At 62.8% G+C, this 56,416-nt stretch carries 51 protein-coding genes and 3 pseudogenes (2 of these 54 cut by a window edge); 26 read left to right on the top strand and 28 right to left on the bottom strand.

Features of this window, described 5'->3' with window-relative positions:
• Positions 1-168 carry the 3' portion of a DUF2970 domain-containing protein gene (locus ACVWZP_RS03195; RefSeq protein ID WP_017846603.1) on the top strand. The gene continues 51 nt to the left of window position 1, outside the view, so only the last 168 of its 219 coding nucleotides appear in the window; its start codon lies beyond the left edge, outside the window; its stop codon occupies positions 166-168.
• Here the strand turns inward: ACVWZP_RS03195 and ACVWZP_RS03190 are convergent.
• Positions 165-1,232, bottom strand: coding sequence for an ABC transporter substrate-binding protein (locus tag ACVWZP_RS03190; RefSeq protein WP_457369356.1), 1,068 nt, complete (start codon positions 1,230-1,232; stop codon positions 165-167). The two genes, ACVWZP_RS03195 and ACVWZP_RS03190, sit on opposite strands and share 4 nt — an antisense overlap.
• 422 nt (positions 1,233-1,654) lie before the next feature.
• Between ACVWZP_RS03190 and ACVWZP_RS03185 the strand changes: the two genes are divergently transcribed.
• A complete protein-coding gene (locus ACVWZP_RS03185; RefSeq protein ID WP_046383137.1) occupies positions 1,655-3,313 on the top strand; it encodes a nitrite/sulfite reductase in 1,659 nt (552 codons plus the stop codon).
• Positions 3,297-3,791 carry a DUF934 domain-containing protein gene (locus tag ACVWZP_RS03180; protein ID WP_017846607.1) on the top strand — a complete coding sequence of 165 codons (495 nt, stop codon included), beginning with the start codon at positions 3,297-3,299 and terminating at the stop codon, positions 3,789-3,791. The genes ACVWZP_RS03185 and ACVWZP_RS03180 overlap by 17 nt, the downstream gene beginning before the upstream one ends.
• A gap of 40 nt (positions 3,792-3,831) precedes the next feature.
• Here ACVWZP_RS03180 and ACVWZP_RS03175 read toward each other — a convergent pair whose 3' ends face one another.
• The gene (locus ACVWZP_RS03175) at positions 3,832-4,236 is read right to left on the bottom strand and encodes a MerR family transcriptional regulator (RefSeq protein WP_057005451.1); all 405 of its coding nucleotides are present in this window, start codon (positions 4,234-4,236) and stop codon (positions 3,832-3,834) included.
• Between the two features lie 70 nt (positions 4,237-4,306).
• Between ACVWZP_RS03175 and ACVWZP_RS03170 the strand changes: the two are divergent.
• Both ACVWZP_RS03170 and poxB read left to right on the top strand, forming a co-directional pair.
• Positions 4,307-5,546, top strand: a pseudogene (locus tag ACVWZP_RS03170) (NADH:flavin oxidoreductase/NADH oxidase family protein).
• 77 nt (positions 5,547-5,623) lie between these two features.
• Positions 5,624-7,348 (top strand): ubiquinone-dependent pyruvate dehydrogenase, encoded by a 1,725-nt coding sequence (gene poxB, locus ACVWZP_RS03165; RefSeq protein ID WP_046383134.1) that lies wholly within the window; start codon positions 5,624-5,626, stop codon positions 7,346-7,348.
• Positions 7,349-7,452: 104 nt separating this feature from the next.
• On the opposite strand, the gene ACVWZP_RS03160 is transcribed toward poxB, so the two are convergent.
• Positions 7,453-8,010, bottom strand: coding sequence for an NADPH-dependent FMN reductase (locus ACVWZP_RS03160; protein ID WP_017846611.1), 558 nt, complete (start codon positions 8,008-8,010; stop codon positions 7,453-7,455).
• Between the two features lie 227 nt (positions 8,011-8,237).
• On the opposite strand from ACVWZP_RS03160, the gene ACVWZP_RS03155 reads away from it, so the two are divergent.
• Positions 8,238-8,474, top strand: a complete 237-nt coding sequence (locus tag ACVWZP_RS03155; RefSeq protein WP_046383133.1) for a hypothetical protein — start codon at positions 8,238-8,240, stop codon at positions 8,472-8,474.
• Positions 8,475-8,537: 63 nt separating this feature from the next.
• On the opposite strand, the gene ACVWZP_RS03150 is transcribed toward ACVWZP_RS03155, so the two are convergent.
• Entirely contained in the window at positions 8,538-8,882 is a 345-nt protein-coding gene (locus ACVWZP_RS03150) for a hypothetical protein (RefSeq protein WP_017846613.1), read from the bottom strand.
• Positions 8,883-8,985: 103 nt separating this feature from the next.
• Complete coding sequence (gspG, locus tag ACVWZP_RS03145) at positions 8,986-9,432, bottom strand: type II secretion system major pseudopilin GspG (RefSeq protein WP_017846614.1); 447 nt, start codon at positions 9,430-9,432, stop codon at positions 8,986-8,988.
• A 151-nt stretch (positions 9,433-9,583) separates the two neighbouring features.
• Here gspG and ACVWZP_RS03140 point away from each other — a divergent pair, with 151 nt between their 5' ends.
• Positions 9,584-10,477, top strand: a complete 894-nt coding sequence (locus ACVWZP_RS03140; protein ID WP_017846615.1) for a LysR substrate-binding domain-containing protein — start codon at positions 9,584-9,586, stop codon at positions 10,475-10,477.
• 5 nt (positions 10,478-10,482) lie between these two features.
• Here ACVWZP_RS03140 and ACVWZP_RS03135 read toward each other — a convergent pair whose 3' ends face one another.
• From ACVWZP_RS03135 to ACVWZP_RS03115, 5 genes are all read right to left on the bottom strand, one after another.
• On the bottom strand, positions 10,483-11,052 hold the full coding sequence (locus tag ACVWZP_RS03135) for a GNAT family N-acetyltransferase (protein WP_057005424.1): 570 nt from the start codon (positions 11,050-11,052) through the stop codon (positions 10,483-10,485).
• Positions 11,053-11,072: 20 nt separating this feature from the next.
• On the bottom strand, positions 11,073-13,328 hold the full coding sequence (locus tag ACVWZP_RS03130) for an Orn/Lys/Arg family decarboxylase (protein ID WP_046383130.1): 2,256 nt from the start codon (positions 13,326-13,328) through the stop codon (positions 11,073-11,075).
• A gap of 202 nt (positions 13,329-13,530) precedes the next feature.
• Complete coding sequence (gene dnaQ / locus ACVWZP_RS03125) at positions 13,531-14,271, bottom strand: DNA polymerase III subunit epsilon (RefSeq protein WP_164887049.1); 741 nt, start codon at positions 14,269-14,271, stop codon at positions 13,531-13,533.
• A gap of 70 nt (positions 14,272-14,341) precedes the next feature.
• The gene (rnhA, locus tag ACVWZP_RS03120; protein ID WP_017846619.1) at positions 14,342-14,794 is read right to left on the bottom strand and encodes a ribonuclease HI; all 453 of its coding nucleotides are present in this window, start codon (positions 14,792-14,794) and stop codon (positions 14,342-14,344) included.
• Between the two features lie 87 nt (positions 14,795-14,881).
• Positions 14,882-15,640 carry a class I SAM-dependent methyltransferase gene (locus ACVWZP_RS03115; protein WP_017846620.1) on the bottom strand — a complete coding sequence of 253 codons (759 nt, stop codon included), beginning with the start codon at positions 15,638-15,640 and terminating at the stop codon, positions 14,882-14,884.
• Positions 15,641-15,705: 65 nt separating this feature from the next.
• Between ACVWZP_RS03115 and gloB the strand changes: the two genes are divergently transcribed.
• The 7 genes from gloB (at position 15,706) to ACVWZP_RS03080 (ending at position 25,578) form a co-directional block, all read left to right on the top strand.
• Positions 15,706-16,473, top strand: a complete 768-nt coding sequence (gene gloB, locus ACVWZP_RS03110; protein ID WP_046383129.1) for a hydroxyacylglutathione hydrolase — start codon at positions 15,706-15,708, stop codon at positions 16,471-16,473.
• A 98-nt stretch (positions 16,474-16,571) separates the two neighbouring features.
• Positions 16,572-17,984 (top strand): lytic transglycosylase domain-containing protein, encoded by a 1,413-nt coding sequence (locus ACVWZP_RS03105; RefSeq protein ID WP_046383128.1) that lies wholly within the window; start codon positions 16,572-16,574, stop codon positions 17,982-17,984.
• A gap of 234 nt (positions 17,985-18,218) precedes the next feature.
• Entirely contained in the window at positions 18,219-20,048 is a 1,830-nt protein-coding gene (locus ACVWZP_RS03100; protein WP_046383127.1) for an extracellular solute-binding protein, read from the top strand.
• A complete protein-coding gene (locus tag ACVWZP_RS03095; protein ID WP_457369355.1) occupies positions 20,045-21,877 on the top strand; it encodes an extracellular solute-binding protein in 1,833 nt (610 codons plus the stop codon). Before ACVWZP_RS03100 ends, ACVWZP_RS03095 begins: the two co-directional genes overlap by 4 nt.
• Positions 21,878-22,951, top strand: a complete 1,074-nt coding sequence (locus tag ACVWZP_RS03090) for a microcin C ABC transporter permease YejB (RefSeq protein WP_017846625.1) — start codon at positions 21,878-21,880, stop codon at positions 22,949-22,951. It begins immediately after the preceding gene.
• Position 22,952: 1 nt separating this feature from the next.
• On the top strand, positions 22,953-23,972 hold the full coding sequence (locus ACVWZP_RS03085) for an ABC transporter permease (RefSeq protein ID WP_017846626.1): 1,020 nt from the start codon (positions 22,953-22,955) through the stop codon (positions 23,970-23,972).
• A gap of 1 nt (position 23,973) precedes the next feature.
• The gene (locus ACVWZP_RS03080; RefSeq protein WP_128192527.1) at positions 23,974-25,578 is read left to right on the top strand and encodes an ABC transporter ATP-binding protein; all 1,605 of its coding nucleotides are present in this window, start codon (positions 23,974-23,976) and stop codon (positions 25,576-25,578) included.
• A gap of 49 nt (positions 25,579-25,627) precedes the next feature.
• On the opposite strand, the gene ubiT is transcribed toward ACVWZP_RS03080, so the two are convergent.
• From ubiT to ACVWZP_RS03040, 8 genes are all read right to left on the bottom strand, one after another.
• Positions 25,628-26,095 carry a ubiquinone anaerobic biosynthesis accessory factor UbiT gene (ubiT, locus tag ACVWZP_RS03075; RefSeq protein ID WP_017846628.1) on the bottom strand — a complete coding sequence of 156 codons (468 nt, stop codon included), beginning with the start codon at positions 26,093-26,095 and terminating at the stop codon, positions 25,628-25,630.
• Positions 26,089-26,979 carry a U32 family peptidase gene (locus ACVWZP_RS03070; protein WP_046383125.1) on the bottom strand — a complete coding sequence of 297 codons (891 nt, stop codon included), beginning with the start codon at positions 26,977-26,979 and terminating at the stop codon, positions 26,089-26,091. Before ACVWZP_RS03070 ends, ubiT begins: the two co-directional genes overlap by 7 nt.
• 10 nt (positions 26,980-26,989) lie before the next feature.
• Complete coding sequence (gene ubiU, locus ACVWZP_RS03065; protein ID WP_017846630.1) at positions 26,990-27,985, bottom strand: ubiquinone anaerobic biosynthesis protein UbiU; 996 nt, start codon at positions 27,983-27,985, stop codon at positions 26,990-26,992.
• Positions 27,986-27,994: 9 nt separating this feature from the next.
• Positions 27,995-29,227 (bottom strand): molybdopterin molybdotransferase MoeA, encoded by a 1,233-nt coding sequence (locus ACVWZP_RS03060; protein WP_046383124.1) that lies wholly within the window; start codon positions 29,225-29,227, stop codon positions 27,995-27,997.
• Complete coding sequence (moaB, locus tag ACVWZP_RS03055; protein ID WP_046383123.1) at positions 29,224-29,778, bottom strand: molybdenum cofactor biosynthesis protein B; 555 nt, start codon at positions 29,776-29,778, stop codon at positions 29,224-29,226. The genes ACVWZP_RS03060 and moaB overlap by 4 nt, the downstream gene beginning before the upstream one ends.
• 84 nt (positions 29,779-29,862) lie before the next feature.
• Positions 29,863-30,510: a pyridoxamine 5'-phosphate oxidase gene (gene pdxH / locus ACVWZP_RS03050; protein ID WP_128192529.1), complete on the bottom strand. Its 648-nt coding sequence runs from the start codon at positions 30,508-30,510 to the stop codon at positions 29,863-29,865.
• 100 nt (positions 30,511-30,610) lie between these two features.
• Complete coding sequence (locus tag ACVWZP_RS03045; RefSeq protein WP_057005429.1) at positions 30,611-31,030, bottom strand: hypothetical protein; 420 nt, start codon at positions 31,028-31,030, stop codon at positions 30,611-30,613.
• Positions 31,031-31,039: 9 nt separating this feature from the next.
• Complete coding sequence (locus tag ACVWZP_RS03040) at positions 31,040-32,230, bottom strand: NnrS family protein (RefSeq protein ID WP_457369354.1); 1,191 nt, start codon at positions 32,228-32,230, stop codon at positions 31,040-31,042.
• A 161-nt stretch (positions 32,231-32,391) separates the two neighbouring features.
• On the opposite strand from ACVWZP_RS03040, the gene ACVWZP_RS03035 reads away from it, so the two are divergent.
• The 11 genes from ACVWZP_RS03035 (at position 32,392) to ACVWZP_RS02985 (ending at position 46,701) form a co-directional block, all read left to right on the top strand.
• Positions 32,392-32,673 (top strand): peptidylprolyl isomerase, encoded by a 282-nt coding sequence (locus tag ACVWZP_RS03035; protein ID WP_003208024.1) that lies wholly within the window; start codon positions 32,392-32,394, stop codon positions 32,671-32,673.
• Between the two features lie 130 nt (positions 32,674-32,803).
• Positions 32,804-34,663: an extracellular solute-binding protein gene (locus ACVWZP_RS03030; protein WP_017846636.1), complete on the top strand. Its 1,860-nt coding sequence runs from the start codon at positions 32,804-32,806 to the stop codon at positions 34,661-34,663.
• Complete coding sequence (locus ACVWZP_RS03025) at positions 34,663-35,724, top strand: microcin C ABC transporter permease YejB (protein WP_057005432.1); 1,062 nt, start codon at positions 34,663-34,665, stop codon at positions 35,722-35,724. The genes ACVWZP_RS03030 and ACVWZP_RS03025 overlap by 1 nt, the downstream gene beginning before the upstream one ends.
• A complete protein-coding gene (locus ACVWZP_RS03020) occupies positions 35,724-36,746 on the top strand; it encodes an ABC transporter permease (protein WP_017846638.1) in 1,023 nt (340 codons plus the stop codon). The genes ACVWZP_RS03025 and ACVWZP_RS03020 overlap by 1 nt, the downstream gene beginning before the upstream one ends.
• Before the next feature lie 10 nt (positions 36,747-36,756).
• Positions 36,757-38,334 (top strand): ABC transporter ATP-binding protein, encoded by a 1,578-nt coding sequence (locus tag ACVWZP_RS03015; RefSeq protein WP_448120347.1) that lies wholly within the window; start codon positions 36,757-36,759, stop codon positions 38,332-38,334.
• Positions 38,335-38,442: 108 nt separating this feature from the next.
• Positions 38,443-39,843: a sigma-54 interaction domain-containing protein gene (locus ACVWZP_RS03010; protein WP_457369353.1), complete on the top strand. Its 1,401-nt coding sequence runs from the start codon at positions 38,443-38,445 to the stop codon at positions 39,841-39,843.
• 285 nt (positions 39,844-40,128) lie between these two features.
• The gene (locus ACVWZP_RS03005; RefSeq protein WP_046383116.1) at positions 40,129-41,520 is read left to right on the top strand and encodes a GntP family permease; all 1,392 of its coding nucleotides are present in this window, start codon (positions 40,129-40,131) and stop codon (positions 41,518-41,520) included.
• A 7-nt stretch (positions 41,521-41,527) separates the two neighbouring features.
• A complete protein-coding gene (locus ACVWZP_RS03000) occupies positions 41,528-42,301 on the top strand; it encodes a 3-hydroxybutyrate dehydrogenase (protein ID WP_017846642.1) in 774 nt (257 codons plus the stop codon).
• Between the two features lie 188 nt (positions 42,302-42,489).
• Positions 42,490-44,445, top strand: a complete 1,956-nt coding sequence (locus ACVWZP_RS02995) for an acetoacetate--CoA ligase (protein ID WP_457369352.1) — start codon at positions 42,490-42,492, stop codon at positions 44,443-44,445.
• A gap of 139 nt (positions 44,446-44,584) precedes the next feature.
• Positions 44,585-46,393 (top strand): ATP-binding protein, encoded by a 1,809-nt coding sequence (locus ACVWZP_RS02990; protein WP_057005437.1) that lies wholly within the window; start codon positions 44,585-44,587, stop codon positions 46,391-46,393.
• Between the two features lie 32 nt (positions 46,394-46,425).
• Positions 46,426-46,701: a peptidylprolyl isomerase gene (locus ACVWZP_RS02985; protein ID WP_046383114.1), complete on the top strand. Its 276-nt coding sequence runs from the start codon at positions 46,426-46,428 to the stop codon at positions 46,699-46,701.
• A 112-nt stretch (positions 46,702-46,813) separates the two neighbouring features.
• On the opposite strand, the pseudogene ACVWZP_RS02980 reads toward ACVWZP_RS02985, so the two are convergent.
• The 8 genes and pseudogenes from ACVWZP_RS02980 to ACVWZP_RS02945 all read right to left on the bottom strand — a co-directional run bounded on the left by ACVWZP_RS02980 (position 46,814) and on the right by ACVWZP_RS02945 (position 53,413).
• Positions 46,814-47,717 (bottom strand): annotated as a pseudogene (locus ACVWZP_RS02980) (sugar kinase).
• A 117-nt stretch (positions 47,718-47,834) separates the two neighbouring features.
• A complete protein-coding gene (locus ACVWZP_RS02975; protein WP_017846647.1) occupies positions 47,835-49,043 on the bottom strand; it encodes an amino acid deaminase in 1,209 nt (402 codons plus the stop codon).
• A gap of 9 nt (positions 49,044-49,052) precedes the next feature.
• Positions 49,053-49,817: an IclR family transcriptional regulator gene (locus ACVWZP_RS02970; protein WP_057005439.1), complete on the bottom strand. Its 765-nt coding sequence runs from the start codon at positions 49,815-49,817 to the stop codon at positions 49,053-49,055.
• Between the two features lie 166 nt (positions 49,818-49,983).
• Complete coding sequence (locus ACVWZP_RS02965) at positions 49,984-50,373, bottom strand: RidA family protein (RefSeq protein ID WP_457369351.1); 390 nt, start codon at positions 50,371-50,373, stop codon at positions 49,984-49,986.
• A 23-nt stretch (positions 50,374-50,396) separates the two neighbouring features.
• The gene (locus ACVWZP_RS02960; protein WP_017846650.1) at positions 50,397-51,179 is read right to left on the bottom strand and encodes an amino acid ABC transporter ATP-binding protein; all 783 of its coding nucleotides are present in this window, start codon (positions 51,177-51,179) and stop codon (positions 50,397-50,399) included.
• Positions 51,176-51,838: an amino acid ABC transporter permease gene (locus tag ACVWZP_RS02955; protein ID WP_046383112.1), complete on the bottom strand. Its 663-nt coding sequence runs from the start codon at positions 51,836-51,838 to the stop codon at positions 51,176-51,178. Before ACVWZP_RS02955 ends, ACVWZP_RS02960 begins: the two co-directional genes overlap by 4 nt.
• Positions 51,839-51,849: 11 nt before the next feature.
• A complete protein-coding gene (locus ACVWZP_RS02950) occupies positions 51,850-52,512 on the bottom strand; it encodes an amino acid ABC transporter permease (RefSeq protein ID WP_046383111.1) in 663 nt (220 codons plus the stop codon).
• Positions 52,513-52,564: 52 nt separating this feature from the next.
• Positions 52,565-53,413 (bottom strand): transporter substrate-binding domain-containing protein, encoded by an 849-nt coding sequence (locus tag ACVWZP_RS02945; RefSeq protein WP_017846653.1) that lies wholly within the window; start codon positions 53,411-53,413, stop codon positions 52,565-52,567.
• 354 nt (positions 53,414-53,767) lie between these two features.
• Here ACVWZP_RS02945 and ACVWZP_RS02940 point away from each other — a divergent pair, with 354 nt between their 5' ends.
• Positions 53,768-54,100: a thioredoxin family protein gene (locus ACVWZP_RS02940; RefSeq protein WP_046383110.1), complete on the top strand. Its 333-nt coding sequence runs from the start codon at positions 53,768-53,770 to the stop codon at positions 54,098-54,100.
• Between the two features lie 33 nt (positions 54,101-54,133).
• Here the strand turns inward: ACVWZP_RS02940 and ACVWZP_RS02935 are convergent.
• Together ACVWZP_RS02935 and ACVWZP_RS02930 are read right to left on the bottom strand one after the other, a co-directional pair.
• Positions 54,134-55,453: pseudogene (locus ACVWZP_RS02935) on the bottom strand (TerC family protein); the annotation flags it as partial.
• Positions 55,454-55,829: 376 nt separating this feature from the next.
• On the bottom strand, positions 55,830-56,416 hold the 3' portion of the coding sequence (locus ACVWZP_RS02930) for a sugar-binding transcriptional regulator (RefSeq protein WP_017846656.1). Its footprint extends 394 nt past the window's final position; 587 of the gene's 981 nt are visible here — the last part of the coding sequence; the start codon falls outside the window, past its right edge; it ends in the stop codon at positions 55,830-55,832.

The following is a 56,416-nucleotide window of genomic DNA, read 5'->3' as shown; positions in this document are numbered from 1 at the left end:
AGCGTCGTCGCCGCCGCCTTTGGCGTGCAGAGCGGCAAGAACCGCGCCCGCGACTTTACCCATGGCAAGCCCAGCCACTTTGTGGTCCTGGGCATTCTGTTCACAGTGGTGTTTGCCTTGACGCTGTTCGGCATCGTCAAGCTGGTGTTGCTGCTGGCCGGGGTCTAGTGCAGCAGCAGACGCATGCTGAAGGGGTAACCATAGGACGCAGGCTTGCCCAGGGCGGACAGTGCGCGGAAATTTACCGTCGGCATGGGCCCCAGCAAGCGCCGCGCCTGGGCGGAATCGATCAGTTGGAATAGCGCCTCCTGGCGGTCGCGCCCGCCGTAAGCGCCGATGTCCACGCCCTTGGCATCATCATTGATCAGCACCATCGCCCACCCGCCCACGGTGAAATGCCCGGCGACCAGGGACGACAACTGCCCGTTCAGACGCGCCTGCAAGATCTCCGGTGAACTATTGACCGCACTGAACAGCGCGTCCTTGCCAGGCACGCGCCCGCTGTCCCGAAACGCCTGCATGGCACCCAGCGCCATCTGATCGTTGGCCGACCACACCAGCGCCGTGTGCGGGTAACGCTTGAACAGCTGCGTCGCTTGCTCGAAGGCGCGCTCGCGGCTCCACTCGCCATAAACCAACTGACGCAGGCGCACCTCGGGGTGTTCGGCCAGCGCCCGGCGCATGCCCTGCTCTCGCAACAGGGCAACGGGAGTGGTCTTGATGCCGGAAAACGCCAGCAGGTCGAGGGATTCGCCGGGCGCAACACGGCCGTGCTGGCGCAACATGTCCTTGAGCATCAGGTAGCCGGCCTCTTCGTCGTCGGCGACCAGGCTGCCGATCAGATCGATGCCCGTGCGGGCGCCCAACAACTGCACCTGGTCGGCGGTCAGCGCGCTGTTCACCACCAGCAATTTGACCCCACTGCCCTGGGCCATGCGCAGAATCTGCGGGGCGACATACTGCTCATTGACCAGCACCAGATAATCCGGCCGCTCGCGGCCTTGCAGTTCCTCCCGGGCCTGGACCAATGTGGTGTGAAGATCGCGCTCGCCATAGCGCACGCGCAAATCCAGGCCGAGGTCCTTGGCCGCGGCCTGCATGAATTGCGCGTAACTGACCCAAAAGGTTTCCGTCGACATGCCCGGGTTGAGAAACACCACCGACGCTGCCTGGGCCACGCCACAAAATGCTGGCCCCAGCAACCACACACACGTAAACAGAACCTTCACCATGGTTATTCAAGCCTTGAACATTGACCGCCATGATACTGGCAATCGGACAGTCATTCGAGGCTCAGTCAACGCTGTTTACTGGTGGCCGACCCAGAACACCGCCGTCCCTACCACGAGAATGATCAGAAATAGAATGGCCCAGGCATCCACGGTACTGTCGGGTTTACGGGCTTTTGTCGGATGGCTCATCGCATCGCCTCTTGTCGGTTTTATAGGTGATTGCATTCAGACTCGCCCACAGTAAAGTCGATGATTGCCCGCATGACAAATGCGTGTATACCGACAATCGCTCCCATTAGTCGATTTGGTTCTTTGCATATATTCAAACATCACTTTTGCGCATAAACGCAAACTGGTATCGTGCCCCGGCTCCGTTGGGAGTGCGCGGCCGTGCGCGCAGATTTGCCGAGAACAGGACCTATATGTACGTATACGACGAATACGATCAGCGCATCATCGAGGACCGCGTCAAGCAGTTCCGTGATCAGACCCGACGCTACCTAGCAGGTGAACTGAGCGAAGAAGAGTTCCGCCCTCTGCGCCTGCAAAATGGCCTTTATGTTCAGCGCTTTGCGCCGATGCTGCGGGTGGCCGTGCCCTATGGCCAACTGACTTCGCGCCAGACGCGCATGATGGCCAAGATTGCCCGCGACTTCGACAAGGGCTACGCCCACATCAGTACCCGCCAGAACGTGCAGTTCAACTGGCCGGCGCTGGAAGACGTGCCGGACATCCTGGCTGAGCTGGCCACCGTGCAGATGCACGCCATTCAGACCAGCGGTAACTGCCTGCGCAACGTGACCACCGACCAATTCGCCGGGGTTGCCGCCGACGAACTGATCGACCCGCGCCCCTGGTGTGAAATCGTCCGCCAATGGACCACGTTCCACCCAGAATTCGCTTACCTGCCGCGCAAATTCAAGATCGCCATCAATGGCTCGACATCGGACCGTGCGGCGATCGAAGTACACGACATCGGCCTGGAGCCGGTCTACAACGCCGCCGGCGAGTTGGGCTTCCGTGTACTGGTAGGCGGCGGCCTGGGGCGTACCCCGGTGGTTGGCGCGTTTATCAACGAGTTCCTGCCGTGGCAGGACCTGCTGAGCTACCTCGACGCGATCCTGCGGGTCTACAACCGCTATGGCCGTCGCGACAACAAATACAAGGCGCGGATCAAGATCCTGGTCAAGGCGCTGACCCCTGAGGTGTTCGCGCAGAAAGTCGACGCCGAGATGGAACACCTGCGCGGCGGCCAGACCACCCTGACCGACGCCGAAGTCCACCGCGTGGCCAAACACTTCGTCGACCCCGAGTACAAAGCCCTGGGCAATCAGGACGCCGAACTCGCCGCGCTCGACCAGCAGCACCCAGGTTTCGCCCGCTGGCGTGTGCGCAACACCCTGGCGCACAAAAAGCCGGGCTATGTCGCCGTGACCCTGTCGCTCAAGCCTACCGGCGTCGCCCCCGGCGATATCACCGACAAGCAGCTGGACGCCGTGGCCGACCTGGCCGAGCGCTACAGCTTCGGTCAACTGCGCACCTCCCACGAGCAGAACATCATTCTCGCGGACGTTGAGCAGAGCCAACTGTTCACCCTGTGGGGCGAACTGCGCGAAGGGGGTTTCGCCACGCCGAACATCGGCCTGCTGACCGACATCATCTGCTGCCCGGGCGGCGACTTCTGCTCCCTGGCCAACGCCAAGTCGATCCCGATTGCCGAATCGATCCAGCGCCGTTTCGACGACCTGGACTACCTGTTCGACATCGGCGAGCTGGACCTGAACATTTCCGGTTGCATGAACGCCTGTGGTCACCACCACGTCGGCCACATCGGCATCCTGGGCGTGGACAAGAAAGGCGAAGAATTCTACCAAGTGTCCCTGGGTGGCAGCGCCAGCCGCGATGCGAGCCTGGGCAAGATCCTCGGCCCATCCTTCGCCCAGGAAGCCATGCCCGAGGTGATCGGCAAACTGATCGATGTGTACATCGAGCAGCGCACCGAAGATGAGCGTTTCATCGACACCTACCAGCGCATCGGCATTGACCTGTTCAAGGAGCGCGTCTATGCAGCGAATCATTAAGAACAACGAAGTCGTCGACGAAACCTGGCACCTGCTGCCCAAGGACGCGACCTTCGACGGCATCTCCAACTGCGACGACCTGATCGTGCCGCTGGCGCTGTGGCGCGAGCACGGTCATGCGCTCAAGGCCCGTGACGGCGGCCTGGGCGTGTGGCTGGACGCCGATGAAGAAGCCGAAGAGATCGGTGACGACGTGGCTCACTTCCAGGTCATCGCCCTGAACTTCCCGGCCTTCACCGACGGGCGCAACTACTCCAATGCGCGCCTGCTGCGTGACCGCTACGGCTACAAAGGCGAATTGCGCGCGATTGGCGACGTGCTGCGCGACCAACTGTTCTACCTGCACCGCTGCGGGTTCGATGCCTTCGCCTTGCGCCCCGACAAAGACCCGTATGAAGCGCTGGAAAGCCTCAAGGACTTTTCCGTGACGTACCAGGCTGCAACGGACGAGCCGCTGCCGCTGTTCCGTCGCCGTTAAGCGTTAGCATCGTGAAAAGCCCTGGCATGCCAGGGCTTTTTTATACATCGATTTTGATCGACGCCAGCACCTGCTTCTGCTCCATGGAACACGGCACACCCTCCGGCTGCGCGCGCACCGCCGCGATCACGCCCAGCAACTGCGCCTTGCTGTGCGCCAGTTGCGCCTGCATCCCTTCGATCTGCTGCACCTTACGCTCCAACGCCTCAATCAGCGCCTCGCGCTTGTGCTCGCCCGGCGCCGGCATCAGCGCCTTGAGTTCCTGCAAGGTAAACCCGGCCTGTTGGGCGCTCTGGATCAGTTGCAGGGTTTGCAGGGCCTCGGGGGCATAACGCCGATAGCCGTTGGCCTGCCTGCCCACCTGGCTGATCAACCCTTCGGCCTCATAAAACCGAATACGCGACGCCGCCAGCCCGCTCTGTTTCGCCAGTTCACCAATATTCATCGCCATGCCCGCTTGACATTAAAGTTAACTTTAAGCTTAGCCTGAGGCCTCCCCCCTTCAGGAGTCAACCATGTCACCTTTCGAACCCTTGCAACTGCCCAACGGCCAAGTCCTTGTCAACCGTATTGCCAAGGCTGCGATGGAGGAGAACATGGCCGACGCCCAACAAGCGCCGTCCCGTGAATTGAAGCAGTTGTACCAGGCCTGGGCGGATGGCGAGCCCGGCTTGCTGCTGACCGGTAACGTGATGATCGACCGCCGCGCCATGACCGGCCCCGGCGGCGTTGCGCTGGAGGACGAGCGGTCACTGGACAGCTTTCGCGAATGGGCCGCCCTCGGACGCAACAACGGCGGGCACTTCTGGGTGCAGCTCAATCATCCGGGGCGCCAGACGCCGGCCAACCTGCGCCAGCAAGCCTTGGCGCCGTCCGCCGTGGCCCTCGACCTGGGTATTTTTTCGAAGATGTTCGCCAAGCCCAGGGCTATGTCCGAAGACGAGATCCAGAACGTGATCACGCGCTTTGCCACCAGCGCGCGCCTGGCCGAGAAAGCCGGGTTTACGGGCGTGCAGATCCACGCAGCGCATGGCTACTTGCTCAGCCAGTTTCTCTCGCCCTTGAGCAACCGGCGCACCGATCACTGGGGCGGCTCGCTGCCGAACCGCGCACGCTTGCTGATGGAAGTGATCAAGGCCGTTCGCGCCAGTGTCAGCCCCTCGTTTTGCGTGGGGGTGAAACTCAACTCGGCAGACTTCCAGCGCGGCGGCTTCGACGCGGACGATGCGCGTGCCGTGATTGAGCTGCTCAATGCCCTGCCTATCGACCTGCTGGAGCTGTCCGGCGGCAGCTACGAAGCACCGGCCATGCAGGGCGAAGCCCGAGACGGGCGAAGCCCGAGACGGGCGGACCCTGGCCCGCGAAGCGTATTTCCTGGAAATGGCCCGCGAGCTGGCGACCCTCGCAAACATGCCGGTGATGGTCACCGGTGGCATTCGCCGCCTGCCGGTAGTGCAGCAAGTCCTCGACAGCGGCATCGCCATGGCCGGTATCGCCACCGCCCTGACCCTGGAACCGCAACTGATCAAACACTGGCGCGAAGGTCGCGACCCCAACCCGCAAATCACATCGATCAGTTGGAAGCGCAAGCCCCTCGCCGCCCTCGCCGTGGTGCGTCACCAGATGCGTTGCCTGAGCCGCGGCCATCGCCCCAATCCCAAGGTTGCGCCGTGCATGGCACTGGTCCGCGATCAATGGTTTATCGCCCGGCGCACTCGCCAATACCGCGCAACCATGACGCAATCTTCACATTAAGCACGGAGCATTCGCCGTGATCGAACTGTCCTCTATTGATCAGCCACTTTTAACCTCACTGACGATTGGAGTTCTTCATGGCGAAAATCAACCTGGCCCAGCAATTGGCAACCACCCTTGAACAGGCGGGCATCAAGCGCATCTGGGGCCTGACCGGCGACAGCCTCAATGGCCTCACCGACGCACTGCGCACCATGGACAGCATCGAGTGGATGCATGTGCGCCACGAAGAGGTCGCCGCGTTCGCCGCCGGTGCCGAAGCCGCCGCCACCGGCGAGTTGGCGGTGTGCGCCGGCAGTTGCGGGCCGGGCAATCTGCATTTGATCAACGGCCTGTTCGACTGCCATCGCAACCATGTACCGGTGTTGGCCATCGCCGCACAAATCCCGTCTTCCGAAATCGGCTTGAACTACTTCCAGGAAACCCACCCCCAGGAACTGTTCAAAGAGTGCAGCCACTTCATCGAACTGGTGACCAACCCCGAGCAGATGCCCCAAGTGCTGCATCGCGCCATGCGCGCGGCAATCCTCAATCGCGGCGTGGCGGTGGTGGTGATCCCCGGGGATGTGTCGCTGCTGGAAGTGGAAGACACGCTCAAACCCTGGCCGGCCCTGCATGCGCCGCGCACCCTGCCGGCGGAACAGGACCTGCAACGCCTCAGCGAAATCCTCGACAGCAGCCAGAAAGTCACCTTGCTGTGCGGCAGCGGTTGCGCCGGCGCCCATGCCCAAGTGGTGGCCCTGGCCGATGCCTTGGGCGCGCCGGTGGTACACGCCTTGCGCGGCAAAGAGCACGTGGAATGGGACAACCCGTTCGACGTGGGCATGACCGGCCTGATCGGTTTCAGCTCCGGTTACCACGCCATGCTCAATTGCGACACGCTGATCATGCTCGGCACCGATTTTCCGTACCGCCAGTTCTACCCCACCGACGCGAAGATCATCCAGATCGATCGCAACCCCCAGGCGCTGGGTCGACGTGCCACCCTGGACCTGGGCATCGCCGCTGACGTGAGCGAGACCATCGATGCACTGCTGCCGCGCCTGACCCGCAAGGCCGACCGCAGCTTCCTCGAAACGTCCTTGAAACACTACGAGAAAGCCCGCCAGGGCCTCGATGACCTGGCGCAAGCGTCGAAGGCCAACCGGCCGATTCACCCGCAATACGTGGCGCGCCTGCTCAGCGAACTGGCCGACGACGATGCGATCTTCACCGCCGACGTCGGCTCGCCCACCGTGTGGGCGGCGCGCTACCTGAAAATGAACGGCAAACGGCGCCTGATCGGCTCGTTCAACCACGGCTCGATGGCCAACGCCATGCCCCAGGCCATCGGTGCCCAGGCGGCTTTCCCCGGGCGACAGGTGATCTCAATGTCCGGCGACGGCGGTTTTACCATGTTGATGGGGGATTTCATTTCGCTGGCGCAGCTGAAACTGCCGGTGAAGGTCATCGTGTTCGATAACGCATCACTCGGTTTTGTCGCCATGGAAATGAAAGCCGCCGGCTACCTTGAGGCCGGCACCGAGCTGAAAAACCCGGACTTCGCCGCCATGTCCAACGCCATGGGCATCCTGGGCATTCGCGTGGAGCAATCCGAAGACCTCGAACCGGCCCTGCGCCGCGCCCTGGCCCATGACGGCCCGGTGCTGGTGGACGTGGTGACGGCGACCCAGGAGCTGGTGATGCCACCCAGTATCAAGCTGGAACAGGCCAAGGGTTTCAGCCTGTACATGCTCAAGGCGGTGATGAGCGGGCGCGGGGATGAAGTGATCGAGCTGGCGCGCACCAACTGGTTACGCTGACGTGAACACAGGCTGACGGGCTTGCTCGCGATTGCGCGGCTTCAGTGCATGCATCTTCAACTGATACATCGCCATCGCGAGCCAGCCCGTTTCCACATCGGCGATCAGCCGTGCTGTTTTTCTACCCACTTGCCGTAGGCATCGATAAACGCCTGCAGGAACGGCTTGGTTTTCTCCGACAGCTTGCCCGCCTCGTCGAACACACTGCCCGCGCCGCCCAGGTAGGCTTCCGGCTGCTGCATGCACGGCACGTCGAGGAACACCAGGGATTGGCGCAGATGGTGGTTGGCGCCAAAGCCGCCGACAGCCCCCGGCGACACACTGATAATCGCCCCCGGCTTGCCGCTCCAGGCGCTTTGCCCGTAAGGGCGCGAGCCCACATCGATGGCATTCTTCAGCGGGGCGGGCACGGAGCGGTTGTATTCGGGGGTCACGAACAGCACTGCGTCGGATGAACGCACTTGTTGACGGAAAGTACTGTAGGCTGCGGGCGGTGATGCCCCGTCGATGTCCTCGTTGTAGAGCGGCAAATCGCCAATTTCGACAATGTTCAATGTGAGGTTGGCGGGGGCCAGTTCGGCCAATGCCAGGGCGACCTTGCGGTTGATCGACTCTTTTCTCAAGCTGCCCACCAGGACGGCAATCGTGTAGACCTTGCTCATTGAGGTTTCCCGACGTCTGACTAAAGGAGCTTGTAGTTATAGAGCCTTCGCGACGCGTTCACCAGAAGGTTTTGATAATTCCCCCGGCGTCTGCCTCGCGACCACCCGCGTAGGAAGCGTCTGAAAACATCAACGAATAGTATTTTTTTTCCATAGGTAAACTACCCCGCTCCATGACGGTCTACAGAACCGCAAATCGAGTGTTTATCTCCAGAGGTTCTAAACAGATGGCAGCAGTACTTGTCGGACAGTTCCATGCCAGAGACGCAGAAGGACGCGTGTATTCGGTGCATGAGTTCCAGGAATCCACCCCGCCGCTAGACGGCCTGGCTGGCTCGGCGCCCACCACAACCTACAAGCTGGCCATTGGCGACCGTGTAGAAAAACTGGAAGGCGATGAATTCAAATTGATTCAGTCCGGGACCATTATCGTCCGCGAATCGGAAACCGTCCGCGCGCAATAAGCTTGAGCCCCCGAGCGTACCTGCTCAGTCCTGGCCATTGACGGCATTGACTGGGCCGGGCGATCACGGGCGGCGAACCTCCGTCACTTCAATCCCCGGGTCTCCCTCAACCTGTTTGAGCGTGACCATCAGTCGCCCCTTCTCGCCCTCGACGTCATACATCAAGCGCTTGTAGCCCGGCGTACCATACGCGGGATACGCCACCACCTGCCTGACCAGCGTGATGCCCAACACCGCACCCACCTGCGCGCCCACCTGTTCCTGGGAACGGATGAACGCATCGAGTGCGAGGTTTTCGGACGTAGTGTCGTCGGGATTGCTCAAGAGATAAGCGGCCACGCCTCCCACGGTCACCAGGACCAGCAGTTGCCTGGCCGTTACCCCGAAGAAGTTCGCGGGCATCGGCATTTGAGACCAGACCTGTTTTTGTTGTAAGTACCGGGTAACCGGCATTGGTCGTTGATGATCAGACGAACCATTCTAAACAGGTCGATGGGTAATGCCAGATGAATCAGTTGTCGCCGTAGGTAATATCCTTGTTATCCCCGACACCGCCCAACGTCCGATCCTTGCCGAAGGAGAACAGGTCGAACGGAACCCGGGGTTGGCTCGGCGGAAAGTGATACTGATAAGCAACGCCCCACGGATCGGTCAGCAGCTCTTCATTGACATAGGGGCCTTTCCAATTCGCGTCGGCGGCAGGCGGCTTGATCAACCCCTCCAGGCCTTCCTCATCGGTCGGATAGCGGCCAGTGTCTTGATGGAAGTGCTCGACGGCCTTGCCCAGCTCGGCGACCTGGGCCTTGGCCATAGCGATTTCCGTCAGGGTCATCTCGCCAAACAGCCGCGGCCACAATGCCAGGGCCAACACGCCGATGACGACGAGTACCACCAGCACCGCCCACCGCGTAAAGCCGCCGTGGGTGCGCCGGTTGCCGACTATGACTGGTGCAGACATTCTGAGCCCCCTTGTCGCTCGGTTGATACGCTCGTTATATGCCCTGCTTGTTGCAGTTGCGCAAGGCTAACGTAAGTCGATGCGAATCAACGCTCCCGCTGTTTTTTTCCAGGCCATTGAATCCCGGCCCTGCTGACCCTAGACTCCGGCCATGCGTTTACGTCATATCGAAGTGATTCAGGCCATCTTGCAGACCGGACACCTCGGCACGGCCGCCGAATGGTTGCAGCTTTCTGTGGGCGATGTGGACGCGACGCTCAAGGACGCCGAGCAGCAATTGGGCTTTATGTTGTTCGCCAGCGTGCGCGGACGCCTGCAGCCAACACGGGAAACCCTGGAGTTACAGGCGCAAATCGCCCATGTGTATGAAGCGCTGGAGCCGGTACAACGCTTGGCCAGCCGCCTGAAGCACCATCACGCGCCAACCCTGCGTGCCCTGTGTACGCCGCCCCTGGCCAATCAACTGCTGCCGCAAAGCATCGCCGTGCTGCGCCGACGCTTCCAGGACACGCCGTGCAACCTGTCGAGCCAGCCGACCCGCGAGATCGTCAGGAGCCTATTGCTGCACGAGGCCGACGTGGGCCTGAGCCTGCATGACCCGGAACATCCGCAAATCCAAAGCAGCGTATTGGCCCAGGGCAAACTGCAACTGCTCGCGCCCCATGGCTGGCTCAAACCCAAGCAGAAGTACATCGCCCTGCAGGACCTGGCCGGGCAGTCGATGATCGGGCTGGAGGGCCAGGACCCGCTCAGTCGCCTGCTCGACGCCAAACTGCAAGCCCTGCGCCCGCTGCCGGTGGTGCAGACGCGGGTGCAGACTTACCAGATGATGCGCAGCATGGTGGAGGCCGGCGAAGGCCTGGCGATCGTCGATCCGTTCACCGCGTTCGGCGCCCGGGAGGCCGGGCTGGACGCGTGCCCGGTATCGCCGCCGATCATGGTCAGCCTGTATGCGCTGACCCTCCGGGAGGGCGTGACCTCACCGGCACTGAATGCACTGCTGGAGATTGTCACACAGAAAGCCGAAGGCCTGCTCGCGAGCTGAACGCGTCAGACCGCTTCGATTTCCGCCTTGAACAAGCGATACCAGAAAATCGCCACCTCACGGGTTTGCGGGTCGATCCCGCGATAGCGCAGGTGGTCGATCCCGCCCACCACATACCCACAACGCTCATACAGGCGGCAGGCGCCGAGGTTGTTGTTCTGGGTCTCCAACATCATGCCCGGCAGGTTTTTCTTGCGACTCCAGAACTGCGCCACGTCCAGCAGCGCCTTGGCCACGCCGTGACGGCGCGCGGGCAACGCCACGGCCAGCTCATCGACGTGCGCGAAGCCATTCCAATTGGTACTGACCACGACATGCCCGACCGGTCTGTCGTCCAGAAAGGCCATGAAGATCGCGCTGTCGGGCGCGTCGCGAAAGCTGGCGAACTCCTCCGGGTCGATGCCGTAGCACTTGCGGTACGGCAGGATGCGCTCCACGAGCCACTGTTCGACCCGCTTGCCCAGCTCCGGCACGCCATAGGCACTGACCTCAAAACTGAAATCATTGCCCCACACGTAGGCGTCGAAGCCCTCGTCGGCGACCCGCACACTGAGCCCTGGATACTTCGGGTTCATTACAGCTTGCATAAACATCCTTATCCCTTGATGCAATCGACGGTGTAACAACGACCACTGCCGTCGTCTTCGTGTTGCAACCCATGAACATCCGCGACAAAGCCGGGGAAACTGCTATCGAACGTGCGGGCAAAGGCCAGGTAGTCGATGATCGAACGCGTTGACTCGGTAAAGCGCTCACCCGGCATGATCAACGGAATGCCCGGCGGATAAGGCACCAGCATCACCGCGGCGATGCGCCCAGCCAAGGCATCGATGGACACCGCCTCGACGTCGCCCCTGACCAATTGGTCATAGGCGTCGGCCGGTTTCATCGCGATGTCGGGCAACACGGTGTACATCCGCTTGAGGTGTTTGGCGGTGGCGTTGCTACGGTAACAGCTATGTAATTGGTCGCACAGATCGCGCAGCCCCAGGCCTTGATAACGCACCGGACCCTGGGCAAATACCGAAGGCAGGCAACTGGCAAGGCTGACATTGGCGTCGTAGTTGCGTTTGAATTCCAGCAATTCGGTGAGCAAGGTACTCCATTTGCCCTTGGTGATGCCCATGGAAAACAGCACGAGGAACGAATACAGGCCGGTCTTTTCCACCACTAGGCCACGCTCCCAGAGGAATTTGCTGACCACCGCAGCGGGAATCCCGCAGTCGCTCAACGCGCCGCCGGCAGTGAGCCCGGGCATCACCAACGTGACTTTGATGGGGTCCAGCAGCACGTAATCTTCGGCCACGTCGCCAAAGCCATGCCAGTCATCCTCGGGCTGCAACAGCCAATCCGCCGTGGCGACCCGGTCGATGCCGGCCACGGACGGCGGCTGCCAGATGGAAAACCACCAGTCTTCGGCGGCGATGTGCTGGCGCAGGTTGGCCAGGGCACGGCGGAAGCTCAAGGCTTCGTCGAACATTTCCTGCAGCAGCGAGCGCCCCGCCGGGCCTTCCATCATCGCCGACGCCACGTCCAGCGAGGCGATGATGCTGTATTGCGGCGAGGTGGAGATATGCATCATGAACGCTTCGTTGAACCGATCGCGGTCCAACTGCCGCGCGCCGCCGTCCTGCACATGGATCATCGAGGCCTGGCTGAATGCCGCCAGCAACTTGTGCGTGGAATGCGTGGTGAACACCAGCGGGCTGTCCGGCGTGCGCGACGTGCCCATGCCATAGCGCCCGGCAAAGAACTCGTGGAACGCCGCGTAGGCGTACCAGGCCTCGTCGAAGTGCAGCACCTCGACACTGTTGCCCAATTGCTGCTTGATCAGCTCGGCGTTGTAGCACAGGCCGTCGTAGGTGGAGTTGGTGACCACCGCCAGCTTCACTTTCGCCGGCCGCCCGCGGGTCAATGGGCTGGCCTCGATCTTGGCGCGGATCGACGCGGGGCTGAATTCACTGAGGGGAATCGGGCCGATAATGCCCAGTTCGTTGCGCTCCGGGCACAAGTACAGCGGGATCGCGCCGGTCATGATGATCGAGTGCAACACCGATTTGTGGCAGTTGCGGTCGACCAGCACCAGATCATCTCGAGCGACCATCGAGTGCCAGACGATCTTGTTGGCGGTCGAGGTGCCATTGATCACAAAGAAGGTGTGATCGGCACCGAAATTCCGCGCAGCACGCGCTTCGGCTTCGGCCAGCGGCCCGGTGTGATCGAGCAGCGAGCCCAGCTCCGGCACAGACACGGACAGGTCGGAGCGCAGCGTGTTTTCCCCGAAGAACTGATGAAACGCCTGCCCCACCGGGCTTTTGCGATAGGCCACGCCGCCACCGTGACCGGGGGTGTGCCAGGAATAATTGGAGTCGGCGGTGTGTTGCACCAGGGCTTTGAAGAAGGGCGGCAGCAGGCCATCAAGGTACGTGCGCGCGGCGCGGGCGACTTGCCTGGCGAGAAACGGTACGGTGTCTTCGAACAGGTAGAGAATGCCGCGCAGTTGGTTGAGTTCGCTCATCGCATCAGCCGGGGCGTTTTCCAGGGTGACTTGTTCACCCAGGGCGAAAATCGGCAGGTTGGGCGCCCTCAGCCGCGCTAGGCGGATCAGTTCGACCATGTTTTGCAGCAGATGGGTGTTTTCCCCAGCACCTTCGGCGGCGATCAGCATGCAGGCCAGGCCATGGTGGGTCGAGGCCACCAGCCGGCCTTCGGCGTAGTCCACCGCAGAAAAGATACTGAAGCCCTCTTGTTCCAACTCTTGAGCGATACCCCGAACCCGGTCGCCGGCAACGGTGTCGGCCTTGATGTCGCGATGCACGATAAGGATGGGGAACTTCAGGTCTTTGTACATGGGGGCTTTGAGTCCTGAGGATGATGCACTCAGGGTAGAAGCTGTGAGCGGATGTAGCGAATGAAGATTTTGAAAGCAGCGACTCACCAATGTGGGAGGGAGCTTGCTCCCGATAGCGGCGTGCCAGTCGACATTGATGCCACAGATCCACCGCTATCGGGAGCAAGCTCCCTCCCACATTGTTTGACTGCGCTCAGCCAGATTATTGCTGGGTCAGTTGGGTCCACAACGCCGGCGCGCCCGCCGACTTGGCAATCGCTTCGAGCCGCGCCGCATGCTCGGCGAGGTCCTGCGCGCTGGCGCGGATGATCGGCGTCGGTTTGCGATCCGCCGGCAGGCGACGGATTTCCGAAGGGCGATTGCCCGAACCTTCCGCCGAACCGGCACCGTCAGAGGCATTGCCGGCCAGGGACAGGCTGGTCTGCCCGCCGGTCATGGTCAGGTAAACGTCGGCCAGGATCTCGGAGTCGAGCAACGCGCCGTGCAGCTCACGGCCGGAGTTGTCGACGCCATAGCGTTTGCACAAGGCATCCAGGCTGTTGCGCTGGCCCGGGTGACGCTCACGGGCCATCATCAAGGTGTCGAGGATCGAGCAGTGCCGGGAAATATCCGCGCGATCCGTCTGCCCCATCAGGGCAAATTCGTTATTGATGAAGCCGACGTCGAACGCCGCGTTATGGATGATCAACTGCGCGCCGTTGATGAACTCGAAGAACTCGTCGGCGACTTCCGCGAAGCGCGGTTTGCCTTTGAGGAATTCGTCGGTGATACCGTGGACGCCGATCGCGCCCTCGTCACTTTCGCGGTCCGGTTGCAGGTAGACGTGGAAGTGACGACCGGTGAGGCGACGGCCCATGAGTTCGACACAGCCGATTTCAATGATCCGGTGACCATCGGTCACCGGCATGCCGGTGGTTTCGGTATCGAGTACAACAGATCGGATGGCCATCAGGGTTCAGCTCTCAACGGTGTGGTGTATTTCAAGGGGCGCAATCTTAACACGTCAGCCGGCATCAGCCCTGCTTGTAGCCCCGCACTTCGTCGACGCCACGGTTGGCCAACTGGTCGGCACGCTCGTTGCCATGGTGGCCGATGTGCCCGCGCACCCATTTCCAGGTGATGTTATGGCGGTTGCATTGCTCATCGAGCAGTTGCCACAGGTCGGCGTTCTTGACCGGCTCTTTGGCCGCCGTCTTCCAGCCGCGCTTCTTCCAGTTGACCATCCACTCGTTGATGCCCTTCATCACATATTGCGAGTCGGTCACCAGCAGCACGTCGCAACGCCGCTTGAGCTCTTCGAGGCCGCGAATGGCGCCCATCAGCTCCATGCGGTTGTTGGTGGTGTTGGCTTCGCCGCCCCACAGTTCCTTCTCCACGCCCTTGCACACCAGCAAGGCGCCCCAGCCGCCGGGGCCAGGGTTGCCTTTACAGGCGCCATCGGTGAAGAGTTCAACGCTATCGGTCATCGGTTACATCCATCAAAACGGGTTGCCGGGCTTAGGCCGGCAGTATCCCGAGGCCGACTGATCCGGCCTGAAATCAAAAAGAGGGTTCTACGGTTGGCTTTGCTTGCGGTTGACCTTGGCCATCGGCATCGGCACCAGCTTGCCCATGGGTTGGCGTAGCACCTGACGCACCGGCCGCAGCCCGACCACGATCTTGCGTGCGACCAGTAAATAGAAGCCGCCACCCGACAGCTGCCAAGCCCCCGCCCGACGCTCCCAGCCGGCCAGACGGGCCTGCCACTTGGTCGACGCCAGCGGCGGACGATAGCACCCGAAGCGGCGTTTCTCCAGCGCGAAGCCCAGCAGGTTCAGCCAGTCCCCCACCCGCGACGGCGAAATGCAACGGGCCTGGCGCAGGCCGTCATGGGCGAACACATGGCGCAGGCCCCAGCTGCTCCAGGGGTTGATACCGACAATCAGCAAATGGCCACCTGGGCGCACGCTGCTGGCGGCTTCGCGCAACAAACCATGGGGTGACAGGCAGAAATCCAGGCCGTGCTGCAGCACCACCACATCGGCGGCGTGCTCGCTCAACGGCCAGGCCTGCTCTTCGCAGACGATCTCCACCCCCGGCAACGGCGCGCCCAGGCGCACATTGCGTTGCACCTGCGGCGCGGACGGCGGCGTCTGGGCCGACGGGCCGTAATGCACCAGGTAACCGCCAAAGAACCGGCCCAGCTCGTCTTCGAGCATGCGCCGTTCTTCATCCAGCAAAAATTGCCCGATCGGCCCGGACAGCCAGTCACGGGCCGCGCTGATCAGGGCCAGCCATTCAGGATCGGCCTGGGCGAACGCTTTATCAGTCATTGCATTCTCCAACTCGCCTAGACGTTCTAAGATGCACCAATGTGTTCAGCTTGGCGAATCGAAGAATGATACAGATCAGTGCCCTGCCCGCCTTCACCGATAACTACATCTGGTTGTTACAGGAACCCCAGTCCCGCCGCTGCGCCGTGGTCGACCCCGGCGATGCCGCCCCCGTGCTGGCCTGGCTCAAGCAGAACCCGGGGTGGACGCTCAGCGACATCCTCGTCACCCACCATCACCATGATCATGTGGGCGGCGTCGAAGCGCTGAAACGCGTGAGCGGCGCCACGGTCTACGGCCCGGCCCACGAAACGATCCCGGCGCGGGACGTTGCCCTGCAGGACAACCAGAGCATCAGCGTGCTGGGCTGGGACTTCGCGGTGTACGCCGTCCCCGGCCACACCCTCGGCCATATCGCCTTTTACCACCCAGGCGTGCTGTTTTGCGGCGACACGCTCTTCGCCGCCGGTTGCGGCCGCCTGTTCGAAGGCACGCCGGCGCAAATGCATGCCTCGCTGCAACGCCTGGCCGCCCTGCCCGCCGACACGCGGGTGTACTGCACCCATGAATATACACAGAGCAATCTCAGGTTTGCCCAGGCAGTGGAACCGGACAACGCCGATATCGCCGAACGGGTGGAAAACGTCAACCGACTGCGCGCCCGTGGCGAGATCACGCTGCCGTCCAACCTGGCCCTGGAAAAACGCACCAACCCGTTCCTGCGTACCGCTGAAACATCCGTTAAACAAAAAGCGGACGAACGGAACGGCCGCGACAACCGCTCTGGGGACGAGGTATTTGCTAGCTTGAGGGCTTGGAAAGATAAGTTCTAACGTGACGCAATCTGATACGTAATTTCTGAATGGTTGACCGGAACCAAAGCGCTTTCTAGAATCGCCCGACATTTTTGCCCGGAACTTACTTCCAGCCAATGTCGTCATCTACTCGTAAATCCAATCATTCAGACGCATTGACCCGCCTGGCTCAAGCCGTGGCGGTGGCTGTCTCCGCAACTCTGGCGGGCTGCCAATCGACAAATTTCGCTGCACAATCCACCGTGCAACCCAAACCGAATCTTGCTGCCAAGATCAAGCAAAAACCTATTTGGCTCTCAGAGAAGCCGAGCCCCGAAGCGCCCCAGGATGTCTGGGAACGCATGCGTCGGGGCTTTCAATTGCAGGACGGTCTCGGCGTCAACCCGCGTATCGAGCAACAACGCCTGTGGTTCGCCAGCAACCCGTCCTTCCTGGAGAACGCCGGCGAACGCGGCAGCCTCTACATTCATTACATCGTCGAACGCCTTGAAGAACGCAACATGCCCCTGGAGCTGGCGCTGCTGCCAGTGATTGAAAGTGCCTACAACCCAATGGCCTATTCGCGCAGCGATGCCGTCGGCTTGTGGCAGTTCATTCCCTCCACCGGGCGTTACTTCAACCTGCGCCAGACCCGCGCCTACGACGGTCGTCGCGATATCACCGCGTCCACCACCGCCGCCCTGGACTATCTGACACGTCTGCATGACATGTTCAACGGCGACTGGCTGCTGGCCCTGGCCGCGTATAACGCTGGCGAAGGCACGGTAAGCCGGGCGATCGAGCGCAACGAAAAGCTCGGCCTGCCGACCGACTACTGGAACCTGCCCCTGCCCCAGGAAACCAAGGACTACGTGCCCAAGTTCCTGGCGCTGTCCCAGGTGGTGCTGGCCCCGGATGCCTACGGCGTCAACCTGAACCCGATTGCCAACACGCCGTACTTCAAAATGGTTGAAGTCAAGCAAAGCATGGACCTGTCACGGGTCGCCGCGCTGGCCGAGATCGACGAAGACGAACTGTTCCAGCTCAACCCGGCGCTGAAACAACGCACCACCCTGGACGGTCCCCAGCATTTGCTGGTGCCCAGCTCCAAGGCACAACTGCTGACCAGCAGCCTTTCGGCGATGAAGCCTGAAGAATTGCTGGCATTACGCCCTAAAAAGCCGGTTTTCGACGAAGTCGAGAGCAAATCCGTGGCCGGCCGCAGCCGTAGCTACAAAGTGCGCAACGGCGACAACCTGACGCTGATCGCCAAGGCCAACAAGGTCGACGTGCATGACCTGCAGCGCTGGAACAAGCTCAACGGCCAGGCACTCAAGGTCGGCCAGACCCTGGTGATGCAGGACACGCGCAAGCTGGTGGCCAAGGCCGACAGCAAGAAGCCGGTGCAGTACAAGGTCAAGAAAGGCGACTCGCTGTATATCGTCGCCAAGCGTTTCAATGTCGAGATGCAACATCTCAAGCGCTGGAACCCACGCACTGGCATGGCGCTCAAGCCTGGGCAGATGCTGGTGGTTTCCGGGCCAAGATAAACCGCAGGCAAGCGCGCTCCTGTGGGAGCTGGCTTGCCTGCGATGCAGACACCGAGGTGTATCAGTTACATCAGGGTGATGCCATCGCAGGCAAGCCAGCTCCCACATTTGATCTCTACGCCGCTCAATACCTCGCCAGCCTCCTGCCACCCTTCCCAACAGCCTTTTTCCAACCGGAACAAGCTGTTACTGTACCGATCATAAAGCCCAAGCTGCCTGGATCGGATCTCTGACTTGACGCGTCCCCTCCTTCTACTAATAAGTCTGGCCTTGAGCTTTGCTGCGCACGCGACGATTACCGAAAGCCACGGTTATGCGCAGTTCGGCACGCTCAAGTACCCGACCAAATTCACCCACTTCGATTGGGTAAACCCTGCAGCGCCGAAAGGCGGGACGTTGCGGGTCATGGCGTTTGGCACGTTCGACACCCTCAACCCTTATACCTTCAAGGGTTCGAGCCCGGTTTCCACACCGAACTTCCTGCAATACGGCGTCAATGAGCTGAACGAACCGTTGATGGTCGGCACCGGCCAGTACGCGCCGTCCGGCGATGAGCCGACCTCCAGCTACGGGCTGATTGCCCAATCGGTGGAGTACAGCGAGGACCGCAGCTGGGTGGTGTTCAACCTGCGCCCGGAAGCGCGCTTTCACGATGGCAAGCCGATCACCGCGTATGACGTGGCGTTTTCCTATCGCACCCTGCTGACCGAAGGTCATCCGCAGTACCGCACCAACCTGCAGGAAGTCGCGCGGGTCGACATCCTCAACCGCCACCGTATCCGTTTTGTGTTCAAGCGCGCCGGCAACCCGTTGCTGATCCTGCGCCTGGGCGAACTGCCGGTGCTGCCCCAGCATTACTGGAAAAACCGCGACTTCAAGGCCACCACCTTCGAACCACCGCTGGGCAGCGGGCCCTATCGCCTCAGCAAGGTCACCCCGGGCCGGCAACTGGTGTTCGAGCGGGTCAAGGACTATTGGGGCAAGGACCTGCCGGTCAACCAGGGTTTCTATAACTACGACAAGGTCGAAGTGGAGTTCTACCGCGACAGCGACGTCGCCTTCGAAGCCTTCAAGGCCGGCGAGTTCGATATCTATATCGAGCATCAGGCCAAAAACTGGGCGAATGGTTATGACTTCCCGGCGGTCAGCCGCGGCGACGTGATCAAGGCGCAGATCGCCCACCAGATCCCGACCCAAAGCCAGGGCCTGTTCATGAACACGCGGCGCCCGACGTTCAGCCAGGCCAAGGTGCGTGAAGCCCTGGGGCTGATGTTCGACTTTGAATGGACCAACCGCACCCTGTTCAGCAACGCCTATAAACGCACCTTGAGCTATTACCCCAACAGCGAATTTTCGGCGACCGGCGTCCCGGTCGGCCATGAATGGTTGATGCTCTCGCCCTACCGCGACCAACTGCCGGCCAATCTCTATACCCAACCGTTCAGCCTGCCCCAGACCGACGGGCACGGCATCCCCCGCGACACCTTGCGCCGTGCCCTGGCCCTGCTCGGCGAAGGCGGCTGGAAGCTGTCCGGGCAGCGCCTGCTCAACAAGGACGGGCAGCCGCTGCGCTTCGAGATCCTGCTGGTCAACCCGAACCTGGAGCGCATCTTGCAGCCCTACGTGGAAAACCTGAACAGTATCGGTATCGACGCGCACCTGCGCACGGTCGACCGGGCGCAGTACAAACAGCGCCTCGATCAGTTCGATTTCGACATGATCCTGATGACCCTCAACCAGACCCTCAGCCCCGGCCTTGAGCAGTGGCAGTACTTCCACTCCAGCCAGGCGGCAATCAAGGGCAGCAAGAACTACGCCGGCATCGCCAACCCGGTGGTCGACCGCCTGCTCGAACAACTGCTGGCGGCACAGACCCGCGACGAACAACTGGCCGCCGGCCGGGCCCTGGACCGGGTCCTGCTGTGGCAGCATTACAGCATTCCCAACTGGTACCTCAACTATCATCGCCTGGCCTACCGCAACCGGTTCGCCTTTGTCACCACGCCGCCCTACAGCCTGGGCCTGAGCGCGTGGTGGCTGAAAGCTTCGGAGAAAGCCCAATGATGTCTTTGCGTACAGCACTGCTCGGCAGTCTGTTGCTCTGCACGGCGGCCAACGCCGCCCCGCAACATGCGCTGACCCTCTACAACGAGCCGCCCAAGTACCCCGCCAGCTTCAAGCACTTCGACTACGTCAACCCCGACGCGCCCAAAGGCGGCACCTTTCGCGAGTCGAGCATGGGCGGTTTCGACAGCCTCAACCCCTACATCAGCAAGGGCGTGCCGGCGGACAATATCAGCCTGATCTACGACACCCTGGCCATGCAGAGCCTGGACGAACCCATCACCGAATACGGCCTGGTGGCCGGCAAGATCGAAAAAGCCCCGGACAACAGTTGGGTGCGCTTCTACCTGCGCCCCGAAGCACGCTTCCACGATGGCCACCCGATCCACGCCGAAGACGTGGTGTTCACCTTCCAGATGCTGATGAAGGAAGGCTCGCCGCTCTACCGCACTTACTACGCCGACGTCGACGAAGTGGTCGCCGAAGACCCGCTGCGGGTGCTGTTCAAGTTCAAGCGCACCAACAACCGCGAATTGCCGCTGATCCTCGGGCAACTGCCGGTATTGCCCAAGCATTGGTGGGCCACCCGCGACTTCACCAAGGGCAACCTGGAAATCCCGCTGGGCAGCGGGCCGTACAAGGTCGCCGAGGTCAAGGCCGGGCGCATGATCCGCTACGAGCGGGTCAAGGACTACTGGGCCAAGGACCTGCCGATCACCCAAGGTTTCTACAACTTCGATCAGCGCATCACCGACTATTACCGTGACAACACGGTAGCCCTGGAAGCCTTGAAGGCCGGGCAGTTCGACTACTGGCTGGAGTTCAGCGCGAAGAACTGGGCCAACGCCTACAACATTCCGGCGGTGGCCGAGGGGCGCCTGGTCAAGGAAGAGATCCCCAACGGCAACCCCACCGGCATGCAGGGTTTCGTGTTCAACACACGCAAGCCGATGTTCCAGGACGTGCGCGTGCGCAAGGCCATCAGCCTGTTGCTGGATTTCGAATGGAGCAACAAGCAGCTGTTCAACGGCGCCTACACCCGCACCCGCAGCTACTTCGAGAACTCGGAGATGGCCGCCACCGGCCTGCCCGGCCCGGACGAACTGGCGATCCTCGAACCGCTGCGCGACAAGATCCCCGCCGAAGTCTTCACCCAGGCCTTCGAACCATCCAAGACCGACGGCAGCGGCATGATCCGCACCCAGCAGCGCGAGGCCTACCAGCTGTTGCAGGAAGCCGGCTGGCGCATCGTCGACGACAAGATGGTCGACGCCACCGGCAAACCGGTGAGCATTGAATTTTTGCTGGCGCAGACCGAGTTCGAACGCATCCTGCTACCCTTCAAGCGCAACCTGGCAGACCTGGGCATCGACTTGGTGATTCGCCGGGTCGACGTCTCGCAATTCGTCAACCGCCTGCGCTCGCGGGATTTCGACATGCTGGTGGGCAGCTTCCCGCAGTCCACCTCGCCGGGTAATGAACAACGCGAGTTCTGGAAATCCTCCAGCGCCGACAAGCCCGGCAGCCGCAACTACATAGGTCTCAAGGACCCGGCCGTCGACCAACTGGTCGAAGAACTGATCGACGCCGACTCGCGCCAAAGCCTGATCGCCCATGCCAAGGCCCTGGATCGCGTGTTGCAATTTGGCTACTACGTGATCCCCAACTGGCACATCAAGACCTTCCGCGTGGCGTACTGGGACCATCTCGGTCATCCCAAAGTGCCACCGCGTTATGACGTCGGCACCGCCACCTGGTGGGCCAAACCCGACGTCAAACCTGCCACCACCCTGGACACGAGCGCCGACCCGGCGAGCGGAGGCGATTAAATGCTGGCCTATATCATTCGCCGCCTGTTGCTGATCATCCCCACGCTGTTCGGGATTCTGCTGATCAACTTCGTCATCATCCAGGCCGCCCCGGGTGGCCCGGTGGAGCAGATGATCGCCAAGCTCGAAGGCTTCGAAGGCGCCACCAGCCGCATTGCCGGCGGCGGCGCCGAAGTCGCAGTGGCCGGCTCCAGCTACCGTGGCGCCCAAGGCCTGGACCCGGCGCTGATCAAGGAAATCGAAACCATGTACGGTTTCGACAAGTCGGCACCGGAACGCTTGTGGATCATGGTCAAGAACTACGCCCGGCTGGATTTCGGCGACAGCTTCTTTCGCGACGCCAAGGTCATCGACCTGATCAAGGAAAAGATGCCGGTGTCGATCTCCCTCGGGCTGTGGAGCACGCTGATCATGTACCTGGTCTCGATCCCGCTGGGGATCGCCAAGGCCACGCGACACGGCAGCCACTTCGACGTATGGACCAGCTCGGCGATCATCGTCGGCTACGCGATCCCGGCGTTCCTGTTCGCGATCCTGCTGATCGTGGTGTTTGCCGGCGGCAGTTACTTCGACTGGTTCCCCTTGCGCGGGCTGACCTCCAACAATTTCGATGAGCTGAGCTGGGGCGGCAAGATCCTCGACTACTTCTGGCACCTGGCCTTGCCCATCACCGCGCTGGTGATCGGCAACTTCGCGACCATGACGCTGCTGACCAAAAACAGCTTTCTCGACGAGATCAACAAACAGTACGTGGTTACCGCCAAGGCCAAGGGCCTGACCAACCACCGCGTGCTCTACGGCCATGTGTTCCGCAACGCCATGCTGCTGGTGATCGCCGGTTTCCCCTCGGCGTTCATCGGGATCTTCTTCACCGGCTCGCTGCTGGTGGAAGTGATCTTCTCCCTCGACGGCCTCGGCCTGATGAGCTTTGAAGCCGCGATCAACCGCGACTACCCGGTGGTGTTCGGCACGCTGTTTATCTTCACCCTGCTCGGGCTGGTGGTGAAGCTGATCGGTGACCTCACCTACACCCTGGTCGATCCGCGTATCGACTTCGCCAGCCGGGAGCATTGAGATGAATCTGTCCCCCCTCAATCGCCGCCGGTTCGAGCGGTTCAAGGCGAACAAACGCGGCTGGTGGTCGCTGTGGCTGTTCCTGATCCTGTTCGGCCTGAGCCTGGGCGCCGAGCTGATCGCCAACGACAAACCGCTGGTGGTGCATTACGACGGCGACTGGTATTTCCCGGCGCTCAAACGCTACCCGGAAACCACCTTCGGCGGCGAGTTCCCCCTGGAGGCCAACTACAAGAGCCCGTATATCCAGGAGCTGCTCAAGGCCAAGGGCGCGTGGACGCTGTGGGCGCCGATCCCGTTCAGCTATCAGAGCATCAACTACGACCTGAAGGTGCCAGCCCCCGCGCCGCCGTCTTCGGTCAACCTGCTGGGCACCGATGACCAGGGCCGCGACGTCTTGGCGCGGGTGATCTATGGCTTTCGCGTGTCGGTGCTGTTTGCCCTGACCCTGACCGTGCTCAGCTCGATCATCGGCGTGATCGCCGGGGCCCTGCAGGGCTTCTATGGCGGCTGGGTCGACCTGGCCGGGCAACGCTTCCTGGAGATCTGGTCGGGCTTGCCGGTGCTGTACCTGCTGATCATCCTCGCCAGTTTCGTGCAGCCCAACTTCTGGTGGCTGCTGGGGATCATGCTGCTGTTCTCGTGGATGAGCCTGGTGGACGTGGTCCGCGCCGAGTTCCTGCGCGGGCGCAACCTGGAATACGTGCGCGCGGCCAGGGCGCTGGGCATGCAGAACGGCGCGATCATGTTCCGCCATATCCTGCCCAATGCCATGGTCTCGACCATGACCTTCATGCCGTTCATCCTCACCGGCGCCATCGGCACCCTGACCGCCCTGGACTTCCTCGGCTTCGGCCTGCCGGCGGGTTCGCCGTCGCTGGGGGAACTGGTGGCCCAGGGCAAATCCAACCTGCAAGCGCCGTGGCTGGGCATGAGTGCCTTTGCCGTGCTGGCGATCATGTTGAGTTTGCTGGTGTTTATCGGCGAGTCCGCTCGCGATGCCTTCGACCCGAGGAAATGAGATGAATCAGGACAATCTGATCGAAGTCCGCGACCTCTGCGTCGAGTTCGTCACCGGCGAGCATCACCACCGCGTGGTGAACCACGTCAGCTTCGACATCAAGCGCGGCGAAACCCTGGCGCTGGTCGGCGAAAGCGGCTCCGGCAAATCGGTGACCGCCCACTCGATCCTGCGCCTGCTGCCCTACCCCTTGGCGCGGCACCCCGCCGGCACCATCGAATACGTCGGCCAGGACCTGCTGACCCTCAACGAAAAAACCATCCGGCATATTCGCGGCAACCGCATTGCGATGATCTTCCAGGAGCCGATGACCTCGTTGAACCCGCTGCACTGCATCGAGAAGCAGATCAACGAAGTGCTCGGCCTGCACAAAGGGCTGACCGGCAAAGTCGCGACCCGGCGCACCCTCGAGTTGCTCGAACTGGTGGGCATTCCCGAGCCGCATAAACGCCTCAAGGCGCTGCCCCACGAACTGTCCGGCGGCCAGCGCCAACGGGTGATGATCGCCATGGCCCTGGCCAACGAGCCGGAGCTGTTGATTGCCGACGAACCGACCACCGCCCTCGACGTGACGGTGCAGTTGAAGATCCTCGAGCTGCTCAAGGAGCTGCAGGCGCGCCTGGGCATGGCGTTGCTGCTGATCAGCCACGACTTGAACCTGGTGCGGCGCATTGCCCACCGTGTGTGCGTGATGCAACAGGGTTGCATCGTCGAGCAAGCCGATTGCGAAACCTTGTTCCAGTCGCCGCAGCACCCTTACACCCAGGAGCTGCTCGCCGCCGAACCCAGCGGCGGGCCGGCCGCCACCGCCGTCGGGCCACCGTTGCTGGAAGTGGACGACTTGAAAGTCTGGTTTGCGATCAAGAAAGGCTTTTTGCGCAACACCGTCGATTACGTCAAGGCGGTGGACGGCATCAACTTCAGCCTGCCCCAGGGGCAAACCCTGGGCATCGTCGGCGAAAGCGGCTCGGGCAAGTCCACCCTCGGCCTGGCGATCCTGCGCCTGATCGCGAGCAAAGGCGGGATTCGCTTCGAAGGCCAGCAACTCGACCGCCTGACCCAGCAACAGGTGCGCCCGTTGCGCCGGGAAATGCAGGTGGTGTTCCAGGACCCGTTCGGCAGCCTCAGCCCGCGCATGTGCGTCAGTGAGATCGTCGGCGAAGGCCTGCGCATTCACAAGATGGGCAGCCCGGCGGAGCAGGAAGCGGCGATCATCGCAGCGCTCAAGGAAGTCGGCCTCGACCCGCAGTCGCGGCATCGCTACCCCCACGAGTTCTCCGGCGGCCAGCGCCAACGCATCGCCATTGCCCGCGCCCTCGTGCTCAAGCCGCGCCTGATCCTGCTCGACGAACCGACCTCGGCGCTCGACCGCACGGTGCAGCGCCAAGTGGTGGAATTACTGCGCGGTTTGCAGGCCAAGTACAACCTGACCTATCTGTTCATCAGCCATGACCTGGCGGTGGTCAAAGCGTTGAGTCACCAGTTGATGGTGGTCAAGCATGGGCAGGTGGTGGAACAGGGCGACGCGCCGGCGATTTTCGCCAACCCGCAGCATGCCTATACCCGGCAGTTGCTGGAGGCGGCGTTTCTGGTGCCGACGCCTTAGCCCAGGGCCGTGACCTATCCGTTCAGCGCGAAAGGATAGGTCGCTCGCCTCAGGCCGCCAGCCCGCGCCCGGCCCGCTCCAGGTTGCGCCACAACCAGCCCGGCAATACGTCCGGGTCCAGGCTGTCGATCAGGTTCTTCAAGCCCAGCCCCAACTCCGTGTCGCCTTCAATCACCAAGCGACGCCGGAAGAACAAGGTGTCCGGATCTTCCTGGCGACTGGCCAGCAACAAGAACTCGCGCCAGTTACCACTGATGGTCACCTGGGCCTCGGCTTTTTCAGCGATGCGCAAGCCATCCCGCGCCAGCGTCAGGTACCAGCACAGCCCAAGGTCGGGGATGCGCAGGCACATCCAGCGCCCGCGCAGCAGGTCGAAGCCGCCGTCGCGCAACGGCTCGGCCAGACAGCGGTTGAGGCCTTGCTGCAAGGCCAGGCGCTGCACCCGAAACGGCACGTGGCGCACCAGCGGCAACAAGCGATCGGCGCCCTTGAGCAGCCATTGTTTGCGACTCAACACAGGCCCACCTCCTCGACCCGCAGCATGCCGGCCTGGCCATGCCAGTAACCGTTGCAACCGTCGACGCACAACGGCGGCATCGCGCCCTGGCGCACCTGGTCGAACGCCTGGACCACACCGACCATCCCTTCGGCGCGTGGGCTCAGGCGCAACAGGTCAGCGCCACACGCGACCAGGCCGGGGTAATCGGCGAGCAGGTTGGTGACATCGGCCGACATCGTCTGAATCCCGTTCAAGGTGAACAACGGTTGCCCTTCCTGGCTGGTCAGGGCCATGCCGTCGGGGTAGTTGATGCAACAGAACTGGCAATCGTCCTTGGGCCGGTTTTCCGCGCGGGCGGTGAAGCAACGGGCCGAGTACGCCAGGGGCAAATGCCCATAGGCGAAGATCTCCACTTCGGGCAGCGGCCGGCCGAGTTCGCGCACCTGTTCCAGCACATCGGCGATCAGGCTTTGCGAGCACTCCACCGGCGGCACCCAGCGCTGCATGCCCGCATCGAGCAATTGCGCCAGGGCGTGGCCGTTGTACAGGTTGAGCGCCGGGCCGCCGACAAAAGGCAACTTGCGCTCGATCAGCAACTGCACCGCGCCCATGTCGTTGGCCTCGACCAGCACCTCGCCGTTGTCGCACAGGCGGCGCAGGCTCGACAGTTCAGAGGCGGCTTCGATCAAGGTCAGGCTCGACAGCACGATCTGCGCCGAGCTGCACGACTGCAACTCGCGGCCCAGGCCCAACCATTGATCCAGGGAAAACGCGCGGCGTTTGGAGCACACGGTTTCCCCCAGGTAAATCACGTCCAGGGGCAAGCCGGCCATGTCTGAATAGAAGCGCCCCAAGTGTTCCTTATCCCAATAAAACAGCACCGGTCCCAGGCTGAGCTTCATCTGTGTTTCCTCATTGCCATGCGCGATGGTAAGCACCCAGGGTGGTCTGGCTGCCTTCGGAAAGTCCGGCCAGCACCTGGCGCCACTGGTCCTTGACCACAAAATTGGCCGGGGCGCTGCGGTGGGCGTCGAGGGCGGCGCGCCAGACTCGGGTGACTTGTTCCACATAGGCCGGGCTGCGTTGCCGGCCTTCGATCTTCACCGCCTCCACGCCGATGGCGCTGAGTTCGGGCAACAGGTCCAGGGTGTCGAGGCTGGTCGGTTCTTCGAGGGCATGGAAGCGCTTGCCGCCGACCAGGAAGCGGCCTTTGCACAAGGTCGGGTAGCCGGCCGGTTCCTCCGGGGTGTAGCGGTCGATCAGCACTTCACTGAGGCGCGCGCTGAGGCCATCGGCGTCGTCGCTCCAGCGCACCGCCTTGGCCGGCGAGCACACGCCGCACAGGTTGGGCGACTCACCGGTGATATACGACGACAAGTGGCAACGCCCTTCGGCCATGATGCACAGGCTGCCGAAGCCGAACACTTCGATCGGCACCACGCTGCTCGCCGCCACCTGTTTGACCTGGGCCAGCGACAGCACCCGCGGCAGCACCGCGCGGCGGATGCCATAACGTTCGACGTAGAACTTCAGCGCCGCCGCATGGGTGGCCGAGCCCTGCACCGACAAGTGCAACGCCATCTGCGGATGGTGCGCGGCAGCATAGCCGAGCACACCCGGGTCGCCGGCGATCAGCGCATCCACGCCATGATCGGCCGCACGGTCGACGGCGCGTTGCCAGCGTGACCAGATCTTCGGTTGCGGGTAGGTATTGACCGCCACATACAGCTTGCGCTGGTGCTGGCGGATATGGGCGACGGCGGCGTCGAACTGCTTGTCGTCCATGTTCAGCCCGGCGAAATGCCGGGCATTGGTGTCATCGCGAAAACCGACATACACCGCATCGGCGCCTTGGCGCACCGCGGCTTTCAGCGCAGGCAGGTTGCCTGCCGGGCAGACCAGTTGCATGGAGACTCCTCATTGAAACTCGGCGAAAGACAAGAAAGGCACCGGTGCATCCTTGAGCAGCAGTTGCTCGCGCTCGACAATCACCAGGCCATCGGCCCAGCAGGCGGCGGTGAGCATCGCCGAGCTTTGCTGGGGGTGCAGGACGGCGCGCAATTGCCCATCCGCGCCGGGGCTCAAGCGTGCGCGCAGGTACTGGCGGCGCTTGTTGGGGGTAGGCCATTCAAAACCGGCCGGCACCTGGACCGGCACCGGCAACACGCGTTCGACGCCCTGGGCGCGCAACAGGAACGGGCGCACCACCACCAACGCGGTGATCAGCGCGGCAGACGGGTTGCCGGGCAGGCCGATCCACGGTTTGCCCGCCACTTCGCCAAACGCCAGAGGCTTGCCGGGCTGGATCGCCAGGCGCCAGAAATCCACGCGACCGAGTTCCTGGATGGCTTGTTTGAGATGATCCTCCTCGCCCACCGACACACCGCCGGTGGTCAGCAGCAGGTCGCATTCGGACGACGCGAGGATCAACGCGTCGCGGCTGGCGGCCAACGCGTCGGCCATCACCCCGTAGTCGAGCACCTCCACGCCCCAACCGCGCAATAACGCGGTCACCAGGTGGCGGTTGCTGTTGTAGATCTGCCCCGGCGCCAGCGACTCGCCCGGCTCGCGCAGTTCATCGCCGCTGCTCAGCAGGCACACGCGCAGGGGGCGATAGACCTTGACCCACGGAATGCCGGCCGACGCCAGCAGGCCGACTTCCTGGGCGCGCAGGCGCTGGCCGACACGCAACAGGCGTTGCCCGCGCTGCATTTCTTCACCGCGCTTGCGCACGTGTTCGCCCAGGCGCAGCGGCGGGCACCAGATACGCTGGCCGTAGACGCGGCAACGCTCCTGGGGCACCACGCTGTCGGCGCCGGGCGGCAGCGGCGCACCGGTGAAAATCCGTACTGTCTGCCCGGCCTGTAAAAGCTCATCGCTGCTGTGCCCGGCAGCAATCCGCCCGGCCAGCACCAAGTAGCCGCCCTGCTCCGGCACATCGGCGGCGCGCAGGGCATAGCCGTCCATGGCGCTGTTGTCCCAGCACGGCAGGTCGAGAGGTGAAAACAATTCTTCGGCGATCACCCGACCCGCGGCCTGGCCGAGGGGGATGACTTCGGTGGGCGGCGCAGGTGGCGCCTGCGCCAGCAGTTGCTCGATCGCCTCGTCCACCGGCATCAATTGCCCGCTGTCGCACACGCGGGTGTTCATGACCGCGCCTCGCAGGCGCTGAGCGCTTGTTCGAACTGAGGCTTGAGGTGCGCAACGAAGTTGCACGGGCCGGTGCGGCTGTCCAATTGACTGAGCAGAATCTGGTCCCAGGCGGTACGGCACGCGCCGGGCGAACCGGGCATGCAGCACACCAGCACGCCATTGCTCATGCCCGCCAGGGCGCGGGACTGCAAGGTGGACATGCCGATTTCCGCCAGGGACACCTGGCGGAACAGCTCGCCGAACCCGTCCACTTGTTTATCCAGCAGCGGCAACACCGCTTGTGGCGTGTTGTCGCGAGCGGTGAAGCCGGTGCCGCCGGTCATCAGGATCACTTGCACCTGAGGGTCGGCGATCCACTGCGAAACACGGGCGCGGATCTGGTAGATATCGTCCATCACCAGGCCACGGTCGATCAGCACATGGCCGGCACCTTCTAGGCGCTCTACCAGGGTCTGCCCGGAGGTATCGGTGTCAAAGGTGCGGGTGTCGCTGATGGTCAGTACGGCAATGTTCAGGGAGACAAAACTGCGTTGGGTCAAATGGGCCATGATCAAGGCTCCAGGCAGATAAAAAGATGCGCTCAGCCTGCGCCGCAACGGGCGCAGGGCCTATTCCTCGAAGGAGGTACCTCGTCAGGGCGCCAGCCGTGTGCGCTGCCAGGCGCCGTCTCGCAGGCGGTAGTCGAGGCGGTCATGCAGGCGGTCGGGGCGGCCTTGCCAGAACTCGATGCGGCGCGGTTGCAGGCAGTACCCGCCCCAGTGCTCGGGCCGTGGCGGTTGCTGGCCGGCGAACCGCTCGGTGACCTCACGCAGCAAACCTTCCAGCTCGCTGCGGTGGGTCAGCGGCTGACTCTGCGGGGAGGCCCAGGCACCAAGTTGGCTGGCGGCCGGGCGGTCGAGGAAATAGGCGTCCGACAGCGCCGGATCGAGGCGCTCGACCGCGCCTTCAATACGCACCTGGCGCTCCAGGCCGGGCCAGAAAAACGTCATCGCGGCATGGGGGTTGCTCGCCAGTTCCTCGCCCTTGGCGCTCTGGTAATTGCCAAAAAACACAAAACCTTCGGCGCTGAAGCCCTTGAGCAGCAGGATGCGGCAATGGGCGTACCCTTCCCTGTCGACCGTGGCCAGGGCCATGCTGTTGGCCTCGGCGGGAGGCGCTTCGGTCTTGCGCGCCTGGCTCAGCCACTGGCCGAACAACACCAGCGGATCGTCTTGCTCGCCGTCGTCCCGCAGGCCGTAGAGGGTGTAGTTGCGGCGCAGTTGCGCGAGGGACAGGGGCATGGGACGAACCTCCAGAGAATTCGCCACAGTGTGGGAACTGCGCAGGTTTTAGCCCTTGACCGCGATCAACAATCCGCCGCGTCATGGCGCCGCAGGCGGCTCACCACAATGACTTCGCCAGCACCACGATCACCACCATGTGCGCGAGAATGCTGCGCCGTATCCACAGCGCACGCTTGGGGCTCAGGCGCTCGCGGGTCAGCCAGTAGGCCAGCAGCAGGTAGTGCCCGATGATGCTCAGGGCGAGGAAGATTTTCAGGCTCAGGAACAGTCCGAAATGACTGTTCCATGGCAGACCGCGGTAATGCCAGGCCAGGCCGATACCCGCACCATACAGCAGCACCACCACGCCATGCAGCACCCGCCGCGAACGCCGGGCGATCGCGTGTTCTGCGGTGAAACGCGCCGACCACGCCAGCTCCTCGCGGGCGCTGTGCCAGATCACCACTTCAAAGAACAGCGTGCCGATAAAGGCGATCGCCGCCAGCAGATGCACGATCAACAACCACGAATACAGCATGCAATGCTCCTAACCGGGGTGCCCGTCGACCCGCGCCCGCCACAACATCGGGCCATACCGCCACAGGTACAAGCCCAGGCCGACCGACCAGCACAGCCCCGCCAGCCACAAGGCCGCCACGGGCCAGATCAACACCAGTGCCACCCGGCACACAGCCGCCAGGTTCAACAGGGCGAACGCCAGGGTCATCCCGCCCGGCGGCTGCAACGGCCGACCGGTATGGCCCAGGCTGACCCGCGCCACCATCGCCAGGATCAGCCCGGCCATGGCGCCGATCGTCAGCGCATGCACGGCCAGGCTCGGGTTGAGCGGCGCACCGAAATGCCACAGCGCCATGCCCAGGCAGGCCACGGCCAACCATGCGTAGGCCAGGTGCAGCGACCACAGCAGCGGCACGCGCCACATGCCACGGTCATGCCAGCGCGCCAGGCGCAGCAAGTGGCCCAGGCCAAGCACAGCGAACAGTACGCCGCTCCACCGGCTGGGGAACACCGCCAGCCCGCTGGCGTAAAGCAACGCCACCAGGATCGAACCGCCCAGCAACACACGGTCCAGCCACGGCCACGGCTTGACCGCATCGACCCAGCCCAGGCCACGTTGGGTGAAGAATGGAATCACCCGACCGCCGATCAGCCCCATCATCGCCGCCACCAGCCATAACCCCGTGAGCACCGCCTGGCGCTCCACGCCCTCGTCATGGTGCAGCAACCCATACAACGCCAACGCGTCTGCCACGGCGAGCAAGCCCAGCACCAGTACAATCGGGTAGTTACGGGTTTGCCTGACCTTCCACAGCGTCCAGCCCATCACCCCGGCCACCGCCAGCGGAAAACTCAGTTCCAGCACCGCCAGCAGCGGCCACGGCAGGTTCAGCAACCAACCCAGGCGCGCCGCCAGCCATAACCCGGCGAGCAACGCCAGGGGCGCGCCGCTGAGGCCGGGGCGGCCGGTCCAGGTCTGCACCGCGGTCAGCAAAAAGCCGGCGATGATCGCCACGCCAAAGCCGAACAGCAGCTCATGCCGGTGCCAGGCCAGCCAGCCGCCGGCCGGTTGCCAAGTACCGGTGGCGCCGCCCAGGGCGAACAACCACAGAGGAATGACCAGTACCGCCAACAGGCAGGCACCGAGGAAAAACGGGCGGAATGCCAGGCGAAACAATGGGGGAATAGCCATGGCCTTGCGTCGATCGAGCACTTGCATAGCACGGCTCCTAAACAGATGAATGCGACAATCTTGCGCTGCAGCCTGCGCTTTGCCCTTGTCGTAGATCAAGCACGCCCGCCACGGACAGGGGAACTTTGCCAGGAAATAACCGCCCGAATCCGGTACGCTCAGCGTTTTTACTCAAGGAGTTAATTCCCATGGCCAAAGCCACCGCCCGTCACATCCTCGTTGCCACCGAAGACAAGTGCAACGAACTCAAGGCCCAGATCGAAGGCGGCGCCGATTTCGCAGAAGTCGCCAAAGCCAATTCCAGCTGCCCATCCAGCCGTCAAGGCGGCGACCTGGGCTCGTTCGGTCCAGGCCAGATGGTTAAAGAATTCGACACCGTCGTGTTCAGCGCCCCGGTCAACACCGTGCAAGGCCCGGTGAAAACCCAGTTCGGTTATCACCTGCTGGAAGTCACCAGCCGTCAGGACTGATTCAGTCCACGCTGATGCTTGAAACAACGGCCCGCCTTTTGGTGGGCCGTTGTGCATGGGATGACTGGCGATGCTCAGGCCGTTAGCGTACAAATCCCTATTCTCCTTCACCCGGCGCTCAAGGCAGATAATGCGACTGGCTTTTTCGACTCTATTCAGCTCCACCCTGGCCCTGCTGCTGGCCAGCACCGCTGTGATCGCGGCCCCGCAAACCTACCTGACTGTGTATGGCGAACCGGCCAAATATGGCGCCGGCTTCAGCCATTTCGACTATGCCAACCCCAACGCGCCCAAGGGCGGCAGCCTGCGGCGTTCGGCCATCGAGATCGGGCGCTTCGACCATGTGCTGCCCTATATCGACAAAGGCATCGGCGTGTCCCAGATCGACGGCTGGCTCTACTCGCCCCTGGCCCTGCGCTCCCTGGACGAGCCGTACACGGTCTACGGCCTGGTCGCCGAGAAGATGGAACGCGCGGACGACGGCCTGTCGCTGCGCTTCTACCTCAACCCCAAGGCCCGTTTTGCCGATGGCACACCGATCACCGCCGAAGACGTGCGCTACAGCTTCGATTTGCTGATGACCCAGGGCAGCCTGCGCTTTCGCACGCTGTTCGCCGACGTCAAACACGTCGAAGTCGAAGGCGAACGCCAGGTGCGCTTCGATTTTTCCAGCGATGAAAACCGCACCCTGGCGCTGGATATCGCCACCCTGCCGGTGTTCCCCGAGCACTGGTGGAAAACCCGCGACTTCGCCAACGGCGGCGGCTACGAAGCGCCGCTGGGCAGCGGCCCGTACAAAATCAGCAAGATCGACGCGGGCAGCACCATCACCTTTACCCGCAACCCTGATTGGTGGGGCAAGGACTTGCCGGTCAGCCGCGGTCTGTACAACTTCAATCACCTGAGCCTGGAATATTTCGGCGACACCGAAGTGGCGCGCCAGGTGCTGCGTGGCGGCGCGTATGACTTCAACCGCGAGTTCTCCGCCACCGGTTATTCCATCGGCTACAACGGCCCGGCGCTGGACGACGGGCGCCTGCAACGCGCGCACCTGGCCAAAGAGATGCCGCAACCGGCCCAAGGCTATGTGTTCAACGTGCAGAAACCGATGTTCCAGGACCGCCGCGTGCGCCAGGCCCTGGCGATGCTGTGGGATTTCGAATGGGCCAACCGGCAGATGATGCGCAACCTGTACATCCGCCAGCAGAGCTACTTCTCCAATAGCCCGCTGGCCGCGAGCGAATTGCCGACCCCGGAAGAGCTGGCGATCCTCGAACCCCTGCGCGGCCAGGTGCCCGACGAGGTGTTCAGCCAGGTCTTCAAAGCCCCGGTCACCGACGGCAGCGGCATGATCCGCGACAAGCAGCTGCAAGCCTTGGCCCTGCTGGAAGAAGCCGGCTGGAACCCCGACGGCGACAAGCTGGTCAACGCCGAGGGCGAACCGCTGGAATTCACCTTCCTCTATGCGCAACCCGGCCTCGAGCGTCTGTTGCTGCCGTACAAGCGCAACCTGGCGCAGATCGGCATCACCCTGATCATCCGCCGCATCGACTCCTCGCAGTACGTCAACCGGCTGATGACGCGGGACTACGACATGATCGTCACCGGCTTCCCGGTCACCACCTCGCCGGGGATGGAGTTGTACAACTACTTCGGCTCCAGCGCCGCGTTCGACCCGGGCGCCAACAACTACATGGTGCTCAAGGACCCGGCCGTCGACAGCCTGATCAAGGGCCTGGTGAAAGCCAACACCCAGGCGCAGATGCTCACCTACGCCCACGCCCTGGACCGGGTGCTGCAATGGAACTACCTGTGGATCCCCAATTACTACCCGCCCGGCACGTCCGCCGCGTGGTGGAACCGCTTCGGCCGCCCGGCGATCGAGGCGAAGAATGACGAAGCCCTGGAAACCTGGTGGGAAATCAGCCCCACGCCACTGACAAACGCACAAATGAGCGCGGAGCTTAAAAAACGCGGAGGGATGCGCTGATGTTTGCCTATATCGTGCGGCGCCTGCTGTTGATCATCCCGACGCTGGTGATCATCCTGCTGGTCAATTTCGTGATCGTGCAGGCCGCGCCCGGCGGGCCGGTGGAACAGGCGATCGCCCACCTGCAAGGGATCGGCGGCGGCGGCATCGGCGGTTCCGCCGGCGAAGGCCTCGGCAGCGGCTCGCGGGCCAGCCGTGGCCTGGACCCGAAACTGATCAAGGACATCGAAAAACAATACGGCTTCGACAAGCCGGCGCCGGAGCGCCTGTGGCTGATGCTCAAGAGCTACGCCCGGCTGGACTTCGGCAACAGCTTCTTTCGCGGCGCGACCGTCACCGACCTGATCCTGGAAAAGATGCCGGTGACCATCTCCCTCGGCCTGTGGGCCACGCTGATCACCTACCTGGTGTCAATTCCCCTGGGGATCCGCAAGGCGGTGCGCCATGGCAGCAACTTCGATGTGTGGAGCAGCACCGCCATCGTGATCGGCTATGCGATGCCGGCGTTCCTGTTTGCGATGTTCCTGATCGTGGTGTTCGCCGGCGGCACCTCGCTGAACTGGTTCCCGGTGCGCGGCCTGGTCTCGGAAAACTTCGACGAACTGAGCACGGTGGGCAAGGTCGCCGACTATTTCTGGCACCTGGTCTTGCCGGTTACGGCGCTGGTGATCGGCGGGTTCGCCACCCTGACCATCCTGACGAAAAACTCGTTCCTCAATGAGATCACGCGCCAATACGTGGTCACCGCCCGTGCCAAAGGCTTGAGCGAACGGCAGGTGCTGTACGGGCATGTGTTCCGCAATGCGATGCTGCTGGTGATCTCGGGGATTCCCCAGGCGTTTATCAGCGTGTTCTTTGCCGGCTCGTTGCTGATCGAGGTGATCTTTTCCCTCGACGGCCTCGGGCGCATGAGCTACGAAGCCGCGGTGTCCCGCGACTACCCGGTGGTGTTCGGTTCGCTGTTTATCTTCACCCTGTTCGGCCTCTTGATAAAACTGATCGGCGACCTCTGCTACACCCTGGTGGACCCGCGTATCGACTTCGCCGCGAGGAACGCCTGATGTTCAATCTATCTCCCGTGGCCCGTCGGCGTTTCGAGCGGTTCAAGAAGAACCGCCGCGGCTGGTGGTCACTGTGGCTGTTTATCGGCCTGTTCATCCTGACCCTGGGCGGCGAGTTGATCGCCAATGACAAGCCCTTGGTGTTGAGCTTCAAGAACGAGCTGTATTTTCCGGTGTTCAAGCGCTACACCGAGCAGCAGTTCGGCGGGCAATTGCCGTTCCAGGCCGACTATCGCAGCGACTACGTGCAGAAGCTGATCAAGCAGGACGGCGGCTGGATGCTGTTCCCGCCGGTGCCGTTCAGCGACGACACGCCCAACTACGAACTGACCCGCCCGGCCCCCAGCCCGCCCTCGGCGGTGAACTGGCTGGGCACCGACGACCAGTCGCGCGACGTGGTGGCGCGGGTGATCTTCGGCGCGCGGGTGTCGATCCTGTTTGCCCTGGCGCTCACCGCGATCAGTGCGAGCATCGGCATCGCCGCGGGCGCGTTGCAGGGTTACTACGGCGGCTGGGTCGACCTGATCGGTCAGCGGGTGCTGGAAGTGTGGTCCGGGTTGCCGGTGCTGTACCTGCTGATCATCCTGTCCGGCTTTGTCGAACCGAACTTCTGGTGGCTGCTGGGGATCATGGCGCTGTTTTCCTGGCTGGCCCTGGTAGACGTGGTGCGCGCCGAGTTCCTGCGCGGGCGCAACCTGGAGTACGTCAAGGCGGCGCGGGCCCTGGGTTTGAGCGACGCCAAGATCATGCGCCGACACATCCTGCCCAATGCCATGACGGCCACCCTGAGCTACCTGCCGTTTATTTTGACCGGCGCAATTTCCACCTTGAGCGCCCTGGATTTCCTCGGCTTCGGCATGCCGGCGGGCAGCGCGTCGCTGGGTGAGTTGATCGCCCAGGGCAAGCAGAACCTGCAAGCGCCATGGCTGGGCCTGACGGCGTTTTTCACCTTGGCGCTGATTCTGTCGCTGCTGGTATTTATCGGCGAGGCGTTGCGCGATGCCTTCGACCCCCGTGCATGAGTGAGTCTGTATGAGCGACAACCTGATCGAGATCCGCGACCTCTGCGTCGCCTTCAGCGGCCAGACCGTGGTGCGCAACCTGAGCCTGGATGTGCGCCCCGGCGAGTGCCTGGCGCTGGTCGGCGAGTCGGGCTCGGGCAAGTCGGTGACGGCCCTTTCGATTCTGCAACTGCTGCCTGAAGCCGGCACGCAAACCAGCGGCTCCGTGCGCTATCGCGGCCAAGAGTTGATCGGCGCATCGGCGGCCACCCTGCAAAAGCTGCGTGGCGACCGCATCGCCATGATCTTCCAGGAGCCGATGACCTCCCTCAACCCGCTGCACAGCATCGAAAAGCAGATCGGCGAAACCCTGCTGTTGCACAAAGGTATGGGCGGCAAAGCAGCACAGGCGCGCATCATTGAACTGCTCGAACTGGTCGGCCTCCAGAACCCCCAGGAACGGCTCAAGGCCTATCCGCACCAACTCTCCGGCGGCCAGCGCCAACGCGTGATGATCGCCATGGCCCTGGCCTGCGAGCCGGAACTGCTGATCGCCGACGAGCCCACCACCGCGTTGGATGTGACCGTGCAGCGCAAGATCCTGCTGCTGCTCAAATCCTTGCAGCAACGCCTGGGCATGTCGCTGCTGCTGATCAGCCACGACCTCAACCTGGTGCGCAGCATGGCGCAGCGCGTGTGCGTGATGCATACCGGCGAGATCGTCGAACAGGCCGACTGCGAAACCTTGTTCAACACGCCACAACACCCCTACAGCCGCTTGCTGCTCGACGCTGAACCGGCGGGCGAGGTGCTGTGCGGCGAAACGCGCGAAACGGTGTTGCAGGTCGACGACCTGAGCGTGCAATTCCCCCTCGGCGGCGGCCTGTTTCAGCGCAAGACCTACCTGCGCGCGGTGGACGGCATCAGCCTCAGCGTGCAACGCGGCAAGACGCTGGGCATCGTCGGCGAGTCGGGCTCGGGTAAATCCACCCTGGGCCAGGCGATCCTGCGCCTGCTGGACTCCACCGGCAGCATCCGCTTCCAGGGCGTCGCCCTCGACGCGCTCAACCACAAACAGATGCGCCCGTGGCGCAAGCAGATGCAGGTGGTGTTCCAGGACCCTTACGGCAGCCTCAGCCCGCGCATGTCGGTGCAGCAGATCATCAGCGAAGGCCTGGAAGTCCACGCACCGTGCAGCCTCGCCGAGTGTGACGCGCAGGTGATCCAGGTGCTCAAGGACGTCGGCCTCGACCCGGCCAGCCGGTATCGTTACCCCCACGAGTTTTCCGGTGGCCAGCGCCAGCGCATCGCCATCGCCCGCGCACTGGTGCTCAAGCCGGCGCTGATGCTGCTCGACGAACCCACCTCGGCCCTCGACCGCACGGTGCAGAAGCAAGTGGTGGCGTTGCTGCGTGAGCTGCAGGACAAATACGGCCTGACCTACCTGTTCATCAGCCATGACCTGGCCGTGGTGCGCGCCATGGCCCACGACATGATCGTGATCAAGGACGGCAAGGTGGTGGAGCGCGGCGCCAGCCATGATGTGTTTGAATCGCCGCAACACCCGTACACCCAGGAACTGCTGGCCGCCGCACACATCCCCTTGTAGGAGCGAGCTTGCTCGCGAAAAGCGCAAGGACACCGCGTTCAACCAGCAGGCCCGCGTCATCGTTAACGTTTTTCGCGAGCAAGCTCGCTCCTACAGGATTCTGCACGCATGAGTACCAGCCTCAAGGACTACCAACAGGTTCGCGGCCTGGCCATCCAGTCGCTGTTCGAGATCATCGAGCAGTCCAGCGAAGGCACGGTGATTGTCGACCGCGACGCGAACATCGTGTGGATGAACGAGCGCTACGCCAAGCGCTTCGGCCTCAAGAGCGCCGACGAAGCCATCGGCCAACCCTGCGAACAGGTCATCGCCAACAGCCTGTTGCGCCAGGTGGTGCGCAACGACCAGCCGATCCTGCTGGATATCCAGGACACACCCAAAGGCCCGTTGGTGGTGATGCGCCTGCCGATCCACAACGACGCCGGCGCGGTGATCGGCGCCATCGGCTTTGCGCTGTTCGATGAGCTGCGCAACCTGTCGCCGCTGATCGAGCGTTACCTGAGCATGCAGCAAGAACTGGCGTCCACCCGCTCGCTGCTGCGTTCACGCCAGAGCAAGTACACCTTTGCGCACTTTATCGGCACCAGCGCCACCAGCCTCGAAGTCAAACGCCGCGCACGGCGCAGTGCGAGTGCCGAGTCGCCGGTGTTGCTGCTCGGCGAGACCGGCACCGGCAAGGAGTTGCTGGCCCAGGCGATCCACGGCGCCTCGACGCGGGCGCACAAGGCATTTGTCAGTATCAACAGCGCGGCCATTCCCCATGACCTGCTCGAAGCCGAGTTCTTCGGCACCGCGCCCGGCGCGTTTACCGGCGCCGACCGCAAAGGCCGCCCCGGCAAGTTGCAGATCGCCCAGGGCGGCACGCTGTTTCTCGATGAAATCGGCGACATGCCCCTGCCGCTGCAAAGCAAGCTGTTGCGGGTGTTGCAGGAGAAGGAATACGAACCGGTCGGCTCCAACGAGATGCGGCACAGCGACGTGCGGGTGATCGCCGCCACGTCCATGGACCTGGAAGCGGCGATCAAACGCGGCGAGTTTCGCGCCGACCTGTATTACCGGCTGAATGTGCTGCCGATCCAGGTGCCGCCGTTGCGCGAACGCCTGGAAGATATTCCGGCGCTGAGCGAAGCGATCCTCGAAGACCTGCGCAGCCATCACGAACTGGACCGCGAGGCCCTGGCGCTGTTGGCGCGGCATGCATGGCCGGGGAATATCCGCGAACTGCGCAACGTGCTGGAACGCGCGGCGTTGTTGAGCGATGACCGGGTGTTGGGCGCGGCTGAGATTCGCGCCGCGATCGGCACGTTCAGCCCGGTGGCGCGCGAGGCGATGGAAACGTTCGAAGGCGAGACGTTCGCAGCGGCGCGGGAGCGCTTCGATCGGCAGTTGATCACTGCGGCGCTCAAGGCCTGCGGCGGGAACGTGGTGGCCGCGGCCCAGCGCTTGGGGCTGGGCAGGTCGACCTTGTACAAGAAAATGGTCGCGCTGGGCCTGGCCGCATCTCAATAAAGAGACAAAATTCTCAAAACAAAGACAATCCTTGTGGGAGGGGGCTTGCCCCCGATGGCAGTGCCTCAGTCAGCCTATTCTTTACAGACCCACCGCTATCGGGGGCAAGCCCCCTCCCACCTTTGATGTGTTTTTGTCTCTGAATTGAGACCAGATCTGAAAAGTTTGTTCATGGATACAATAATATCTATGTATTTCAATAGGTTATGAACATGGCACGCATCTCGCTATAACCCTCCTCCAACGCATCACCCCACAAAAATAACAATCTGATGGAGACACACCATGAGTGTGATCATTGCCTTGGCAGCCCTCGCGCTGCTGATGCTGGCTGCCTACCGTGGCTACAGCGTCATCTTGTTTGCCCCCATCGCCGCCCTCGGCGCTGTCCTGCTCACCGACCCGTCCGCGGTCGCCCCGGCGTTTACCGGGGTGTTCATGGAGAAAATGGTCGGTTTCATCAAACTGTATTTTCCGGTGTTCCTGCTCGGTGCCGTGTTCGGCAAGCTGATCGAGCTGTCGGGTTTCTCGCGCTCGATTGTGGCGGCCGCAATCCGCTTGCTCGGCACGCGCCAGGCGATGCTGGTGATCGTGCTGGTCTGCGCCCTGCTCACCTACGGCGGCGTGTCGCTGTTCGTGGTGGTGTTTGCGGTGTACCCGTTCGCGGCGGAGATGTTCCGCCAGAGCGACATCCCCAAGCGCCTGATCCCGGCGACCATCGCCCTCGGCGCGTTCTCGTTCACCATGGACGCGCTGCCCGGCACGCCGCAGATCCAGAACATCATCCCCAGCACGTTCTTCAACACCACCGCCTGGGCTGCGCCGTGGCTGGGGCTGATCGGCACGATCTTCGTGTTCTGCAGCGGCATGCTCTACCTGGCGCGCCAGCGCAACAAGGCGCAACGGGCCGGTGAAGGCTACGGCACCGAACTGCGCAACGAGCCGGAAACCGCCGAGAACCTGAGCCTGCCCAACCCCTGGATCGCGCTGTCGCCGCTGCTCCTGGTGGGCGTGATGAACCTGCTGTTCACTCACTGGATCCCACAGTGGTACGGCAAGACCCACAGCCTCAGCCTGCCGGGCATGAGCGCGCCGGTGACCACCGAAATCGCCAAACTCACCGCGATCTGGGCGGTGCAGGCGGCGTTGCTGGTGGGCATCGTGATGGTGCTGGTGTTCGGCTGGTCAGCGATCAAAAGCAAGCTCGCCGAAGGCAGTAAGAGCGCGGTCAGCGGTGCGCTGCTGGCGGCGATGAACACCGCCTCGGAATACGGCTTCGGTGCGGTGATCGCCTCGCTGCCGGGCTTTCTGGTGCTGGCGGACTGGCTCAAGGGCATCCCCAACCCGCTGGTCAACGAAGCGATTACCGTGACGCTGCTGGCCGGTATCACCGGCTCGGCGTCCGGCGGCATGAGCATCGCCCTGGCGGCGATGTCCGAGAGTTTCATTGCGGCGGCCCATGCGGCGAATATTCCCCTTGAAGTGCTGCACCGGGTCGCGGCCATGGCCAGCGGCGGCATGGACACCCTGCCCCACAACGGCGCGGTGATCACCTTGCTGGCGGTCACCGGGCTGACCCACCGCGAAGCCTACAAGGACATCTTCGGCATCACGATCATTAAGACCCTCGCGGTGTTCGTGGTGATCGGTACTTTCTACGCCACCGGCATTGTGTGAGGTTTTCATGACGAATTTGAACGGCAAGACCGCCCTGGTCACCGGCTCCACCAGCGGTATCGGCCTGGGCATAGCGCTGAGCCTGGCCGAGGCCGGCGCCAACCTGATCCTCAACGGCTTCGGCGACGCCAGCGCGGTGATCGCCCAGGTACAGGCGTTCGGCGGCAAGGTCGGGCATCACCCGGCGGACGTCAGCGACCCGGCGCAGATCGCCGACATGCTCGCCTACGCCGAGCGCGAATTCGGCGGCGTGGATATTCTGGTCAACAACGCCGGCATCCAGCATGTGGCAGCGGTGGACGAGTTTCCGGTGGAGCGCTGGGATGCGATCATCGCGATCAACCTGTCGTCGGTGTTCCACAGCACGCGCCTGAGCCTGCCGGGCATGAAGGCCAAGGGCTGGGGGCGCATCGTCAATATCGCCTCGGTGCATGGCCTGGTGGGTTCGGTGGGCAAGGCCGCCTACGTCGCGGCCAAGCATGGCGTGATTGGCCTGACCAAGGTAGTCGGCCTGGAAACCGCCACCAGCAACGTGACCTGCAACGCGATCTGCCCCGGCTGGGTGCTGACGCCGCTGGTGCAGAAGCAGATCGATGATCGCGCGGCCAACGGCGTCGACCCGCAGCAGGCGCAACATGATTTACTGGCAGAGAAGCAGCCGTCGCTGGAGTTCGTCACCCCGCCGCAACTGGGTGAGCTGGTATTGTTTTTGTGCAGCGAGGCCGGTGCCCAAGTGCGCGGCGCGGCATGGAACATCGATGGTGGTTGGCTGGCCCAATAGACAAAACACAGAAAATCCAATGTGGGAGGGGCGGTGCGACGATTCGACTTGCCCCCGATGGCAGTGGGTCAGTACCGCATGTGCTAGCTGATACTCCGCCATCGGGGGCAAGTCGAATCGTCGCACCGCCCCTCCCACATTCGAACTCCACTGTTTGGAAGAACTGTACAAGAATAAGAGACGTGCTTATGTCCGAGATCCTCTGGCAACCCTCCGCCGAACGCATCCGTCACACCCGGATGGACCAGTTCCGGCGCTTTATCAATGACCGCTACAGCGTGCAGCTCGACGACTACCCGGCGTTGCACCAGTGGAGCATCGACCAGCGCGCCGACTTCTGGCAGGCGATCGTGGCGTTTTTCGACGTGCAGTTTCGCAGCCCGCCCAGCGCGGTATTGATCGAAGGCGCCGCGATGCCCAGCGCCGAGTGGTTCCCCGGCGCAACCCTGAACTTTGCCGAGCACCTGCTGCGCCGTCGCGACGCTCACCCCGCCGTGGTCGCCATCAGCGAAGACGGCCAGCGCGAGCAACTGAGCTACGCCGAACTGGCGGCCCACGTCGCCGGCCTGCAACGCAGCCTGCGGGCGGCCGGGGTCGGGCTGGGCGATCGGGTTGCCGCGTGCATGCCCAACACCTGGCAAACCCTGGTCGGCATGCTGGCCACCACCAGCCTGGGCGCGATCTGGTCGTGCTCATCGCCGGACTTCGGCACCCAAGGCGTGATCGACCGTTTCGGCCAGATCGAGCCCAAGGTGCTGATCGCCTGCGCCGGTTACCGCTACGCCGGCAAAACCATCGATCAGAGCGCCAAGCTCAACGAGATCCTCGAACGCCTGCCCTCCCTGCAGCACCTGATCGTCGTGCCGTATGCCCGGCCCCAGGCGCGGGTCGAGGACTATCGGAGCGACGCCAATGTCGCGCTGTGGAGTGACTTCTACCAACCCGGCGGCGCGCCTGAGTTCGTCGCGGTGCCGTTCGACCATCCGCTGTATATCCTCTATTCCAGCGGCACCACCGGCGTGCCCAAATGCATCATCCACGGCACCGGCGGCGTGCTGCTCACCCACCTCAAGGAGCACGGCCTGCATGCGGACCTGTCCCGCGAGGATTGCCTGTTCTACTACACCACCTGCGGCTGGATGATGTGGAACTGGCTGGTTTCGGTACTCGCGCTCGGCGCCACCGCCGTGCTGTACGACGGTTCGCCGTTTCACCCTGGCCCCGAGCGCTTGATCGACCTGATCGACGCGGAACGGATCAGCGTGTTCGGCACCAGCCCCAAGTTCCTCGCCACCCTGGAAAAAGCCGGCCTGCAGCCGCGCCTGAGCCATGACCTGAGCAGCCTCAAGGGCCTGATTTCGACTGGCTCGCCGCTGTCGCCGCAGAGCTACGACTACGTGTACCGCGAGATCAAGGCCGAGGTGTGCCTGTCATCGATGTCTGGCGGCACCGATATCGTCTCCTGCTTCGTCATCGGCAACCCGGTGCTGCCGGTACGCCGCGGCGAAATGCAATGCAAGAGCCTGGCGATGGCCATCGAGGTGTGGGACGACCAGGGGCGGCCGTTGCTCGGTGAAAAAGGCGAACTGGTGTGTACCCGGCACTTCCCCGCCATGCCCATCGGCCTGTGGAACGACCCGCAGCAGAAAAAGCTGCGCGCCTCCTATTTCAGCCAATTCCCCGGCGTGTGGGCCCAGGGCGACTACGCCGAACAGCGGCCCAACGGCAGCCTGCTGATTCACGGGCGCTCCGACGCGGTGCTCAACCCTGGCGGCGTGCGGATCGGCACCGCCGAGATCTATCGGCAGGTGGAAAAAGTCCCGCAAGTGCTGGAAAGCCTGGCCATTGGCCAACGCTGGCAAGACGATGTGCGAGTCGTGCTGTTCGTGCGACTCGACGACGGCGTCGAACTGGATGACGCCCTCGAACAGCAGATCCGCCAGGTGATCCGCGCCAATACCACACCACGCCATGTACCGGCGAAGATCCTCGCTGTCAGCGATATCCCGCGCACCATCAGCGGTAAGATCGTCGAACTGGCGGTGCGCAATGTGGTACACGGCGAATCGGTGAAAAACACCGACGCGCTGGCCAACCCGGAGGCCCTGGCACAGTTTCGCGACCGACCTGAGCTGGCGCTTTAAGATGAAAGGTTTCAGCGCCAACGCACTCATTTGCAGAAAAAAGCCCAATGCATGCTATTTTTCGGGGGTAGTCACCCACCGTTATCCCACCGGATAATCGCTGTTGTCATTTTTCAAAGCGTTACGCTCAGGGCTTTTTATGAAGGAAACATCCACCGGTAGCGAAGCCGCCGCATTGATTGCGCGGCTGGACTGGGCCAAAAACCCGCTCGGTGAGGCCAATGATTGGCCGCAAAGCCTGCGTACCGCCGTGGATATCGTCGTCCACTCGCCGATGCCGATGCAGCTGTTGTGGGGCCGCGAACTCATCCAACTCTACAACGACGCCTTCGCCCTGCTGGCGGGCAACAAGCACCCCGACGCGATGGGCCAGCCGGCGCACCAGACCTGGCCGGAATTGCACAGTTTCACCGCGCCGATCTATGACGCGGTCTTCAGCGGCCAGGTGCGCGCCTTCAGCGAGCAGCGCTTTGTGCTGCAACGCAACCAGCGCGACACCGAGATCTGGCTCGACCTGACCTACAGCCCGATCCGCGATGAACGCGGCAGCGTCGCCGGCATCCTCGTCACCGCCATCGAAACCAACGAGCGCCGCCAGTTCACCCAGGAACTGCAACAGCGCTCCGAAGCCAGCCTCAAAGCCCAGCAAAGCACCGAGCAACGCCTGCGCCACCTCAACGAAAACCTCGAAGAGCGTGTGGCCCAGCGCACCCTGGCACTGGCCGAGGCCAACCAGCGCCTGCAAAACGAGATGGTCGAACGCGAACGCGCCGAAGACGCCCTGCGCCACGCGCAGAAGATGGAAGCGGTGGGCCAACTCACCGGCGGCATCGCCCATGACTTCAACAATATGCTCACCGGCATCATCGGCAGCCTGGACCTGATGCAACGCTACATCGCCGCCGGGCGCAGCGACGACATCGGCCGCTTTGCCGACGCCGCCGTGGCCTCCGCCCATCGCGCCGCCGCCCTCACCCACCGCCTGCTGGCGTTCTCGCGGCGCCAGTCACTGGACCGCCGCCCGCTCGACCCGAACCAGTTGGTGGCCTCGCTGGAAGACTTGTTCCAGCGCACCAAGGGCGCGCACATCACGCTCAAGGTGCAACTGGGCCACGATATCTGGCCGGTGAACAGCGACGCCAGCCAGTTGGAGAACGCCCTGCTCAACCTGGTGATCAACGCGCGGGATGCGATGCCCGATGGCGGCGAACTGCTGATCGAAACCGCCAACAGCTACCTCGACGGCACCGACATCACCACCCCGGAACCGGTCAAGGCCGGTGATTACGTGATGCTCGGCGTGCGCGACAACGGCACCGGCATGGCGCCGAAAATCCTGGCCAAAGCCTTCGATCCGTTTTTCACCACCAAGCCCATCGGCCAGGGCACCGGCCTGGGGCTGTCGATGATCTATGGCTTCGCCCAGCAATCCGGCGGCCATGTGACCCTCCACAGCGAACCGGGCCAGGGCACCTGCGTGCGCTTGTATCTGCCGCGCCTGCACGGCACTTCCCTGGCAAGCAGCTTGCCGGCCAGCCTCAGTGAGGCCGCGCCCGTGGCCCTGGCCGGAGAGGCTGTGGTGGTGGTCGAGGACGACCCGGCGGTACGCATGCTGGTGGTCAATGTCCTCGATGAACTGGGCTACACCGCGCACCAGGCCGCGGATGCACGCACGGCCTTGCCGCTGCTGGAATCGGACTTGCGCGTGGATTTGCTGGTGACCGACGTCGGTCTGCCGGGCATGAACGGCCGGCAACTGGCGGAAATCGCCCGTCAGCACCGCCCGGGCCTGCGCATCCTGTTCATGACCGGTTATGCGGAAAAAGCCGCCGAACGCCAGGGCTTTCTGGAAGACGGCATGGACATGGTGGCCAAGCCGTTTTCCATCGACGTGCTCGCCACCAAAATCCGCAGCATGATCAGCGTCGACGATCCAGTTCAGGCATAATCGCGCGCCGTCGCACACCCCGGTAGAGAACCATGAAAGCCCAAGCCCGCCATATCCTGGTGAAAACCAGTGAAGAAGCCGAACAGCTCAAGCAGCGCATCGCCAAGGGTGAAGCGTTCGATGTGCTGGCCAAGAAGTATTCCACCTGCCCGTCCGGCAAGCGCGGCGGCGATCTGGGCGAGATCCGGCCGGGGCAGATGGTCGGCGCGATTGATGCGGTGATCTTCAAGAAGCCGCTGCGGGTGGTGCATGGGCCGGTCAAGAGCAAGTTTGGGTATCACTTGGTGCAGGTGTTTTATCGGGATTGAGGGGTTGGCTTTAGGCCGCTATCGGGGGCAAGCCCCCTCCCACATTCAACCGCATTGCGCTCACTGTGGGAGGGGGCTTGCCCCCGATCCGCCGCAGGCGGCCATTCACCCCCTATCTAGGAATCAACGCCCCCGGCACCTGGATCACCCGGCTCGCCAACCGATGCCCGGCCAAGGCCGCCTCTTGCGGCGAGCCGCCCTTGAGCCGACTGGCCAGGTACGCCGCGCTGAACGAGTCCCCCGCCGCCGTGGTGTCCACCACCGTCTCGACCGGCAACGCCGGCACCGCAAAACGCTGGCCTGCGCAACGGAGCAAACAGTCCTCGGCGCCGCGCTTGAGCACGACTTCCGCGACTGCCGGATACGCTGCGAACACCTGCTCGCTGTCGGCATAACCAAACAACGCGCGCTCGTCATCTTCGGTCAGCAAGGCCATATCCACCTCGGCCAACACTTTGTGATAGGCCGCACGCGCCGCCTCGACACTCGCCCACAAACGCGGCCGGTAGTTGTTGTCGAACACCACCCGGCCGCCGCGCCGACGGGTTTCGATCAAGGCCTGCAACAAGCGCTCGCGCCCGACTTCACCGAGCACCGCCAGGGTGATGCCGCTGAAATACACCACGTCATAGCCCGGCAACGCTGCCAGGATCGGTGCGGCGGCGGGCGTGGTGAAGCAGTCGCGCACGGCCGCTTCGTTGCGCCAGTAGAGGAATTTGCGCTCGCCGTTGGCGTCGGTCTGGATGCAGTACAACCCCGGCAACCGCCCGGGCAGGCGCTGGACCATGCTCAGGCCCAGGCCTTCGTCGGTCCACTGTTGGCACATGGCGTCGCTGAAGCTGTCATCGCCCAGGGCGGTGACGTAGTCGACGTGGCCGAGCGCCCCCAACTCGCGGCGCAGGTACACCGCGGCGTTCAGGGTGGCCGCCGAAGCTCTGGTGCAGGCTGCCGTCGGCGCGGTGTTGCAGTTCGATCATGCATTCGCCGATGAGGGCGATGCGGGGTGTGGTGTTCATGCCTGTTGTCTCCGGTGCGGCTGATGGCCCCTTCGCGGGCGAGCCCGCTCCTACCTTTGAATGTGTTCACACATCCAAAGGGCGCAGCGGGTTTGCTCACGATGGAGGCGACGCGGTCTAGAAGCAGGTATGCAGTGACTCGATCACCTGCAGTTGCTCATCCACCAGGCAACCGACCTGCCACTTGTCGAACGTCAGGCACGGGTGGGAAGTGCCGAAGGAAATAATGTCGCCGATGCGCAGCTCAACCCCCGGCGCGACGCTCATGAACGCATGCTGGTCCATCACCGCGGTGACCTTGCACGCGCTCACATCATCGCCTTGCGCCGGCACGATCCCAGCCTTGTAGCGCTTGAGCGGCACCGGCAAACCGGCGTCGTAGGCCACATCGCGCTTGCCCAGGGCGACCACCGCGAAGCCAGGCTCAGGCAACGATTGCACGTGGGCCCAGACTTCCAACGCCGGGCGCAGGCCTTCGCTGAGGTCGCTGCGCCGGTCGAGCACGCAGCATTGCGCGTCTTTGTAGATGCCATGGTCATGGGCCACGTAGCTGCCGGGACGCAGCACGCTGAGGAAACGCCCGGCGGCGTTTTGCGCCTCGAAGGACTCGGCGATCAGGTCATACCAGGCCGACCCCGACGCGGTGACGATGGGCTTGGCCAGGTCGAACGAGCCGTTGTTCTGCAGGTCCACCGCCAGGCGCACCAGGCTCGCGGCGAAGTCGCGGATGCCAGTGATGGCGTGTTCGCCGTGAATCACGCCTTCGTAGCCTTCGATACCGGTCAGGGCCAACGCCGGCTGGGCCTTGATCGCCGTGGCCAGGTCACGCACCTCTTGCTCGCTGCGGCAACCGCAACGGCCGCCGACCACGCCGTACTCGATCATCACATTCAGGCGCAGGCCACGGGCGGCGAAGAACAGGCCCAGGTCGGCGACGTTGTCCGGGTGGTCGACCAGGCAGTGGAAGTCGAAGTCTGCGTCGGCCAGCAAGTCGGCGATCAACGCCATGTTCGGCGCGCCCACCAGTTGGTTGGCCATCAACACACGGCGCACACCGCCGGCATAGGCGGCGCGGGTCTGTACCGCGCTGGCCAGGGTGATGCCCCAGGCACCGGCGGCGATCTGGCGCTGGAACAGGGCCGGCATCATGCTGGTTTTGCCATGGGGCGCAAGCTCGGCGCCGCTGTTGCTGACAAAGGCCTGCATCCAGCGGATGTTGTGTTCGAGGGCGTCGCGGTGCAGCACCAGGGCCGGCAGGCTGACGTCACGGACCAGATGGGCGCCGACAGCGGCGGCGCCCTTTGCAACGGCGTTGATGGCAGGCATGAACTGCTCCTATTCGTTGATGCGACGGGCCAGGTTGTTGGCGCTTTCGATCAACACCCGGCGGTAGTCGTTGTAGTTTTTACTGGCATCGGCGCGGGGCGCGACGATGCACAGGGTCGCAATGCTGACGCCCTGCGCGTCCCGGACCGGGGCGGCAAAGCAATGGGTAAAGGTGTCGGCCACGCTGTCGAAGGAAAAGAAGCCATCGACGCTGGCCTGACGGATCTGTGCGAGGAAGGTCTCCAGCGGCAAGCGCTGGCCGTCCGGCAGGATGAAATCGTCGGGGTCGATCAGCTCGACGATCTGCTGGTCGCTCAAATGCCCCAGCAACAGGCGCCCGGACGCGGTCCACGGGATCGGTGCGTTTTCGCCGATGTCCGAGGAAATCCGGAAATGCCGCTCGCCTTCACGCATCAGCGCCACCGTGTATTTGCGCCCGTTGAGCAGGCACATCTGCGCGGTTTCGTGGGTCTGGCTGACGATTGCCTGCAAGGCGTGGTCGGCCTCGCGGGTCAGGTCGAAATGGCGCAGGTGCGCCTGGCCGAGGAAGTACAGCTGACGGCCGAGGTAGACGTGCCCGTCCTTGCCCACGGTTTCCAGGATGCGGCGTTCCAGTAAGGAGGCGACCAACTCGTAGACCGTGGACTTGGGGCTGCCGATGCCGCTGGCGATATCATTCGGGCGCAGGGGCTGGCCGACTTCCTTGAGGAAATCGAGGATGTCGAATGCACGGTCCAGGCCTTTGGCGCGGCGTTTGATGGTGTCTTCGGTCATGGAGGTTTCGGTCCGCTGAAAGGTGTGTGCTGCACAGTGATCCCTTGTGGGAGGGGGCTTGCCCCCGATGGCGGTGTGCCAGTGGACACATCTGTTGCTGATACACCGCTATCGGGGGCAAGCCCCCTCCCACATTGGATTTGATGTGGTCTTGAGAGTGGGGCATTTAGCCCTTTTTCTTGTAGGCCACGCAATCGATCTCGACCTTGCAATCCACCATCATGTTGGCCTGCACGCAGGCACGTGCCGGGGCGTGTTCGGGGCTGAAGTATTCGCCGAAGACTTTGTTGAAGCTCCAGAAATCCCGTGGGTCTTCCAGCCACACGCCGACGCGCACCACGTCGTTCAAGGTGTAGCCGGCCTCTTCGAGAATCGCCACCACGTTGCGCATCGTCTGGCGGGTTTGCTCGACGATACCGCCGCTGATGATTTCACCGTCCACCGCTGGCACCTGGCCCGAGACGTAGAGCCAGCCGTCCGCTTCCACCGCGCGGGCGAAAGGCCGAGGCTGGCCGCCGCCGGCGGTGCTGCCGGTGCCGTAACGAGTAATGCTCATAAATAGTGCTCCTTGACTGACAGTTAAAAACGAATGTTCTTCAGGAATTCCGCCAGGCGCGGCGACTGCGGGCGTTCGAAGATGTCCTTCGCCGAGCCCTGTTCTTCAATGCGCCCCTGATTCATGAAGACGATTTTGTCCGAGACTTCGTAGGCAAAGCGCATCTCATGGGTCACCAGCAACATGGTCATGCCCTCTTCCGCCAGGCCCTTGATCACACTGAGTACTTCGCCCACCAGTTCCGGGTCGAGGGCCGAGGTGACTTCGTCGAACAGCATCAGGCTGGGGTTCATCGCAATCGCACGGGCGATGGCCACGCGCTGTTGCTGGCCGCCGGACAACTGGCCGGGGAAGTGATTGCGGCGTTCCAGGAGCCCTACACGGTCCAACCATTTTTCCGCCAAGGCCACGGCTTCGTCCTTAGGCATTTTCTTAACTTTCAACAAGCCCAGGGTGACGTTCTGCAGCGCCGTCAGGTGCGGGAACAGGTTGAACTGCTGGAAGGCCATGCCGGTCATGGCGCGGTGCTGGGCGATCACCCGCTCCGGGTGGCGCACGCGCTTGCCGGCGATGTCGCTGTAGCCGATGGACTCGCCATCCAGGCTGATCTGACCGCCCTGGAACTCTTCGAGCAGGTTGACGCAGCGCAGCAGCGTGGTCTTGCCCGAGCCGCTGGAGCCGATCAACGTCACCACGTTGCCGCGCTGCATGGACAGGTCGACGCCCTTGAGCACTTCCACCGTGCCGTATTGTTTGCGCAGGCCGCGAATGTCCAGCAGCGGTTGGGTCGTTTGAGGTTGGTTCATGGCAAGGCCACCCGCTTTTCAATGTAGCGCCCGAATAACTCGATGGCGTAGTTGATGACAAAAAACAGAACACCCGCGAACAGGTAGAACTCCAGGGTCATGAAGGTGCGCGCGATCACCTGCTGGGTGCTGAGCAGCAACTCGGCGACACCGATCACCGACAGCAGGGTCGAGGCCTTGACGATTTCCGTGGAGGAATTGACCCAGGTCGGCAAAATCTGCCGCAGCGCCTGGGGCAACAGCACGTAGCCCAGGGACTGGTGGAACGTCAGGCCAATCGCCTTGCCCGCTTCCATTTGCCCGCGGGGAATGGCTTGCAGCGCGCCGCGCACGATCTCCGCGACGTGGGAGCCGCAGAACAGTGTGAGCCCGACCGCACCGGCCTGGAACGCGCTGATCTGCCAACCGAGCGCCGGCAGCATGTAGAAACATGCCAGCACCAGCACAAACACCGGCGTGCCACGGATCAGGTCGACATACAGGCGAAACGGCAGGCGCATCCAGAATCTGCCGTAGGTCAGGATCAACCCGGCGACGATGCCGATCAGGGTGCCGAAGATAATCGCCAGCGCCGAGACATAGACGCTGGCCTGGAACCCGGCCCAGAGGGTGTCCCGGGCGATCCACAACTCATGCAGCCAGCTGGGGGATTGGTACATGCGAGCCTCTTCTAACGACGGATCGCCAGACGCTGTTCCAAGTAACGGAGCAGCATGGCGATCAGGTAACAGGCGGCCACATAGAGCGCGGTCGTGACCAGCCAGGTTTCAATCACCCGGTAGCTTTCGACGTTGATCTTGCGGGCGTAATAGGTCAGCTCCGGCACCGCGATCGCGGCGGCCAGCGAGGTGTCCTTGAACAGCGAAATGAAGTTGTTCGACAGCGCCGGCAGTACGTTGCGCAGCATCACCGGCACGGTGATATAGGCGCGGATCCGCCACTCGCCCAGGCCGATGGCCAACCCGGCTTCGCGCAAGCCCTTGGGAATATTCAACAGCCCGGCGCGGAACACTTCGGTCAGGTAGGCACCGGCGTACAGCGACAGCGTGATGATGAACGACGGGATCTTGTCCAGGCGGATACCCAGGCTGGGCAAGGCGAAGTAGATCAACAGGATCAGCACCAGGATCGGCGTATTGCGCACCACCGTCACATACACCGAGGCCAACAGGCGCAGCGCGCGGTGCTTGGACAGCATGGCAAACGCCATCAGCAGGCCGATCACGCAACCGATGGCGATCGACAGCAGCGCCAGTTCGAGGCCCAGCCACAGCCCCGCCAGCAAGGTGTCGAAGTCGCGCCACACGGCGGCAAAGTTCAACTGATAGTTCATGGTCGACAGTACCTGATGGGGGCGCCGTTCGCGGCGCCCCGGTTTTCACGAATCACTTGAACTCGACGGGGAAACCAATCGCCGGCTCCGGCAGGTCGACGCCGAACCATTGCTTGAACGAGGCCTTGTAGGTGGGGAATTCCACACCGGTCATGGCTTCGTGCAGTGCGGTGTTGACGAAGTTCAGCCAGTCCTGGTCGCCACGCTTGACCGCGCACGCGTAGGTTTGCGGGCTCCAGGCATACGCCGGGCTGCGGTAGCGCCCAGGGTTCTGCACCATCAGGTACTTGACCGAAGACTGGTCAGTGGCGGCGGCATCGGCGCGGCCGGAGTTCACCGCCTGGTACATCAGGTCGACGCTGTCGTACTGGTCGACCTTGGCCTTGGGCAGCGCCTGGTGGACCAGTTCTTCGGCGTAGACGTTTTGCAGCACGGCCACGGTGACGCCGTCGCCAGCGGCCTGCAGGTCCTCGATTTCCTTGTATTTGCTGTTGTTCGGCAGCAGCAGGCCGACGCCTTCGCGGTAGTACGGCAGGGTAAACGCCACCTGCTGCGCACGGCTGGCGGTGACGGTAATGAACTGGCAACTCATGTCGACTTTGTCGGTCAGCAGGTTGGGAATCCGCGCGTCGGAGGACTGCACCACAAACTCGACCTTGCTCGGGTCATTGAACAAGCCCTTGGCCACGATGCGGCCGATGTCGATATCAAACCCCTGCAACTTGCCATCCGCTCCCTGGAAGTGCCACGGCGCATTGGTACTGCCTGTACCCACGATCAGATGCCCACGCTTGAGCACATCATCGAGCTTGCTACCCGCCGCCTGCACAGTGCTTGCGAGGGAAGCCGATGCGGCGAAGAGAAAAACACACGCTTTGAACACGGAAGGTCGGTGATGCATGACAAGCACTCCAGGAGTTGTGTATTCCGCTATACCGGAACTTAGTATGTAACAACGGAATAGACAGCAGAAAGTGTGCCATACGCAGCAACGGAAAAATATGCAGGGAATAAACTCGTTCTAAATCAGACGGATAAATCTTGAGAAGCGACAAGGCGCAGTGCCAGCAGTGGCAATCACGTTGCTACCCAAGGCCCCACACGGCGGTGACAGGCTCAACCGAGCGCACCACGCCAGCGTTACCCCGCACTGTTACGGGGCATGAAGCAGACCTGTGAAGGTTGACAGTAGACGACGGCGCACGCCGCGCTTAGCGTTGGCAAACAACAGTGTCTGTCCAGGAGGAAAGCCATCATGGGGTATGCCAACGCGATTATTGCCAATGCCGAGGATTATCAACGGGTGCTGAGTACATCCCGTCCAGTATTCCTGTTGTTCGTCTCAAGCCACTGCGCCGCCTGCTCGAACGCGGTGCCGCTGTTCAAGCGCATTGCCGGGGAACACCCTGACACAGTCAGCCTGGTACTCGATTGCGCAGAGACGCCGAAGCACCCGCAAGTCACAGGCACTCCGACCCTGCTGATCTACCTCAACGGCCAGATGGTGGAGAAAGCCAAGGGGTTTGGCCCCCAGACAGAACAGACACAGTTCGTCGAGCACCTCTTCAAGCGCTACGCCTCGCACTAGGGCGCAACGTCATGTGTATCACCCGCCGTTCCTGACGATGCCCGGCCCTTCGATCTCACTGGCGTCCGGCAGCTCACCGGCGATGGATTCGAGGATATCGGTCATGCTCAACACGCCGATGAAATCACCGTATTCGTTGATCACGAACGCGATGTGGGTCGAGGCTTGGCGCATCTGCTCCAGGGCGTTGAGGATCGAGCAGCTCTCCAGCAAATTGATCGCCCGCCGCACCAACCGCTCAAGGTCCGGTTCGTTGCCCGCCAGGTAATCCTTGAGCAATTCCTTCTTATGCACAAAACCTAATGGCTCATCGGCAGCACCGTTGCGGATCAACGGCAGGCGCGAGTAGGACGAACGCATCAGTTTCAGACGGATAGTGTCGCGATCGTCTGCCAAATCGATAAAGTCGACCCTGGCCCGCGGCGTCATCAAGCTGCGGATCGGCCGCTCGGCCAGTTGCAGCACGCCGCTGATCATTACGCGCTCACGTCGGTCGAACAGCGGGCCCTGAGTCACATCCGGTTCACCCAACAGATCGACCACCTCTTCGCCCACCTCGTCCTCCGTCAGGTTGCGCCCGCCGAGCAAGCGCATCACCGCGTGGGCGGTGCGCTCACGCACGGGCAACACGCCTTGCGCCGACTTCTTGCGCCGGGCCCGGGCAATCTGGTTGAACACCTCGATCAGGATCGAGAAACCAATCGCCGCGTACAGGTAGCCTTTCGGAATATGAAAGCCCAGGCCTTCGGCGGTCAGGGCAAAACCGATCATCATCAAGAAGCCCAGGCACAGCATGATCACCGTCGGGTGCGCGTTGACGAAGCGGGTCAGCGGCTTGCTCGCGACGATCATCAAGCCGATGGAAATGATCACCGCGATCATCATCACCGCCAACTCATCGACCATGCCCACGGCGGTAATCACCGCGTCGAGGGAGAACACCGCGTCGAGCACCACGATCTGCGCGACGATCGGCCAGAACATCGCATAGGCCACATTGCCCGAGCGTTGCGCCACATGGCCCTCAAGGCGTTCATGCAATTCCATGGTGGCCTTGAACAACAGGAACACACCACCGAACAGCATGATCAGGTCACGCCCGGAGAAGCTCTTGTCGAACACCTCGAACAACGGCTGGGTGAGGGTCACCAACCAGGAAATACTCGCCAGCAAGCCCAGGCGCATCAGCAAGGCCAGGGACAAGCCGATCAACCGCGCACGGTCGCGCTGCTCCGGCGGCAACTTGTCCGCCAGGATCGCGATAAACACCAGGTTGTCGATGCCCAGCACCAGTTCCAACACAATCAACGTCAACAGGCCAAGCCAGGCCGTAGGGTCCGCTAACCATTCCATTTATAGAGTCTCTTTATCGGTGTTCAGAATGCCGGGCACGGCAAAGCGCGGTCAGGGGACCGGGAAAGGGTTAACCATTGGAATACGAGGTGCTTCAGCGGGAACAGCGACAGCGGTTGTCTTGGAGAAAGACGACTGGGGGGCTCCGAAAGGGCGTTCATGCAAGTCCTGAAATAACAAAAGGACCTCAATCCTACATTCGAAATACAAATTCCCTACAACACAAAACCATTACAAAACCTGTCCCCAAACCCCATGTGGGAGGGGGCTTGCCCCCGATGACGGTGTATCAGCCAGCATATGAGTAACTGAAAAACCACTATCGGAAGCAAGTCAAATCGTCGCACCGCCCTCCCACACCTTGACCTGTGGCGTGTCAGGCTTTACGGGTCGCTTCATCCAGCGCCAATATGGTATGAGCATTCGTGACCGTGGTCGCAAGGGTGTTGATCACCCCCGACCGCAACGCCCCCAACGTGGCCGCCGCCTTGGTGTTCTCGCTGGCAATCGCCACCACATCCGGAATCCGGAACAACTCCTGCACCGTCAGCCCGATCACCCGCCCCTGGATGGCGTTGACCGCCGGCTGCCCGTGGATATCGATAAAGTCATACCCCATCATGTCGCCCACCGTGCCGGACAACCGCGCCTGGGCAATCTCCTGGGGCGAGAACCAGCCCATGCGTACCATGTTGCTGTTCTCGCTCATGTCGCCGATGCCGATCAGCGCAATGTCGGCACGCCGCGCCCGATCGAGGGTCGAGCGCACCGTGTCGTTATTGATCAGCACGCCGCGCAGTTCCGGGTTGGCCACCAGGGCCGGCGCGTACAGGCTTTCACTCTCGCCGCCAAAGCGCAGGGCCAGGCGCCGGCAGATATGGTCGGGGTTCATGTATTCGCCAGCCTTGAGCGAACCGCCGATGGCGCAGACAAATGTGCAATTGCGCGTCACCGGCAGGAACA

It is taken from the genome of Pseudomonas sp. TE36184 (genome assembly GCF_054060055.1).
The sequence above is the reverse complement of the archived record's forward strand: the minus strand, read 5'-3'. Positions and strand labels throughout refer to the sequence as shown.

What these genes read in the sequence shown, in the direction of transcription:
- ACVWZP_RS03190 (WP_457369356.1), bottom strand. Translation starts at nt 1,232, where the DNA reads ATGGTGAAGGTTCTGTTTACGTGTGTGTGGTTGCTGGGGCCAGCATTT.
- ACVWZP_RS03185 (WP_046383137.1), top strand. Translation starts at nt 1,655, where the DNA reads ATGTACGTATACGACGAATACGATCAGCGCATCATCGAGGACCGCGTC.
- ACVWZP_RS03180 (WP_017846607.1), top strand. Translation starts at nt 3,297, where the DNA reads ATGCAGCGAATCATTAAGAACAACGAAGTCGTCGACGAAACCTGGCAC.
- ACVWZP_RS03175 (WP_057005451.1), bottom strand. Translation starts at nt 4,236, where the DNA reads ATGAATATTGGTGAACTGGCGAAACAGAGCGGGCTGGCGGCGTCGCGT.
- poxB (WP_046383134.1), top strand. Translation starts at nt 5,624, where the DNA reads ATGGCGAAAATCAACCTGGCCCAGCAATTGGCAACCACCCTTGAACAG.
- ACVWZP_RS03160 (WP_017846611.1), bottom strand. Translation starts at nt 8,010, where the DNA reads ATGAGCAAGGTCTACACGATTGCCGTCCTGGTGGGCAGCTTGAGAAAA.
- ACVWZP_RS03155 (WP_046383133.1), top strand. Translation starts at nt 8,238, where the DNA reads ATGGCAGCAGTACTTGTCGGACAGTTCCATGCCAGAGACGCAGAAGGA.
- ACVWZP_RS03150 (WP_017846613.1), bottom strand. Translation starts at nt 8,882, where the DNA reads ATGCCGATGCCCGCGAACTTCTTCGGGGTAACGGCCAGGCAACTGCTG.
- gspG (WP_017846614.1), bottom strand. Translation starts at nt 9,432, where the DNA reads ATGTCTGCACCAGTCATAGTCGGCAACCGGCGCACCCACGGCGGCTTT.
- ACVWZP_RS03140 (WP_017846615.1), top strand. Translation starts at nt 9,584, where the DNA reads ATGCGTTTACGTCATATCGAAGTGATTCAGGCCATCTTGCAGACCGGA.
- ACVWZP_RS03135 (WP_057005424.1), bottom strand. Translation starts at nt 11,052, where the DNA reads ATGAACCCGAAGTATCCAGGGCTCAGTGTGCGGGTCGCCGACGAGGGC.
- ACVWZP_RS03130 (WP_046383130.1), bottom strand. Translation starts at nt 13,328, where the DNA reads ATGTACAAAGACCTGAAGTTCCCCATCCTTATCGTGCATCGCGACATC.
- rnhA (WP_017846619.1), bottom strand. Translation starts at nt 14,794, where the DNA reads ATGACCGATAGCGTTGAACTCTTCACCGATGGCGCCTGTAAAGGCAAC.
- ACVWZP_RS03115 (WP_017846620.1), bottom strand. Translation starts at nt 15,640, where the DNA reads ATGACTGATAAAGCGTTCGCCCAGGCCGATCCTGAATGGCTGGCCCTG.
- gloB (WP_046383129.1), top strand. Translation starts at nt 15,706, where the DNA reads ATGATACAGATCAGTGCCCTGCCCGCCTTCACCGATAACTACATCTGG.
- ACVWZP_RS03105 (WP_046383128.1), top strand. Translation starts at nt 16,572, where the DNA reads ATGTCGTCATCTACTCGTAAATCCAATCATTCAGACGCATTGACCCGC.
- ACVWZP_RS03095 (WP_457369355.1), top strand. Translation starts at nt 20,045, where the DNA reads ATGATGTCTTTGCGTACAGCACTGCTCGGCAGTCTGTTGCTCTGCACG.
- ACVWZP_RS03090 (WP_017846625.1), top strand. Translation starts at nt 21,878, where the DNA reads ATGCTGGCCTATATCATTCGCCGCCTGTTGCTGATCATCCCCACGCTG.
- ACVWZP_RS03085 (WP_017846626.1), top strand. Translation starts at nt 22,953, where the DNA reads ATGAATCTGTCCCCCCTCAATCGCCGCCGGTTCGAGCGGTTCAAGGCG.
- ACVWZP_RS03080 (WP_128192527.1), top strand. Translation starts at nt 23,974, where the DNA reads ATGAATCAGGACAATCTGATCGAAGTCCGCGACCTCTGCGTCGAGTTC.
- ACVWZP_RS03070 (WP_046383125.1), bottom strand. Translation starts at nt 26,979, where the DNA reads ATGAAGCTCAGCCTGGGACCGGTGCTGTTTTATTGGGATAAGGAACAC.
- ubiU (WP_017846630.1), bottom strand. Translation starts at nt 27,985, where the DNA reads ATGCAACTGGTCTGCCCGGCAGGCAACCTGCCTGCGCTGAAAGCCGCG.
- ACVWZP_RS03060 (WP_046383124.1), bottom strand. Translation starts at nt 29,227, where the DNA reads ATGAACACCCGCGTGTGCGACAGCGGGCAATTGATGCCGGTGGACGAG.
- moaB (WP_046383123.1), bottom strand. Translation starts at nt 29,778, where the DNA reads ATGGCCCATTTGACCCAACGCAGTTTTGTCTCCCTGAACATTGCCGTA.
- pdxH (WP_128192529.1), bottom strand. Translation starts at nt 30,510, where the DNA reads ATGCCCCTGTCCCTCGCGCAACTGCGCCGCAACTACACCCTCTACGGC.
- ACVWZP_RS03045 (WP_057005429.1), bottom strand. Translation starts at nt 31,030, where the DNA reads ATGCTGTATTCGTGGTTGTTGATCGTGCATCTGCTGGCGGCGATCGCC.
- ACVWZP_RS03040 (WP_457369354.1), bottom strand. Translation starts at nt 32,230, where the DNA reads ATGCAAGTGCTCGATCGACGCAAGGCCATGGCTATTCCCCCATTGTTT.
- ACVWZP_RS03035 (WP_003208024.1), top strand. Translation starts at nt 32,392, where the DNA reads ATGGCCAAAGCCACCGCCCGTCACATCCTCGTTGCCACCGAAGACAAG.
- ACVWZP_RS03030 (WP_017846636.1), top strand. Translation starts at nt 32,804, where the DNA reads ATGCGACTGGCTTTTTCGACTCTATTCAGCTCCACCCTGGCCCTGCTG.
- ACVWZP_RS03025 (WP_057005432.1), top strand. Translation starts at nt 34,663, where the DNA reads ATGTTTGCCTATATCGTGCGGCGCCTGCTGTTGATCATCCCGACGCTG.
- ACVWZP_RS03020 (WP_017846638.1), top strand. Translation starts at nt 35,724, where the DNA reads ATGTTCAATCTATCTCCCGTGGCCCGTCGGCGTTTCGAGCGGTTCAAG.
- ACVWZP_RS03015 (WP_448120347.1), top strand. Translation starts at nt 36,757, where the DNA reads ATGAGCGACAACCTGATCGAGATCCGCGACCTCTGCGTCGCCTTCAGC.
- ACVWZP_RS03010 (WP_457369353.1), top strand. Translation starts at nt 38,443, where the DNA reads ATGAGTACCAGCCTCAAGGACTACCAACAGGTTCGCGGCCTGGCCATC.
- ACVWZP_RS03005 (WP_046383116.1), top strand. Translation starts at nt 40,129, where the DNA reads ATGAGTGTGATCATTGCCTTGGCAGCCCTCGCGCTGCTGATGCTGGCT.
- ACVWZP_RS03000 (WP_017846642.1), top strand. Translation starts at nt 41,528, where the DNA reads ATGACGAATTTGAACGGCAAGACCGCCCTGGTCACCGGCTCCACCAGC.
- ACVWZP_RS02995 (WP_457369352.1), top strand. Translation starts at nt 42,490, where the DNA reads ATGTCCGAGATCCTCTGGCAACCCTCCGCCGAACGCATCCGTCACACC.
- ACVWZP_RS02990 (WP_057005437.1), top strand. Translation starts at nt 44,585, where the DNA reads ATGAAGGAAACATCCACCGGTAGCGAAGCCGCCGCATTGATTGCGCGG.
- ACVWZP_RS02985 (WP_046383114.1), top strand. Translation starts at nt 46,426, where the DNA reads ATGAAAGCCCAAGCCCGCCATATCCTGGTGAAAACCAGTGAAGAAGCC.
- ACVWZP_RS02975 (WP_017846647.1), bottom strand. Translation starts at nt 49,043, where the DNA reads ATGCCTGCCATCAACGCCGTTGCAAAGGGCGCCGCCGCTGTCGGCGCC.
- ACVWZP_RS02970 (WP_057005439.1), bottom strand. Translation starts at nt 49,817, where the DNA reads ATGACCGAAGACACCATCAAACGCCGCGCCAAAGGCCTGGACCGTGCA.
- ACVWZP_RS02965 (WP_457369351.1), bottom strand. Translation starts at nt 50,373, where the DNA reads ATGAGCATTACTCGTTACGGCACCGGCAGCACCGCCGGCGGCGGCCAG.
- ACVWZP_RS02960 (WP_017846650.1), bottom strand. Translation starts at nt 51,179, where the DNA reads ATGAACCAACCTCAAACGACCCAACCGCTGCTGGACATTCGCGGCCTG.
- ACVWZP_RS02955 (WP_046383112.1), bottom strand. Translation starts at nt 51,838, where the DNA reads ATGTACCAATCCCCCAGCTGGCTGCATGAGTTGTGGATCGCCCGGGAC.
- ACVWZP_RS02950 (WP_046383111.1), bottom strand. Translation starts at nt 52,512, where the DNA reads ATGAACTATCAGTTGAACTTTGCCGCCGTGTGGCGCGACTTCGACACC.
- ACVWZP_RS02945 (WP_017846653.1), bottom strand. Translation starts at nt 53,413, where the DNA reads ATGCATCACCGACCTTCCGTGTTCAAAGCGTGTGTTTTTCTCTTCGCC.
- ACVWZP_RS02940 (WP_046383110.1), top strand. Translation starts at nt 53,768, where the DNA reads ATGGGGTATGCCAACGCGATTATTGCCAATGCCGAGGATTATCAACGG.